The 55216-nt window shown below is 63.4% G+C and carries 53 protein-coding genes and 1 pseudogene (2 of these 54 cut by a window edge); 28 read left to right on the top strand and 26 right to left on the bottom strand.

Annotated elements, in window-relative coordinates; all coding sequences use genetic code 11:
* Positions 1 to 946: the 3' portion of a nucleoside recognition domain-containing protein gene (locus GYM54_RS12205; RefSeq protein ID WP_131651342.1), read on the top strand. It extends 284 nt beyond the left edge of the window; 946 of the gene's 1230 nt are visible here — the last part of the coding sequence; its start codon lies beyond the left edge, outside the window; its stop codon occupies positions 944 to 946.
* A 74-nt stretch (positions 947 to 1020) separates the two neighbouring features.
* Here GYM54_RS12205 and GYM54_RS12200 read toward each other — a convergent pair whose 3' ends face one another.
* The 5 genes from GYM54_RS12200 to GYM54_RS12180 form a co-directional block, all read right to left on the bottom strand.
* Positions 1021 to 2046, bottom strand: a complete 1026-nt coding sequence (locus tag GYM54_RS12200) for an AbrB family transcriptional regulator (RefSeq protein ID WP_181103057.1) — start codon at positions 2044 to 2046, stop codon at positions 1021 to 1023.
* A gap of 1 nt (position 2047) precedes the next feature.
* Entirely contained in the window at positions 2048 to 3562 is a 1515-nt protein-coding gene (locus GYM54_RS12195; protein WP_131651344.1) for a tripartite tricarboxylate transporter permease, read from the bottom strand.
* 2 nt (positions 3563 to 3564) lie between these two features.
* Positions 3565 to 4008, bottom strand: coding sequence for a tripartite tricarboxylate transporter TctB family protein (locus tag GYM54_RS12190; protein WP_181103055.1), 444 nt, complete (start codon positions 4006 to 4008; stop codon positions 3565 to 3567).
* Positions 4009 to 4069: 61 nt separating this feature from the next.
* Positions 4070 to 5044, bottom strand: coding sequence for a tripartite tricarboxylate transporter substrate binding protein (locus tag GYM54_RS12185; RefSeq protein WP_197445293.1), 975 nt, complete (start codon positions 5042 to 5044; stop codon positions 4070 to 4072).
* 32 nt (positions 5045 to 5076) lie between these two features.
* Positions 5077 to 6339: an OprD family porin gene (locus GYM54_RS12180; RefSeq protein WP_197445292.1), complete on the bottom strand. Its 1263-nt coding sequence runs from the start codon at positions 6337 to 6339 to the stop codon at positions 5077 to 5079.
* 175 nt (positions 6340 to 6514) lie between these two features.
* On the opposite strand from GYM54_RS12180, the gene GYM54_RS12175 reads away from it, so the two are divergent.
* Both GYM54_RS12175 and GYM54_RS12170 read left to right on the top strand, forming a co-directional pair.
* Complete coding sequence (locus GYM54_RS12175; protein WP_131651348.1) at positions 6515 to 7186, top strand: response regulator; 672 nt, start codon at positions 6515 to 6517, stop codon at positions 7184 to 7186.
* Positions 7179 to 8570: a sensor histidine kinase gene (locus GYM54_RS12170; RefSeq protein ID WP_131651349.1), complete on the top strand. Its 1392-nt coding sequence runs from the start codon at positions 7179 to 7181 to the stop codon at positions 8568 to 8570. The genes GYM54_RS12175 and GYM54_RS12170 overlap by 8 nt, the downstream gene beginning before the upstream one ends.
* A gap of 1 nt (position 8571) precedes the next feature.
* Here the strand turns inward: GYM54_RS12170 and GYM54_RS12165 are convergent, their stop codons facing one another.
* The 7 genes from GYM54_RS12165 to GYM54_RS12135 form a co-directional block, all read right to left on the bottom strand.
* Positions 8572 to 10473 (bottom strand): diguanylate cyclase, encoded by a 1902-nt coding sequence (locus tag GYM54_RS12165; RefSeq protein ID WP_197445291.1) that lies wholly within the window; start codon positions 10471 to 10473, stop codon positions 8572 to 8574.
* 139 nt (positions 10474 to 10612) lie between these two features.
* A complete protein-coding gene (locus GYM54_RS12160; protein ID WP_197445290.1) occupies positions 10613 to 13006 on the bottom strand; it encodes a bifunctional diguanylate cyclase/phosphodiesterase in 2394 nt (797 codons plus the stop codon).
* Entirely contained in the window at positions 12993 to 14084 is a 1092-nt protein-coding gene (locus GYM54_RS12155) for a PotD/PotF family extracellular solute-binding protein (RefSeq protein ID WP_197445289.1), read from the bottom strand. Before GYM54_RS12155 ends, GYM54_RS12160 begins: the two co-directional genes overlap by 14 nt.
* A 220-nt stretch (positions 14085 to 14304) precedes the next feature.
* Complete coding sequence (locus tag GYM54_RS12150) at positions 14305 to 14880, bottom strand: antibiotic biosynthesis monooxygenase (RefSeq protein WP_131651353.1); 576 nt, start codon at positions 14878 to 14880, stop codon at positions 14305 to 14307.
* A gap of 214 nt (positions 14881 to 15094) precedes the next feature.
* The gene (locus GYM54_RS12145; protein ID WP_197445288.1) at positions 15095 to 16087 is read right to left on the bottom strand and encodes an ArsA family ATPase; all 993 of its coding nucleotides are present in this window, start codon (positions 16085 to 16087) and stop codon (positions 15095 to 15097) included.
* Positions 16078 to 16341 carry a cory-CC-star protein gene (locus GYM54_RS12140; protein WP_131651355.1) on the bottom strand — a complete coding sequence of 88 codons (264 nt, stop codon included), beginning with the start codon at positions 16339 to 16341 and terminating at the stop codon, positions 16078 to 16080. Before GYM54_RS12140 ends, GYM54_RS12145 begins: the two co-directional genes overlap by 10 nt.
* Positions 16338 to 18020, bottom strand: a complete 1683-nt coding sequence (locus tag GYM54_RS12135; protein ID WP_181103034.1) for a carbon starvation protein A — start codon at positions 18018 to 18020, stop codon at positions 16338 to 16340. Before GYM54_RS12135 ends, GYM54_RS12140 begins: the two co-directional genes overlap by 4 nt.
* 352 nt (positions 18021 to 18372) lie before the next feature.
* Between GYM54_RS12135 and GYM54_RS12130 the strand changes: the two genes are divergently transcribed.
* The 10 genes from GYM54_RS12130 to GYM54_RS12085 all read left to right on the top strand — a co-directional run bounded on the left by GYM54_RS12130 (position 18373) and on the right by GYM54_RS12085 (position 28629).
* Complete coding sequence (locus GYM54_RS12130; protein ID WP_197445287.1) at positions 18373 to 19332, top strand: ribokinase; 960 nt, start codon at positions 18373 to 18375, stop codon at positions 19330 to 19332.
* Positions 19325 to 21727: a glycoside hydrolase family 65 protein gene (locus tag GYM54_RS12125; protein WP_197445286.1), complete on the top strand. Its 2403-nt coding sequence runs from the start codon at positions 19325 to 19327 to the stop codon at positions 21725 to 21727. The genes GYM54_RS12130 and GYM54_RS12125 overlap by 8 nt, the downstream gene beginning before the upstream one ends.
* Before the next feature lie 119 nt (positions 21728 to 21846).
* Entirely contained in the window at positions 21847 to 22341 is a 495-nt protein-coding gene (locus GYM54_RS12120) for a Na+/H+ antiporter subunit E (protein WP_231752190.1), read from the top strand.
* Positions 22341 to 22592, top strand: coding sequence for a monovalent cation/H+ antiporter complex subunit F (locus GYM54_RS12115; protein WP_131651359.1), 252 nt, complete (start codon positions 22341 to 22343; stop codon positions 22590 to 22592). Before GYM54_RS12120 ends, GYM54_RS12115 begins: the two co-directional genes overlap by 1 nt.
* Positions 22588 to 22881 carry a monovalent cation/H(+) antiporter subunit G gene (locus GYM54_RS12110; protein ID WP_131651493.1) on the top strand — a complete coding sequence of 98 codons (294 nt, stop codon included), beginning with the start codon at positions 22588 to 22590 and terminating at the stop codon, positions 22879 to 22881. Before GYM54_RS12115 ends, GYM54_RS12110 begins: the two co-directional genes overlap by 5 nt.
* A complete protein-coding gene (locus GYM54_RS12105) occupies positions 22874 to 23782 on the top strand; it encodes a hydrogenase subunit MbhD domain-containing protein (RefSeq protein ID WP_197445285.1) in 909 nt (302 codons plus the stop codon). Before GYM54_RS12110 ends, GYM54_RS12105 begins: the two co-directional genes overlap by 8 nt.
* Positions 23779 to 24060 carry an NADH-quinone oxidoreductase subunit K gene (locus GYM54_RS12100; protein WP_197445284.1) on the top strand — a complete coding sequence of 94 codons (282 nt, stop codon included), beginning with the start codon at positions 23779 to 23781 and terminating at the stop codon, positions 24058 to 24060. Before GYM54_RS12105 ends, GYM54_RS12100 begins: the two co-directional genes overlap by 4 nt.
* Complete coding sequence (locus GYM54_RS12095; protein WP_231752189.1) at positions 24057 to 25493, top strand: complex I subunit 5 family protein; 1437 nt, start codon at positions 24057 to 24059, stop codon at positions 25491 to 25493. The genes GYM54_RS12100 and GYM54_RS12095 overlap by 4 nt, the downstream gene beginning before the upstream one ends.
* Positions 25490 to 26986 carry a complex I subunit 5 family protein gene (locus GYM54_RS12090; RefSeq protein ID WP_197445283.1) on the top strand — a complete coding sequence of 499 codons (1497 nt, stop codon included), beginning with the start codon at positions 25490 to 25492 and terminating at the stop codon, positions 26984 to 26986. The genes GYM54_RS12095 and GYM54_RS12090 overlap by 4 nt, the downstream gene beginning before the upstream one ends.
* On the top strand, positions 26983 to 28629 hold the full coding sequence (locus GYM54_RS12085) for a complex I subunit 5 family protein (RefSeq protein ID WP_197445282.1): 1647 nt from the start codon (positions 26983 to 26985) through the stop codon (positions 28627 to 28629). The genes GYM54_RS12090 and GYM54_RS12085 overlap by 4 nt, the downstream gene beginning before the upstream one ends.
* An 87-nt stretch (positions 28630 to 28716) precedes the next feature.
* Here GYM54_RS12085 and GYM54_RS12080 read toward each other — a convergent pair whose 3' ends face one another.
* From GYM54_RS12080 to GYM54_RS12035, 10 genes are all read right to left on the bottom strand, one after another.
* The gene (locus GYM54_RS12080) at positions 28717 to 29160 is read right to left on the bottom strand and encodes a ketosteroid isomerase-related protein (RefSeq protein ID WP_197445281.1); all 444 of its coding nucleotides are present in this window, start codon (positions 29158 to 29160) and stop codon (positions 28717 to 28719) included.
* Between the two features lie 81 nt (positions 29161 to 29241).
* Positions 29242 to 30642, bottom strand: a complete 1401-nt coding sequence (locus GYM54_RS12075; RefSeq protein ID WP_197445280.1) for an ATP-binding protein — start codon at positions 30640 to 30642, stop codon at positions 29242 to 29244.
* Entirely contained in the window at positions 30639 to 31316 is a 678-nt protein-coding gene (locus GYM54_RS12070; protein WP_131651365.1) for a response regulator, read from the bottom strand. Before GYM54_RS12070 ends, GYM54_RS12075 begins: the two co-directional genes overlap by 4 nt.
* A 61-nt stretch (positions 31317 to 31377) precedes the next feature.
* Entirely contained in the window at positions 31378 to 31980 is a 603-nt protein-coding gene (locus GYM54_RS12065; RefSeq protein WP_197445279.1) for an outer membrane protein, read from the bottom strand.
* A gap of 121 nt (positions 31981 to 32101) precedes the next feature.
* The gene (locus GYM54_RS12060) at positions 32102 to 33112 is read right to left on the bottom strand and encodes an SDR family oxidoreductase (RefSeq protein WP_197445278.1); all 1011 of its coding nucleotides are present in this window, start codon (positions 33110 to 33112) and stop codon (positions 32102 to 32104) included.
* Between the two features lie 222 nt (positions 33113 to 33334).
* Entirely contained in the window at positions 33335 to 33787 is a 453-nt protein-coding gene (csgH, locus tag GYM54_RS12055; RefSeq protein WP_197445277.1) for a curli-like amyloid fiber formation chaperone CsgH, read from the bottom strand.
* Between the two features lie 34 nt (positions 33788 to 33821).
* A complete protein-coding gene (locus GYM54_RS12050) occupies positions 33822 to 34751 on the bottom strand; it encodes a hypothetical protein (RefSeq protein ID WP_181103010.1) in 930 nt (309 codons plus the stop codon).
* Positions 34752 to 34772: 21 nt separating this feature from the next.
* Positions 34773 to 35258: a curli production assembly protein CsgB gene (locus tag GYM54_RS12045; protein ID WP_181103008.1), complete on the bottom strand. Its 486-nt coding sequence runs from the start codon at positions 35256 to 35258 to the stop codon at positions 34773 to 34775.
* A gap of 110 nt (positions 35259 to 35368) precedes the next feature.
* The gene (locus tag GYM54_RS12040) at positions 35369 to 35782 is read right to left on the bottom strand and encodes a CsgE family curli-type amyloid fiber assembly protein (protein ID WP_131651371.1); all 414 of its coding nucleotides are present in this window, start codon (positions 35780 to 35782) and stop codon (positions 35369 to 35371) included.
* The gene (locus GYM54_RS12035; RefSeq protein WP_131651496.1) at positions 35770 to 36354 is read right to left on the bottom strand and encodes a response regulator transcription factor; all 585 of its coding nucleotides are present in this window, start codon (positions 36352 to 36354) and stop codon (positions 35770 to 35772) included. The genes GYM54_RS12040 and GYM54_RS12035 overlap by 13 nt, the downstream gene beginning before the upstream one ends.
* 277 nt (positions 36355 to 36631) lie before the next feature.
* Here GYM54_RS12035 and GYM54_RS12030 point away from each other — a divergent pair, with 277 nt between their 5' ends.
* From GYM54_RS12030 to GYM54_RS12020, 3 genes are all read left to right on the top strand, one after another.
* A complete protein-coding gene (locus GYM54_RS12030; RefSeq protein WP_197445276.1) occupies positions 36632 to 38329 on the top strand; it encodes an OPT family oligopeptide transporter in 1698 nt (565 codons plus the stop codon).
* A 203-nt stretch (positions 38330 to 38532) separates the two neighbouring features.
* On the top strand, positions 38533 to 38853 hold the full coding sequence (locus GYM54_RS12025; RefSeq protein WP_197445275.1) for a hypothetical protein: 321 nt from the start codon (positions 38533 to 38535) through the stop codon (positions 38851 to 38853).
* A 127-nt stretch (positions 38854 to 38980) separates the two neighbouring features.
* Entirely contained in the window at positions 38981 to 39265 is a 285-nt protein-coding gene (locus tag GYM54_RS12020) for a hypothetical protein (RefSeq protein ID WP_197445274.1), read from the top strand.
* Between the two features lie 57 nt (positions 39266 to 39322).
* On the opposite strand, the gene serA is transcribed toward GYM54_RS12020, so the two are convergent.
* The gene (gene serA / locus GYM54_RS12015; protein WP_197445273.1) at positions 39323 to 40552 is read right to left on the bottom strand and encodes a phosphoglycerate dehydrogenase; all 1230 of its coding nucleotides are present in this window, start codon (positions 40550 to 40552) and stop codon (positions 39323 to 39325) included.
* Positions 40553 to 40748: 196 nt separating this feature from the next.
* Here serA and GYM54_RS12010 point away from each other — a divergent pair, with 196 nt between their 5' ends.
* The 3 genes from GYM54_RS12010 (at position 40749) to GYM54_RS12000 (ending at position 43900) form a co-directional block, all read left to right on the top strand.
* A complete protein-coding gene (locus GYM54_RS12010; RefSeq protein WP_197445373.1) occupies positions 40749 to 42143 on the top strand; it encodes an FAD-binding oxidoreductase in 1395 nt (464 codons plus the stop codon).
* A 71-nt stretch (positions 42144 to 42214) separates the two neighbouring features.
* Entirely contained in the window at positions 42215 to 42880 is a 666-nt protein-coding gene (locus tag GYM54_RS12005) for a fumarylacetoacetate hydrolase family protein (RefSeq protein WP_197445272.1), read from the top strand.
* A 105-nt stretch (positions 42881 to 42985) separates the two neighbouring features.
* Entirely contained in the window at positions 42986 to 43900 is a 915-nt protein-coding gene (locus GYM54_RS12000; RefSeq protein ID WP_197445271.1) for an SdiA-regulated domain-containing protein, read from the top strand.
* Positions 43901 to 44043: 143 nt separating this feature from the next.
* On the opposite strand, the gene rpiA is transcribed toward GYM54_RS12000, so the two are convergent.
* Positions 44044 to 44715 carry a ribose-5-phosphate isomerase RpiA gene (gene rpiA, locus GYM54_RS11995; RefSeq protein WP_131651377.1) on the bottom strand — a complete coding sequence of 224 codons (672 nt, stop codon included), beginning with the start codon at positions 44713 to 44715 and terminating at the stop codon, positions 44044 to 44046.
* Between the two features lie 170 nt (positions 44716 to 44885).
* On the opposite strand from rpiA, the gene ilvA reads away from it, so the two are divergent.
* From ilvA to GYM54_RS11975, 4 genes and pseudogenes are all read left to right on the top strand, one after another.
* Positions 44886 to 46400, top strand: a complete 1515-nt coding sequence (ilvA, locus tag GYM54_RS11990) for a threonine ammonia-lyase, biosynthetic (RefSeq protein WP_231752188.1) — start codon at positions 44886 to 44888, stop codon at positions 46398 to 46400.
* A gap of 21 nt (positions 46401 to 46421) precedes the next feature.
* Positions 46422 to 46862: a DUF2269 family protein gene (locus GYM54_RS11985; protein ID WP_197445270.1), complete on the top strand. Its 441-nt coding sequence runs from the start codon at positions 46422 to 46424 to the stop codon at positions 46860 to 46862.
* The gene (locus GYM54_RS11980) at positions 46862 to 48130 is read left to right on the top strand and encodes an SDR family oxidoreductase (RefSeq protein WP_197445269.1); all 1269 of its coding nucleotides are present in this window, start codon (positions 46862 to 46864) and stop codon (positions 48128 to 48130) included. The genes GYM54_RS11985 and GYM54_RS11980 overlap by 1 nt, the downstream gene beginning before the upstream one ends.
* A pseudogene (locus GYM54_RS11975) lies at positions 48127 to 48593 on the top strand (DUF2269 family protein). The gene GYM54_RS11980 and the pseudogene GYM54_RS11975 overlap by 4 nt, the downstream one beginning before the upstream one ends.
* On the opposite strand, the gene GYM54_RS11970 reads toward GYM54_RS11975, so the two are convergent.
* Positions 48590 to 49243, bottom strand: a complete 654-nt coding sequence (locus GYM54_RS11970) for an HAD family phosphatase (protein WP_131651382.1) — start codon at positions 49241 to 49243, stop codon at positions 48590 to 48592. The pseudogene GYM54_RS11975 and the gene GYM54_RS11970 sit on opposite strands and share 4 nt — an antisense overlap.
* A gap of 179 nt (positions 49244 to 49422) precedes the next feature.
* Here GYM54_RS11970 and GYM54_RS11965 point away from each other — a divergent pair, with 179 nt between their 5' ends.
* Together GYM54_RS11965 and ptsP are read left to right on the top strand one after the other, a co-directional pair.
* Positions 49423 to 49902, top strand: a complete 480-nt coding sequence (locus GYM54_RS11965) for an RNA pyrophosphohydrolase (protein ID WP_131651383.1) — start codon at positions 49423 to 49425, stop codon at positions 49900 to 49902.
* Between the two features lie 19 nt (positions 49903 to 49921).
* Positions 49922 to 52195 carry a phosphoenolpyruvate--protein phosphotransferase gene (gene ptsP, locus GYM54_RS11960; RefSeq protein WP_197445268.1) on the top strand — a complete coding sequence of 758 codons (2274 nt, stop codon included), beginning with the start codon at positions 49922 to 49924 and terminating at the stop codon, positions 52193 to 52195.
* Positions 52196 to 52345: 150 nt separating this feature from the next.
* Here the strand turns inward: ptsP and GYM54_RS11955 are convergent, their stop codons facing one another.
* Entirely contained in the window at positions 52346 to 53104 is a 759-nt protein-coding gene (locus GYM54_RS11955) for an NRDE family protein (RefSeq protein ID WP_181102986.1), read from the bottom strand.
* Between the two features lie 112 nt (positions 53105 to 53216).
* Between GYM54_RS11955 and GYM54_RS11950 the strand changes: the two genes are divergently transcribed.
* The 3 genes from GYM54_RS11950 to GYM54_RS11940 form a co-directional block, all read left to right on the top strand.
* On the top strand, positions 53217 to 53999 hold the full coding sequence (locus tag GYM54_RS11950) for a sulfite exporter TauE/SafE family protein (protein WP_181102977.1): 783 nt from the start codon (positions 53217 to 53219) through the stop codon (positions 53997 to 53999).
* Between the two features lie 10 nt (positions 54000 to 54009).
* Positions 54010 to 54810: a prolipoprotein diacylglyceryl transferase gene (gene lgt, locus GYM54_RS11945; RefSeq protein ID WP_181102975.1), complete on the top strand. Its 801-nt coding sequence runs from the start codon at positions 54010 to 54012 to the stop codon at positions 54808 to 54810.
* Between the two features lie 106 nt (positions 54811 to 54916).
* Positions 54917 to 55216: the start of a thymidylate synthase gene (locus GYM54_RS11940; protein WP_197445267.1), read on the top strand. Its footprint extends 495 nt past the window's final position; only the first 300 of its 795 coding nucleotides appear in the window; it begins with the start codon at positions 54917 to 54919; its stop codon lies off the right edge, out of view.

Raw genomic sequence — 55216 nt, 5'->3', positions numbered from 1 at the left:
CTTGGGGCTGATCACGCTCAACTTCGCCGCCAATGGTCTTGGCCTGGACAACGCCGCGACGCCCATCGGCCTGCGCGCCATGCGTGCACTGCAGGAGCTTAATCCCAGCAAGACGGTCGCAAGCAACGCGCAGATCCTTTTTCTCGTACTCAACACCTCATCGCTGACGTTGCTGCCGGTTTCGATCTTCATGTACCGCGTGCAGCAGGGCGCCGAAGATCCGACTCTGGTGTTTCTGCCAATCCTGCTGGCAACCACCGCCTCCTCCCTAGCGGGTCTGCTGGCGGTGGCGTTGGTACAGCGACTGCGCATCTGGGACCCGGTGGTGCTCGCCTATTTCATTCCTGGTGCGCTGCTGCTTGGCGGCTTCATGGCGCTGCTCGCCGGGCTCTCGGCCACCGCGCTGGCATCGTTGTCATCGCTGCTGGGCAATCTCACGCTGTTCGGGCTGATCATCGGCTTTCTGGTTGTCGGGGCGCTGCGCAAGGTGCCGGTCTACGAGAGCTTCATCGAGGGCGCCCAGGAAGGTTTTGAGGTTTCCAAAAATCTGCTGCCCTATCTCATCGCCATGCTCTGCGCCATCGGCGTGCTGCGCGCTTCCGGCGCGCTGGATTACGGGCTGGATGGCATTCGCTGGCTGATCGAAGCACTGGGCTGGGATACCCGTTTCGTCGATGCGCTGCCCACGGCGCTGGTCAAACCCTTCTCCGGCAGCGCGGCGCGGGCGATGCTGATCGAGACCATGCAGAACCACGGCGTCGACAGCTTCCCGGCGCTGATCGCGGCGACGGTGCAAGGCAGCACCGAGACCACCTTCTATGTGCTTGCCGTGTATTTTGGTGCGGTCGGCATCCAGCGTGCGCGGCATGCGGTGGGGTGCGCGTTGGTGGCGGACTTCGCCGGGATTACGGCGGCAATCCTGGTCTGCTACTGGTTCTTTGGGTAAAGCGGTGCAGCGCGCCATTGCGCGCACGGCAGAGGCCAAGTGCCAATCGATAAAAAGAACCCGCCATCGGCGGGTTAAAGCGTGGTCCGCTGCCAAAGCCGAAACAGCGGCTCGGCTAGAAACATCACCAGAAACAATCTCAGCACCTGTAGCGCCGTCACCAGCGCCACTGATAATTGTAATGCTTCGGCCGTCAGGCACAGCTCGGTGATGCCGCCCGGCATCATCCCCAGCATCAGCGACGTCTGGTTCAGCGTCGCCGCCCAGCCCAGCGCCTCGGCTAGACCCGCTGCGGCGAGCATCGCCAGCAGCGTGAACAACAGGATACGCAGCAGGAATCGAGGCGCGCTGCGAAAGAACGGTCGGTCGAAGTGACAACCCAGCGAGCATCCGATCAGCCATTGGCCGAACTGGCCTACCCCATCCGGCAGGCCTAAATGCAGATCGAAGCCAACGCTGGCTGCAGCGCAAGCGGTCAGAGGCCCAAGCATCCAGGGGTTGGGTTGACCGAACTTCTTCCATAGCAGAGCCAGCAGCGCGCCAGCTGGCAGCAACACCGCCAGCCACGGCCAGCTCACGGGCGCTGGTGGTGGGGCATCCACTGGCGGCAGGCTCCAGGTGAACAGCGCCGGGACGATCAGCACCACCAGCAGCAAGCGCAGGCTGTGGGCGGCGGCGACCATTGCCGGCTGTGCGGCATGGCGTCCGGCCAGATTGACCATCTCGCTGGCGCCGCCCGGCATGCTGGAGAAGAACGCGGTGGCGCGGTCGGTGCCGCTGCGCAGGAGAATGGCGAGGCCGATCAGGCTCAGCAGCAGGGTGCCCAGCGCGCCGGCGAGGATCACGCCGAAGTGCTCGATGACCTGCTGCATGACCTCGCTGGTGAAATGCAGGCCGATGGCGCTGGCGATCAACCATTGCCCGGTTTGCCGTCCATAAGGGACTTCCTTTACCAGCCAGCCACTGCAGCGCACCGCGATGACTGCCAACAGCGAACCGACCATCCAGGGCAACGGCCAGTTCGCTAGGCTTGCCAGCCAGCCGCCGAGGGCGCCGACCAGAGGCGTCGCCCACCAGGCTGGAAGCCTGGGCTGCGGCATGTCAGGCGTGCGCCTCGTTCAATTTGGCGCGGCTGCGTTGACGCCACCAGCGCAGGCCGGGCATAGCCAGCATCAGCGCGGCCATCGCCCACAGCACGAGGGTGATCGGGCTGCCCCAGAGGATGCCCAGATCGCCTGCGGAGATCGACAGTGCGCGGCGCAGGTTGTCTTCCATCATCTCGCCGAGGACGAAACCGAGGATCAGCGCCGACAGCGGGAACTCCAGCTTGCGCAGCAGATAGCCGAATACCCCGAGGCCGACCATCAGTACCAGGTCGAACGTCGTGCTGTGCACCGAATAGACGCCGACCACGCTGATGGCGGTGATTGCCGGCACCAGCACCCAGTTGGGCACGCTGAGCATCTTGGAGAACAGCCCGACCAGCGGAATGTTCATGACCAGCAGAATGACGTTGCCGATGAACAGCGAGGCGATCAGACCCCAGACCACGTCGGGCTGCTGTTCGAATAGCAGCGGGCCAGGCGTGATGTTGTACAGCGTCAACGCGCCGATCATCACCGCCGTGGTACCCGAGCCGGGCACGCCCAGGGTGAGCATCGGAATCAGCGATCCGCAGGCGGAAGCGTTATTGGCGGCTTCCGGGGCGGCCAGACCACGCAAGTCGCCATCACCGAACCGGCCCTTTTCACCGGCCATGCGCTTCTCGCTCATGTAGGTCATGGCACTGGCGATAGTGGCGCCGGCGCCGGGCAGGGTGCCGATGACGAAGCCGGCCAGGGCGCTGCGCACCATGGTCCAGAACGTCAGGCAGAACTCCTTGAAGTTGAACAGCAGGCGTCCGCTGGCCTTTACCGCTTTCTGCCCGCTGTGGGTCTTTTCCAGCATCAGCAGCACTTCGCTGACGCTGAAGAAGCCGATCACCACGATGACGAACTGAATGCCATCCGACAGGCTGACGCTGCCGAAAGTAAAGCGGTAGACACCGGTGGTCGAGTCCACGCCGACGGTGGCCAGGCCCAGGCCGATCAGCGCCGCCATCAGGGTTTTCACCGGCTTGTCACCGACCATGCCGCCAAGACAGGCGATGGCGAAGATCATCAGCACGAAGTATTCCGCCGGGCCGAAGGCCACTGCCCATTTCGCCAGCAGCGGCGCGAACAGCACCACGCCACAGGTGGCGATGGTGCTGCCGATGAACGAACTGACTGCCGACAGCGACAGCGCGATACCAGCTTTGCCCTGACGTGCCAGCGGATAGCCGTCGAGGGTGGTCATCACTGCCGCGGCGTCGCCGGGGACGTTGAGCAGGATCGCCGAGATACGGCCGCCGTATTCGCAGCCCAGGTACACCGCAGCCAGCAGGATCAGCGCGGTTTCCGGCGGCAGGCCCAGGGCAAAGGCCAGGGGTAGCAGCAAGGCCACGCCATTGATCGGACCCAGCCCCGGCAGCAGACCGACAACGGTGCCGACGAAGGCGCCGAACAGCGCCACCAGCAGGTTCGTCGGCCGCGTGGCGACATCGAAGCCCTGCATCAAGAAGTTCAAGGTTTCCATTTTCAGCTCTCCAGCAAGCGCAGCACGCCCAGCGGCAGCGGCACATCAAGCAACAGGTCGAACAGGCCGTAGAGCAGCACGCCCATCAGTACGCCACTGATCAGGCAGGGCCACAGGCGTCCGTTGAACAGCAGGCCCAGGGCGAAGGTGGCCAGTGCCGTGGTAATGACGAAGCCGAGCGTCTCGAACAGCAGCGCGTAGCCCAGCAGGACCAACACGCAAAACAGGGCTCGCCGGGCCATCATCCAATCGAACGGAGGCGTCGGTTCCCCGTGTGGTTTGCAGAGCAGCCAGAGCGCGCCGCAGCCCATCAGAAACAGCAGCAGAAGCGGGTAGGCGCGCGGGCCGACCGGGTCGTAGGCGAAAGGCGCCTCGAAACTCCAGGCGAGCAGCGCTAGACCGGCGCAGGCGAGCAGCCACGCCGCGGCGAAGACACGAACGTACATGGGGGTTACCTCGAGAGGAGCCGGCAGCGGCTCCCATCCGGAAGCCACTGCAAGCGGGGTGTTACTTGACCAGGCCGAACTCGGCGGCGAGAGCCTTGTAATCAGTCACCTGCTTGTTGACCAGGGCGGTGAGCTCATCCCCGGTCATCGACAGCGGGAACAGGTCACGTTGCTCGCGCAGCCTGGCGAACCCTTCAGTGGCGAGCAGGCTGTCGAACTGCGTCTTCCACCAGTTGAAGTCTTCATCGCTGACTTCCGGGCCCATGTAGAAGCCGCGAATTACCGGCCAGCTGATGTCGTAGCCCTGTTCCTTGGCGGTCGGAATGTCCGACATCTTGCCTGGCAGACGGTCATCGGAAAGCACCGCGAGGATGCGAATCTTGCCGGCTTCGAGCTGTGGCGCGACCTCGGCCAAACCGCTGCTGGTGATCTGGACATGACCGCCGAGCATGGCGGTGAGAGTTTCGCCGCCGCCCTCGAAGGCGACATAGCGCAGTTTCTTTGGATCGACGCCAGCGGCGCGGGCGATCAGCGCGGTCTGCATCCAGTCCTGCCCACCGATGGTGGCGCCAGCACCGAAGACTACACTGCTGGGGTCTTTCTTGACTGCGGCGATTAGGTCGTCGAGGTTCTGGTAAGGCGCGTCCGCCCGTACTGAAATGGCGCCGTAGTCGGTGCCGATGCCGGCCAGCCAGCGCACGTTGGTTTCGTCATAGCGACCGAACTTGCCTTGTGCCAGGTTCAGCAGCGAGCCGCTGGAGAACGCGGTGATGGTCGCCGGATCGTCAGCGCGCTGGGCGATCACCGCGTTGTAGGCCACGGCACCGACACCGCCGGGCATGTAGGTAACGCGCATCGGTGATTCGAGCAGGCCTTCATCCTTCAGACCGCTCTGGGCCAGTTTGCAGGTCAGGTCGAAGGCGCCGCCGGGTTTGGCCGGGGCGATGCATTCGGGGCGCTTGGGCTCGGCGAACAACTGGCTGGACAGGACCAGGCAGGACGAGAGCAGGGCGATACGGCGGATAGCAGTTTCCATGGTGTCTCCTTTTGATTCTTATTGTGGGTGCTTTACCAGATCGGCAGGCTGTAGCTGACGATCAAACGGTTTTCATCGGCATCGCGGGCGAAATCGGAGCGGAACATGGCGTTACGCATGCGCACCGCGACATTCTTCAGCGGCCCGCTCTGCACCACGTACTTGAGCTCGATGTCGCGCTCCCACTCGCTGCCGTTGCTGCCGCCGGTGTACTCGGCGTTGTCGCCGGAGATGTAGCGGGTCAGGAAGGTCAGGCCGGGTATGCCGATGGAAGCAAAGTTGTAATCGTAACGGGCTTGCCAGGAGCGTTCTTCGGCATTGGCGAAGTCGTTGATCTGGACGAAGTTGACCAGGTATGGGTCGCCGCCATCGATGTAGGCGTAGCCGGTGTCACCGTTCATTTGCTGATAGGCGAGGCTGACCTTATGGCCGCCCAGGCTGTACCCGACCATCCCGTTCCAGGCCTGGTTGTCGATCTTGCCGGCATTGGCCGCGCCGGTGTCGTCGCTGATCATCAGCCTCAGGTCGGCGGTCAGCGCGGAGGCCTCGCCCAGCGGCTGTACCATTTGCAGATTGAAGAAGTGCTGACGGTAGATGTCGTCCAGCTCCGCCGCGTAATAGGTGCCGGTGAACCGATCGCTGAATTCGTACTTGGCTCCGGCGAACGTCAGATGATCGGCTTCGGCGGCGCTGTCGAAACGACCGTTCTTGTTGTTGATCTGCAGATCCTGGGAGTTGGTCGAGGCGCGATCGATAACCTTGTCCAGACGGCCACCGCTCAGGGTCAGGCCGGCCACGTCCTGAGACACCAGCATCGTGCCTTCGAACACCTGGGGCAGGGTGCGGCTGTCGCTGGCCTTCACCACTGGCGTTTCGGGAATGTGGCTGCCGTAGCGCAGCTCGGTCTCGGAAATCTTCGCCTTGGCCGTCAGCCCGAGTCGGCTGAATTCATCCGGGGTGCTGCCATCGTCATGCACCGGGAGCAGATCGGTGCCGGTGCGGCCGCCGCCGGAGTCCAGCTTGATGCCGAGCATGCCCATGGCATCGAGGCCAAAGCCCACGGTGCCTTCGGTGAAACCGGATTCAATATTGAGCAGAAAGCCCTGCGACCATTCCTCACGTTTGGACTGACCATCCCCTTCGCGAAAATCACGATTCAGGTAGATGTTGTGAGTTTGCAGCGTGGCGCTGCTGTCTTCGAGGAAATCGGCCTGCACCAGGGGCGACAGCGAGGCGGCCGCGACGGCGAGGGTAAGGCGAGCGTATGCGGGTTTAGTTCTGACGGCAGTCAGCATCCTGTATCTCCATTCTTGTTTTTGTTGTGACGGCGATGTGCCGTAGCAGGTGGTTCGAGCCACCTGCATGCGATCCTAGGCGGCGAAACTTTCGCCAGGCTTTCAGTGAAAGCAGCGTGCAGCGTGCCTTGTCGCTACACTTGCGCTCCTTTCCGTGTGTGGCAGAGGACAGGCAATGCGGATTCTTCTGGTCGAGGACCATCCCCAACTGGCTGAAAGCGTCGCCCAGGCGTTACGCGCCGGCGGATGGACGGTGGACCTGCTCAATGATGGCGTGGCGGCCGATCTGGCCCTGGCCACCGAGGATTACGCACTGGCGATTCTTGACGTCGGGCTGCCTCGGCTCGACGGCTTTCAGGTGCTGGCGAGGCTGCGTGAACGCGGCAAGACGCTACCCGTCCTCATGCTCACCGCGCGCGGCGAGGTCACTGATCGCGTGCACGGGCTCAATCTCGGCGCCGATGACTATCTAGCCAAGCCGTTCGAGCTGTCCGAACTCGAAGCGCGGGTCAAAGCGCTGTTGCGGCGCAGCGTCGGTGGCGGCGAACGCCAGCAGCGTTGCGGCGTGCTGGCTCATGATCTGGATGCCCGGCGCTTCACCCTGGCTGGCGAGCCGCTGGCGCTGACCTCGCGCGAGCAGGGTGTGCTCGAGGCGTTGATCGCCCGTCCCGGGCGGGTGATGAGCAAGGACCAGCTCGCCGCGCAGGTCTTCGGTCTGGATGAGGACGCCAGCGCCGACGCCATCGAGATATACATTCACCGTCTGCGCAAGAAACTCGAGGGTCAGCCGGTGCGCATCGTCACCTTCCGGGGTCTCGGCTATCTGCTCGAGGCCACTGATGGCTGAGGTCGGCAGCCTGCGCGGACGACTGCTGCGCCGGCTGGCGGTGCTGCTGGCGCTGTTACTGCTGTTCAGTGGCTGGAGCGCTTACTGGAATGGCCGCGCCGCCGCCGATACCGCCTATGACCGCACGCTGCTGGCTTCGGCCCGTGCCATCGCCGACGGGCTGGTCACCAATGACGGCAAGCTGCGCGCCAACGTGCCTTATGTGGCGCTGGACACCTTTGCCTATGACAGCGCCGGGCGCATCTACTACCAAGTGCTCGATATCAGCGGCCGCCTGGTCAGCGGTTACGAAGACCTTCCAGCACCAGGCGCCGATATTCGGCGCACCGACGACTATCCTGCCTTGGCCCGGTTCTATGACGGCGAGTTCAAGGGCGAGGGTGTGCGTCTGGTCAGTCTGTTGCAGCCGGTTAGCGAGCCGGAGCTCAACGGCATCGCCGAAATTCGCGTGGCCGAAACCCTCGGTGCCCGTGAACGCATGGCGCGCAGTCTGCTCACCGACACCCTGTGGCGGGTCGGCTTGCTGGCGATCACGGCGCTGCTGCTGGTGTGGCTGGCGGTGAGCGCCGCGTTGCGTCCGCTGGGCAAGCTCAGCGAGGCGGTCGAACTGCGCCAGCCGGACGATTTGCGTCCGTTGCCGCTGGTGACGGTGCAGCGCGAACTCAAGCCGCTGGTGGCCGCGCTCAATCATTTCACCGAACGCCTGCGCGGCCAGTTCGAACGCCAGGCGCAGTTCATTGCCGATGCCTCGCACGAGCTACGCACGCCGCTGGCGGCGCTCAAGGCGCGCATCGAGCTGGGTCTGCGCGAACAGCAACCGCAGCGCTGGCTGGAAACGCTCGAAGAAGCCGAGGCGCATACCGACCGGGTCATTCATCTGGCCAACCAGCTGCTGTCTCTGGCGCGCATCGAAAGCGGCGCGCAGTCGATTGCCGAGGGTGGCGCGCAACGCCTCGACTTGAGCCAGCTGGCACGCGAGCTCGGGCTGGCGATGGCCGCGCTGGCGCACAAGCGTGGCGTCGCCATCGCCCTCGAAGCGGATCGCCCGGTGTGGATTCACGGCGAGCCGACGCTGCTCAGCGAGCTGCTGAGCAACCTGCTGGACAATGCGCTGGCACATACGCCCGTTGGCGGCAACGTGGTGCTGCGGGTGAAGGAAGATGGCGTGCTGGAAGTCGAAGACGATGGTCCGGGAATCGCGCCCGAGGAGCGCGAGAAGGTCTTCGCGCGCTTCTACCGTGTGCAGCAAAAGGGTCAGGGCGCCGGGCTCGGGCTGGCCATCGTCGGCGAGATCAGCCGCGCCCATCGCGCCACCATCGAGTTGGGTCAGGGCACGCTGGGCGGCCTGCTGGTCAGGCTGCGCTTTGCGTCGACGCTCGACTGAGTCAGCTCGGCTCGCGCGCGTCGGCGACCGTCACCTGGTTACGGCCATTGCGTTTGGCTCGGTAGAGCGCGGCATCGGCTTCGGCCAGCAGCTGGACCGTCGAGCAAGGCGCCCGTGGATTCAGCGTGGCCACGCCGATGCTGATCGTCAGATCGATGCGAGTATCGCCGTAGGTCGGGTGCAGCTCCGCCACCGCCGCGCGGATGCGCTCGGCCTGCTCGCGGGCCTGGCAGCTGTTGACACCCGGTAGTGCAATGACGAACTCCTCGCCGCCGTAGCGCGCCACCACATCGCCGGCGCGCTGTCCGTGCTGTTTGAGAATGGCGGCCACCAGGCGCAGGCACTCGTCGCCGAAGGGGTGGCCATAGGTGTCATTGATCTGTTTGAAGTGGTCGATGTCCAGCAGTAGCACGGACAGTGGCGCGTCGATGCGCTGCGCGCGCCGAATCTCCTGTTCGAACATCAGATCGAAGTGGCCGCGGTTGGACAGCTGCGTCAGCGCGTCGGTAACGCTCATGCGGGTCAGTTGTGCGTTTACCTGCTCCAGTCCACGCTTGGCCTCTTCCAGCGCTTGGGTCCGTTCGAGTACGCGGGCTTCCAATGCCTCGTTGGCGCGCATTTGCAGGTCCAGCGTCTGTTGCTGCGCGCGCAAGCGGGACTCGCGTTCCTGGGCCAGGGCCTCGGAGGAACGCAGCGCGCTCTTCTGCGCCTCGATTCGATGTTCGCGCTCGTGATTGATGCGCTCGGCCAGCGCCATCGAGAGCAACACGAACTCGGTGAACATGCCGATCAGCTGACCGTTGAGGGTCAGGGCGTTCAGCGGCAGTACGCCTTCCAGGGCCAGTAGATGGGCGACGGTGAAGAACAACAGGGTCGACCAGGCGATGGTGAACTGACGGGCCGAGGCATTCCCGCGGATCCACAGCGTAATGGTCACCGCCATGCTGAGCGTGCAGTGGACCAGCGCCATCGTCCCGATCGCCAGATACTGTGTCAGCGCCGGGGCGAAGACTATGGCCAGCAGTACTACGGCCCAATAGCCGATGAGGAATAGCGTCACGTGCCAGACCCAGCCGCCGTAGCGCCTGATGTCGAGAAAGCGAGTGGCGAAAAGCAGCGGCGTGAAGAAACTCAACGCCGCTGAAAGGCCATAGAACCGGTTAGAAAACGCCGACGTGTTCGGCCACAGAAAGAGCTGGCCGAAGCCCGTGATGCTCAGCACGTAGAACAGTGCGCTGAGCAGATAGGTGACGTAGAGCAGGTAGCTGATGTCCCGTGTGAACAGGAATAGGCTGCAGTTGTAGAGCAGGATCACTAACATGCCGCCGAAGAACAGACTGGTCATCGCAACGTCGGCGATCTTCGCGGCAATGAAGCCCGTCTCATCGGCGATGGCCAACGGCAGGACGATCAGTTCGCCTGCCCGCACATGCAGATAAACCACGGCCGTTTCTTCGGCGCGCAGTTCGAATGGGTAGACGAAGTTGTGGTCGGCCTGGGGCCGCTCACGCATCGGCACTGTGTCGCCGGCCCGCATTGGCGGACCCCATTGGTTGCGGGTCGGATAGAACAGGCGTACGCGCACCTCGTCCAGTACCGGCCATTTCAGGCTGAGATACCAGGTACCGGGCGGTGCGGTCGTGTTGTGCAGCATGAAGCGCAGCCATACGCCCTGCGGCTGCTTTTTCAGGTTGGGTCGTTGCAGCGGCTGCCAGTCCCAGGCCGCAACATGGGCGGTTTCGAAGTCCGCCTCGCTGTGGCCGACGACATATTCGACGGCACCTACCTGCAATTCATGAACGTTCTGGGCGATTTGCGTTGGCGTGACATCAGCCGTAGCCAAGCCACAGCAGCCTGCCAGCAGAACGAAAAGGGCAAAGGCCCGCAATGAATCACAACGCATTCGCTAAAGCCCTGTGAGTTGGCAAGTAGCGCGCAATGTGAGCCACGCTCCTGAAAAACACCATACGGCCGGTGCCGTCCCGGCGCCAGCGCCAGTACGCGCTTGGAGCAAGGCGTTCAACCTTAGCTGTCGTGGCGTATCAGTTCCGATTTGCTACGGCCTGTTCAGCGTCTTGCGGCATCGCCTGGCCGTGCAACTGTTCGACGCGCAGCTCAGGCTGCGAACGGTTGCGTATCGCCACCCATTCCTCCAGCGCGGCTACCGAACGTGGCGGCGATATCAGATAACCCTGGAACAGATCGCAGCCGGCCTGCAGCAGTGCGGACTGCTTTTCCATGGTGTCCACGCCCTCGGCATTGACCCGCTTGCCCTGCGCTTGGCAGAAGGCAATGAGCGCGGTCAGGCTTTCCCGTAGTTCCGGTTGCGTCAGGCGCTGCACGATGGCCATGTCCAGTTTGATGGTGTCGGCCGGGTACTCGAGCAACTGCTGGATCGAGGTGTAGCCGACGCCGAAATCGTCGATGGCCACGCGGAAGCCCGCCGCGCGGATTGCCCGCACCACCTCCATGGTGTTGCTGCTCAGTTCGGCGGCGTAGGTTTCGGTCAGCTCGATCTCGATGTTGCCGGGCGCGACGCCATGATGCGCGGCGCGTTCGATCAGGTAGCGGCAGATGTGATCGTCGGTCAGCTGCGCCGACGAGACGTTGATCGCCAGAATCATGCCTTCGCCGAACAGCCGGACCAGCTCCGGATAGCCGGCCAGGGCCCTATCGATCACCCAGCTGTCGATCTTCGGGAACAGCCCGGCGCGCTCGGCGATGGGAATGAACTCGCCCGGTGAAACCGTGCCGAGCAAGGGCGAATGCCAGCGCAGCAGCACCTCACAGCTGACCACGCTGCCGTCGCGATCCACCGCCGGCATGTAAACCAGGCGCAACTGTTCATCGCCATCGAGCAGGCGCAGCTGTTCCTCGACCAGCCGGATGCGCTGGTTGCGTTGCTCCAGCTGGGCCGAGAAGGCCACCGCGACATTCTTGCCTTCGGCCTTGGCCTGATACATCGCCGTGTCGGCGCGGGTCAGCAGTTGCGTGATGGAATCGGCGTCGGCGGGGTAGCGGGCCGTGCCGATGCTGACACCGACCGGGTAGAGACGGTCCTCGAAACGGAAGCCGCTGCGGCACAGGTCCAACAAGGCATCGGTAAGCGCCGGCAAGCTGTCGTACTCGGTACCGGTCAGCAGCAGGATGGCGAACTCGTCGCCGGAGAGCCGGGCGAGCGCGGTCTCGGCGTCAGGGTGGGCCTGGCGGTGGCGCTCGAGCACGCCTTGCATGCGTTTGGCGAAGACGCGCAGCAGCGTATCGCCGGCATCATGGCCGTGCTGGTCGTTCACCTGTTTGAAGTTGTCCAGATCGAGAAACAGCAGCGCCAGTTGCCGTCCGCCGCGTGCGCACTGGTCATACATGGCGGTGGCCAGCAGGCCGAAATGGGCGCGGTTGCTGATATGGGTCAGGCTGTCGGTCCAGGAGATTTCCTGAATACGCTGCAGCGCGGCCGTGTTGCGCTCGTGCAGGGTTTTCATATTCAGCGTCAGGCGACCGATCTCGCCACCATCGCTGGGTTCGTCCAACGCGTGGCGCTTGCCCTGCAGCAGCTCGGTGAGCTGCTGGTCGAGCCAGCTGATCGGACCGGTGACATAGTGATGGATCAACACCAGCAACAGGCCGACGGAGATCAGGCAGATCAGCACGACGCCAAACAGAAATGCCAATCCCAGCGTTTGCAGGCGCGCGGCAATGTAGTCAGGTGACGGCGTCAGGCGTGCGGACAGCGAGCGTGACAGCTCGATATCGGCCGATAGCCCCCGTGGCGCCGGTTTGAGCTTGGGTGCAATCTCCACCGCCGCACCGTATTCGGCCTCCAGGCTGCGCTTGAGGCTGATGAAGCTTTCAGGGCGCACCGCCAGTTGCAGGGCGAAGGCTTCCGCTCGCTGGCTAGGCAAAGGGCGGCTACCCGCAGCCGGCAGGATGAAGTCGGTATCCAGCAGCAGGCCACCCTCGGCTGTATCTATATAGGTCATCTGGCCGGTATGCGGAGTCTGCTTGGCCTCGCGGACGACCTGTTGCTGCGTGGCGCTCATGGTCGCGAACGGCGACAGGCTGCTTTCGTGATAGTAGGCCACCTCACCGCCAGGCTGGACGATGGCGAAGGACACGAACGACATGCGGGTCGTTGATAGCGAGCGAATGCTCTGCTGGATGCGCAGCCCCAGCGTTTCGTTACGGTAGGCGGTGTTCGACTCACGCAGGAACAGCAGCAACGCTTCGCTGTTGGCGATCGAGTGGAGCATGCTGCGGTTGAACGCCTCGTAGTCCAGATAAGCGGATTTGAGCGCTAGCAGCTGCTGCGCCAGACGCGCCTGTTCGAGGCCCACCAGCGAAGCGCGCTGGGTCAGGTAAGCGGTCGTTGCAGCCAGCAGCTGGATGATCAGGATGACCGGGAAGATCACCAGCAGCGTGCGTTTACCGAGCGTCATGGGCGTTGATCAGTGCGTTGATGATGCGCCGCCGTGTCTGCGTCGCATCCAGCGGACGTGGCTCATAGACCTGGCTGTTCTGCAGCACCGCCTCGGGTGGGTAGATGCTTCGATCCTGGCGGATCTCATCCGGCAGCAGCGCGATGGCCGCAGTGTTGGCCGTGGCGACACCCAGCTCGGCGGCATTCAGGGCCGCGATTTCGGGGGTATTGATAAAGCTCAGGAAGCGGTAGGCCAGCGCCTTCTGCTGACTGTTGACCGGCACCGACAGGCAATCGACCCAAAGCAGTGTGCCTTCCTCTGGAACCACGTAGCGCCAGGGTTCGCCTTCGACGCCTTCGATGGCGTTGAGCACCTGCTGATCGCCGCTGTAGGTCAGCGCCATGTCGGCCTTGTCGAGGTAGCGCTGGCTGCGTAGCGATGTAATCACGTATTCATAGGTCAGTACGGCGTGGGACTGCGCCATCAGCAACTCGTAGGCGGCTTTCAATTCGTCGATGCTTGAGGTGTTGATCGAGCGCTGCTGGTAAAGCAGCGGGCCGGCGAGGATGTCTTCGTGGTCCTCCATCATGATGATGTGCGGCGCGTCGCGTTCGGCCGGTTGCAGCAAGTCGGCCCAGGAGCGGGGCGCGACGGGCAGGCGGTCGGAACGATAGGCAATGCCGAGCGTGCCCCAGAGATAGGGGATCGCGTGGGGTCCGCAGTGGTCGCGCCAGCGTTGCGGCGTGTGCTTCAGATTGGGCAGCGCCTTCTCATCGATCGGCTCTAGCAGCCCGCGTTCGCCGAAGCGGTTGGCGCTGATCAGCTCGGTCAGCGCGATGTCGATCCGGTGATCCGGCTCGGCGAGCACTTGGTCGCGCTTGTCGCCGCTGTCGAAGTAGACCTGATGGATCTGCACGCCGGTCTCGGCCTGCCAGCGCTCGATCACCGCCTCGCTGAGAAAATCCTCCCAGTTCAGCAGATTCAAGGTTTGCGCGGCTTGCAGCGCGGTGGAAGGAAACAGAAGGCTCGTCGCAACCAGAGTCGCGCCGCAGAGCCGCCGCAGATGTGACGCCGACACCAGAGTCTTGTTATTCATTCTTCGCTCATCCGCTATGCAGGCCGGGACTGCACGCTGCAGCGTTCGGCTAGGGTTTGGCAGGCTTCGCAGCTAGGGTTCTATCCGCGTTCCGGCGTTCTCGATCGCAGCGAACATGTGTTCGCCGGGCATAGCGAGTTAGCGGCGCGCCAAGGTGGCACTTTAATGGCGCCAGACAAACGGCAGCAATATTTTTATAACAATCTTCAGATCATGCCGATCAGCGGACTGGGACCGGCTGTTTTGCAGAGCGCACCACGGGGCGCGGCGAAGCGCGCAGCCAGGGCGCAAGCAAGCGCGTGGACAGAGGAATGAAGAGATAAGTCATCAAAGGCGTCAATGCCAGGGTGCTGAGCAATATCCGCATGACTAGATTGAGTTCGCTGAGCATCCCGCCGAACAGCATGTTGAACAGCAGTGAGACGGGAAAGAACGCCAGCCAGATCGCCACGCTTTGCTTCCAGCGTGGTGGTAGGGCGCTGTCATTGCTACCGAACCAGGCGTCGATCCCTCGAGCGCGGCGCTCATGGGGCTGAGCGAAGAGTTCGCCGCCACGTTGCAGCCAGGCTCGGCGCGAGGCCGAATGTTCCCAGGAATCGAGGGTCTGCTCGTTGGCGAAACGGAAGACGATCTGGAACTCATCATCGTCAGGCGGCGGCGCCAGCACACCGGAGCCGAGGTAGCCGGGAAAGTCCGCGGCCAGTTGTTCGCCCTCGTGCAACCAGGCGAGAAGGTCGTGGTAGCGGCCATCGCGCACGCGGCGGGCCACCATCAAGGTGACGGGTTCGGTAGACATCGTGTATCTCCAGTATCAGGCCGGCCACCCGGATAGGGCATTCGGCAAACGCAGCGCCGGGGTGGTGGGCTGCGCCTTGGGGGATGCGAATTCTATTCCGTTCCCAGAGAAGCTCCAGCTTTAGTTTGCTGCTCGGTTGCGCCGGCGGGTAACACGTCGCCCCCGTTAGGCGAGAGCGTGTACGAAGCTGGTGTGGAAGGGTCCTCGGAGCGCTTCAGACCTCGTTCAGCTTCTTGCCAAACGCCTCGAGCGCGGCTTCGCCGACCACGTCTTCGGCCAGCAGGGGCAATTGCTGCAGCGGAAGGTTCGGTAGGGCCTGTTGCAGCGTGTCCAAATGACGCTGTTCTTGCGCGTGTCGCTCGGCGAGAAAGGCGCCGGCCTCGACAGGTGATCGTTTATTCACCACCAGCCCGGCCACTTCGATGCCGCTGCGCTGCAGCTGGGCCTGCAATTCGATGGTTTCCAGTACCGGCAGCCGCTCGGCGGCGAGGACGATGACGAACGCGCAACGCTGGCGGTCCTGTATCACGTCACGCAGTTGGCTGAAGCGCTCGCGGCGTCGGTAGAGCAGCTGTCGCACGCGTTGCTGGCGGTCGTTGCCGTCGCTGGTTTCGCGGCCGAGGATGCTTTCGCCTAAACCACCGTCGTCCTTGCCAAGATTTCGCAACACATCGCCGAAGCGCTTGCTGCGCTCCTGACGTTGCAGCAACCCTTCGGTCCAGGCCGTCATCATTTCCGGCAGCGCCATGAGCCGCGAGGTATGGCCGGATGGCGCGGTGTCGAAGACCAGTAGGTCGTAGTCGTCCATGCCCTGGATAATGGTGTCTGCGATACGTTCGAGCAGCGCCGCTTCGTGCATGCCGGGTGCATCGCGAGAGAGCGCCATGTGCTTGTCGACTTCGCCGGCCAGGTGCGGTGGCATCAACCGGCGCAAGGCGCTGCCGACCTCGTCCAGGTGTTGCCGCACCGTTTGATCAGGGTCGAGCTCCAGGCCATCGAGGCCGGCCGCCAGGCGCACGGTATTCGAGCCGATCGATCGGTTCCAGAGATGACCGAGGTTGTGCGCCGGATCGGTGGAGACCAGCAGCACACGGCGTCCGGCACGCGCCTGTTGCAATGCCGTGGCGGCGGCGACGGTGGTCTTGCCGACGCCGCCTTTGCCGCCGATGAACAGCACCCGGCTCCGTGCGGCCAGTGCTAGCAGCATCCGATGTGATCCAGCGGTGAGTGCTCCATGCCCATGCGGCGATGCCAGTCATGGAAGCGTTCATAGAGTTCCGGCATCAGCTCCAGGGTGTACCAGGCGGCGGGATTGGGTACGCCCAGCGCCTCGGAAAACACCAGCAGCATGAACAGGTCGTCCTCGTCGCGCCGGGCGCGGGCGAAGGTGCGCCGGTAGGGCGCGACGTAGAACTCCTGCAGCCCGTCCGACAAACGCTGGAAGAACGGTCGCTGCGTCATGGCAGCGGCTCGTCGGTGGTCATCTCGGCAGCCGGATCGCGGCCCTTGCGCATGGCGATGATCGCTTCAAGGGTGACCCACAGCGCGGCGATCAGAATCACCACATCCATGCCCAGCAGCAACCAGTTCTCGGCGCGGTAGAACTGGCCCATCTGCACCAGCAGCGCGTAGATCGACATCGCCAGCAGGAACACCAGTGGCACCAGGGTGTACATCGCCGGACGGCCCTGTTTGATCAGCAGCACGGTGATGATCGACAGCGTCAATCCCGCCAGCAGCTGATTGGTGGTGCCGAACAGCGGCCAGATCGCCATGCCGCCGCTGCCCTCGGAGCCAGCGCCAAAGGCCAGGGCCATGCACACACCGACTGCGATCAGCGTGCCGACCAGAGTGTTCACCTTCATGCCGGCCAGCTCGCCGGCTTCCTGAATCACGAAGCGTTGCAGGCGCAGGCCGGTGTCCATGGTGGTGCCGGCGAAGAGAATCGCCATTACCGCAAGAATAGTGGCGCCGAGGTCCGCCGGCAGACCCAGGCCGTTGGCGAGCAGCGTGCCGCCGCCCTGGACGAAGGCATTCACGCCGCCCTGGCCGAAGGCGGTGTAGACCTGTTGCCAGTCGAGCAGCGTAGCGAAACCGGCAGTGCAGCAGATGATCGCCGCCAGCGAGAGCATGCCTTCACCCACCGCGCCGAAATAGCCGACGAAGCGGGCGTCGGTTTCCTTGTCCAGCTGCTTGGAGGTGGTGCCGGACGCCACCAGCCCGTGGAAGCCAGAGATCGCCCCGCAGGCGATGGTCACGAACAGCAGCGGCACGATGCTCGGACTATCGGCAGGTAATTCGGTGTTGTATGCCGGCGCAACCAAATCTGGCGCACCAAACAGCACCGCCAGATAGAGCAAGCCGAGACCGACGAACAGTTGCAGGCCGTTGATGTAATCACGCGGTTGCAGCAGCACCCACACCGGTAGCAGCGAGGCGATGGCCGCGTAGGCGAACAGCAGCAGAATCCAGAACGACTTGGCACTCAGGCCCAGTACCGTATCCGGCAGGCTGATCGGGTAGGCGTTGCCCAGCAGGATCAGCAGGTAAAGCACGATCACGCCGCCCAGGGAGGGCCACAGCAATTTGACGTTGTAGCGGTAGATGAGCTGGCCGATTACCAGCGCAACGAGGATGGCGCCCCACACCGGAATTACCGAAGTCGGCGTCGACACCAGCAGGTTGGAGATCACCGCGGCAAAGGCGCCGTTGACCATCAGCAAGACAAGGAAGATCACGACCAGAAACAGACTGCGGCCGCGCGAACCGATCAGCCGCCCACTGAGCATGCCCACCGATTGGCCCCGGTTGCGGGCGCTGGCCCAGAGCGCGCCGAAGTCATGGATGCCGGCGAAGAAGATGGTGCCCAGCACCACCCAGAGGAACGCCGGCACCCAGCCCCAGATTACTGCAATGGCCGGGCCGACAATGGGCGCCGCGCCCGCCACCGAGGTGAAGTGGTGCCCCCAGAGTACGAACCGGTTGGTCGGCACATAATCCACACCGTCGCGCATGGTATGGGCCGGGGTGCGGTAGTTCGGATCGAGGCGGTAGATTTTCTCGGCGATGAACTTCGAGTAGAACAGATACCCCAGCGACATCGCCGCCAGCCCCACAATCATCAACGCAATCGCACTCATTCGAAGGCTCCTCGCACGCGTGCCGATACAGGCATCACGCAGGCTTGGGCTGTTGCCCGACAGTAACTTGAACACCCTGACGGGTGCGGTGTTCGGTATCGCCAGCAAGCCCCGGCATGGATGCCTTGGCGCTGCGCCAGTGTTGGCGATTGAGGTTCGAGCGGCCGCGGCGCCAATGGGTTCCCGCCGATTGTTCCGCATCGGCAGGAGCCGCCTGCGCATTGAAGTGCGAAAGAAGCGGGGCGGGCGCTTCCCACGATGGGTCAGAGCTGACCGATGAGTAGCGAAACGCGAACCCTGGCCAGCCGTTCAGGTCCGTTAAAGGACGAGCTTGAACCGCCGGAGCATGTTCATGGAGCGCCTAACGCTGTTGTCCCTGGGCAGCATCAATGCCGATTTTCAGGTGCGGGTCGACGAACCGCCCGGCGGTCGCGAGACCCTGCTGGCCCATGATCTGTGTCGCCTGTCCGGCGGCAAGGCCAGCAATACCGCCTACCTTGCTGCACGCTTCGGCCATCGCAGTATCTTGCTTGGGCAGGTGGGTGACGACGATCTGGCCGAGCAGGCGCTCGGGCCGTTGCGCGAGTCTGGGGTAGAGGTCGACGGCGTCGGTCGCGTGGCGGGTCAGGCAACTGGCGTTTCGATGATCATGGTCCCGCCGGATGCAAAGAAGCACATCGTGCTGGCATCCAATGCCAACGACTGCTGGGACCAGGCGGCCGCCGACGCCACCTATACACGTATCGAGGAATGCCAAACCCCGGCCGTTCTGGTGCTCGATTACGAAATTCCCGCTTGGGTCGTACGCCGCGCCATCGAGAGCGCGGCGCGCCAGGATATTCCGGTGGTGCTCGACCCCTCGTTTCCGGATCGCCTGGAGCGCAACATGCTGCCCATGCTGCACGCGATCACGCCGAACGCCGACGAGGCCGAAGCGCTGGTCGGGCATCCGGTCGACAACATCGAGGCCGCTGCCGATGCCGCGCGTGAGTTGCAGCGGGCCGGCACGGAGATCGTCTGCATCAAGCTGAGTGATGGCGGTTGTGTCCTGGCCTGCGGTGAGGACGTTTCACATGTTCCGCCGGGGCAGGTGGAGCCGGTCGATACCACAGGCGCCGGCGATGCCTTTACCGGCGTCTTCGCCATCGCGTTGCTGGAAGGGCGCGCGCCACGCGAAGCCGCTGCCTGGGGCGTGGCCGCGGCGAACCTGGCCGTCACCGCCTATGGCTCGCAGCCGGCGTATCCCGATCGTGAACAGGTCGCCGCGATGGTGCAGCAGCTTTTGCGTGCTGCGAGGGTGTTGCATGACTGAGTCGAACGTTCCGAGCCAAGTGGTTTTCGATAGCTACGACCCGGATGACGAGCGCCGGCGTGAGGCGCTGCTAGCACTGGGCAATGGCCTGTTGGCCTGCCGTGTCTGTGCGCCGGAGGCAGCTGCCCTGCATTCGGCTGGCGGCGGTGACCATTACGCCGGCCTGTACCGTGCCGGCTGGTACGACGATGCGCCGCGTGAGGTCAATGGCAGCGCGGTGCGGATGGCCGCGCTGGTCAATCTGCCCGACCCGTTCGGTCTGAGCTTCGCGCTGGATGACGGCGACTGGTACAGCCTCGACGGTGTCGAGCTGCGCGGGTACCGCCAGTGCCTGACGCTGGAAAGCGGCCTGCTGGAGCGCGAGCTGGATTTCGTTATCGCGGGCCATGCGCTGCAGCTGCACGAGACGCGCTTCGTCAGCATGGCCTCGCCACAGCTGGCGGTGCTGCGTTGGGAGCTCAAGGTACCGCGAGACGTCGCTCGCATCCGGCTTCGCGCGACCCTCGATGGCGGCGTGACCAATGCTGCGATTCCCCGCAATGACGCCTACGAAGGGCAACGCCTCGGCGCGCTAGACATCCAGCACGACGAGCAGGGGCGCGCGGCGCTGAGCGCCAGGGTTAACAATGATCGTCGCCGCCTGGCGATGGCCGTGGGCATCCGGACGCCGGGGCTGGGTCTGCACTGGCGTGGCCAACAGGTCGAGCAGCGGCTCATTCAACAGGCTGAATGTAGGGTGCCGGCGGATGGGCGGCTGGTCATCGAAAAGCGAGTGTTGGTGCAGGTCGATGACGAGCGGCCAGCCGACGATGACCACGCGCGCGAGCAGGTGCTCCAGCAACTGCCGCAGGCTGATTTCGACGACCTGCAACGCGCACACTGCGATGCCTGGGCGCAGCTCTGGCGGCACATGCCGATCGAATCGGATGATGCCCAGCTGCAGTTGGCGCTGCGCTTTCATGCCTTCCATCTGCTGCAAACGGTATCGGCGAACAGCGTCGGCAAGGATCTCGGCTTTCCCCCGCGCGGCTGGATGGAGGGTTACTACGGCCAGGTGTTCTGGGACGAGTTGTTTGCGTTCCCGTTTCTCGTCACCCATTTTCCCGAGCTGGCGCGCAACCTGGTCGACTATCGCCATCGACGCCTGGATACGGCCCGTGAACGGGCGCGCCGCGCCGGTTTGCGCGGTGCCATGTTTCCCTGGCGCAGTGCCGACAGTGGCGAGGAGGAAACCCCTCCTTGGCAATTCAACCCAATGTCGGGTCGCTGGATGCCCGATCACACCCACCTGCAACGCCATATCGGCTCGGCGGTTGCGTTCGATGCATGGCAGCTTTATCTCGCGACCGGTGACGAGGCGCTGCTGGCTGGGCAAGTGGCCGAGCTGATCATCGAAGTGGCGCGCTTTTGGGCCAGCCTGGCGCGCTTCGACGAGTCTCGGCAGCGCTATCTGATCTGTGGCGTGATCGGCCCAGACGAGTATCACAATGGCTACCCTGGCGCGGCGGAGCCCGGCTTGGACGATAACGCGTACACCAATCTCATGGCGGTCTGGACGCTCTGTTGCGCGCGGCAGGTGCTCGAGTTACTGCCTAAAGACAAGGCCGATGCGCTGCGTAACAGGCTGCAACTCGAAGCGGATGAGGTGGAGGGTTGGGAGCAGATCAGCCGGCGCATCTATCTCCCCTTCGTGGAGGACGACGTGCTCAGCCAGTTCGAGGGGTTCGAAAAGCTCGAACCGCCTCCGCAAGAGTGGCTGCACGGCGACCGTCCGCGGCTGGACTGGATGCTCGAAGCGCGACACGACAGCTGTGATCGCTATCAGCTGACCAAGCAGGCGGATGTGCTGATGGCGCATCATTTGTTGCCGCAAAACCAATATCAGGCGCTGTTTCAATGGCTCGGCTATCGGCACGACGAGGACGCCCTGCATCGCACGCTGGCCTACCACCTGGCGCGCCTGACACACGAGTCTAGCCTGTCGAACGTCAGTTGCGCCGGCGCTTTGGCCGAGGTCGATAGCGAGGCGTCATGGGCCTATTTTCAGCAAACCCTGGATGTCGATCTGTGTACGCCGGGCGATGAAGGTACGCAGGAAGGCGTGCATCTGGGCGCCATGTCCGGGTCGCTGGATGTGCTGCAGCGCCGTTACCTTGGCGTGCGGCCAGAGCTCGATGGCCTGCATGTTTTCCCCATGCCTCCAGCTGAGCTGCGGCACGTGGCGCTGTCGCTGGTCTACCGTCAGGCGCGCCTGCATCTGCAGCTGGACGATGGCTGGCTGACGGTGACGGCTGACAGCGCCAACGACCGGTCGGTAAGCGTGCATCACGCGGCGGGTCGCGAGCAGCTCGAACCGGGCCAGTCACTGCGAATGCCGTGTCGGGCCGCGGAGTGAGCGCCCGGCGCTCGAGCGCTCATTCACTGTGCAATGCTAGGAAACAAGCCCATCGCCAGCGCGACGGAACGCCATGGAGGATTTCGGATCGACACTTCGATCAGCCGGAAGGAGACCTTGTGAGCAGAGAAACTGGATCGCGCCGCCGCTGGATCGATGGGCTGGGTTGGACGCTGCTCTATACCGCGATCTGGGCGCTGTTCGCTGACGGCAACGGTTGGGCCATCGGCGTGCCGAGCGTGCTGCTCGCCGTTGGGCTGTCGCTCTGGCTGGGTCTGCGGTCCTGGCAACCTTCGCTGGTAAGCCTGCCGGGCTTTGTCTGGTTCGTCCTCAAACACATGACGCTGGGTGCCTGGGACGTGGCGCTGCGCGCACTGCATCCAGGACGGTCGCTGCAGCCGGCGTGGGTCGATTACCGCCTGCGCTGCGAATCGCCGCGGATACGGCTGCTGCTGTCGGCGCTGGTCGGATTGCTGCCGGGCACGCTGGCGTCGCGAATCGATGCCGACTGCATGCGCATACACGTGCTGGATGAGCGACAGCCGTGGGAAGCGACGCTGATCGAGCTGGAGGCGCGGCTGACCCGGCTGCTCCCGGCGCGGGGCGAGCATTAATGGCGGTTTATTCGGCGCTGTTGCTGCTGACCATCGCGGTCGGCCTGGTGCGCGTCGTGCTGGGGCCGAAACGGGTGGACCGGCTGCTGGCGATCCAGTTGTTCGGCACCGCCGGCACGGCGTTGCTGCTGGTCATGGCGCAGTGGCAGGAACAGCCCGCGCTGCGTGACGTGGCGCTGCTGCTGGGTTTGCTGGCGGCGGTCGCCAGTGCCGCGCTGGTGCAACTGTTGCGGCAAAGCCACCATGATTGATCTTTTGCTCGACGTCTTGAGCTGGGCGCTATTGCTCGGCGGTCTGCTGTTCTTTGCCGCCGGCAGCATTGGCCTGCTGCGCTTTCCCGACGCGGTCAGCCGGCTGCACGCCCTCACCAAGGCCGATACCCTGGGTCTCGGGCTGGTGGTCGCCGGCTTGTCGGTCCGCGCCGAGAGTCTGCTCGAAGTGGGGCAGATGCTGCTGATCTGGCTGCTGTTGATGGCTTCCAGCGCGACCGCCTGCCAGTTGCTGGCACGCCAGGCCAGCGAGGATCCGGACGATGACTGACTGGCTGTTCGACGGCACGCTGGGTCTGCTGTTGCTCGCGCTCGCCCTGGGCGCGCTGTACGGGCGCAACCTCTATGCCAGCGTGCTGCTGTTCGTTGCCTTCGGCATGGTGATGGCGGTGATCTGGGCACGCCTGGGCGCGGCGGATCTCGCGCTGGCGGAGGCTGCCATCGGCGCCGGGCTGTCCGGCGTGTTGCTGTTTGCCGCGCTGGCACGTCAGCCGGGTCGCCAAGAATTGCCGGACATTCCCCCGACCCGTCAGCGGCTGGCGGCAGCGTTGGTGGTGTTGCCTTTGCTGTTCATGCTGCTGCAAGGCCTCGCTCCGCTGGCCGATGGCACGCCAACGCTGCCCGATGAGCTTGACCGGGTCATGCCGCGCACCGGTGTCAGCCATCCGGTGACGGCGGTGCTGCTGAACGTGCGGGCCTGGGACACGCTTCTCGAACTGGCCGTGCTGCTGCTGGCGCTGCTTGGTGCACGACAGCTCGGTCCGCGCCGCCTCGATCTGGCTGAACCCTGGCCGCTTTTGCGTGCCTGGGCACGGGTGCTGGCACCGTTGCTGGTGCTGGCGGCGGGCTACATCCTCTGGCGCGGCGCCAGCTCGCCAGGTGGGGCCTTCCAGGCGGGTTCGCTGCTCGCTGCGGGCGTGGTTCTGCTGCGCCTGTCGGCTCTGCTGCCGAGGTTGCGCTGGTCGTTCGCACCGCTGCGGCTGCTGGTACTGGGCGGACTGTTGCTGTTCATCTGCGTAGCCATCACCACCGCCTGGCTGGGCGAGGGCTGGCTGAACTACCCGGACGATTCGGCCAAGCTCATCATCCTGCTGATCGAAGCCGTGGCGACCTTGTCGATCGCCGCCAGTCTGAGCCTGTTGGTCATCGGCGAAGGCGAGGAGTCGTCATGAGCAGCGCACTGTTCTGGATGGGTGTCGGCGCCGCGCTCTGGTTGCTCGGGCTACACGGCCTGCTGACCCTGCGCCAGGCGTTGAGGCGGATCATCGCGTTCAATCTGATGGGCAGCGGTGTGTTTCTGGTGATGATCGCCCTGGCGACGCGCAGCCAGCCGAGTGATCCGGTGCTGGTGGCGCTGGTGGTTACCGGCCTGGTGGTGGCGGTCAGCGCCACGGCCCTTGCCTTGCGGTTGGCGGGCGCGGTGCAGGACGACCGGGAGCAGCGCCGATGACGCCGGCACTGACGCTTGCACTGGTGAGCCTGACTCTGCCGCTGCTGGGTGGTCTGTTTCTGCTAGGGATACAGCCGCGGCGTAAGGGTTTGTGCGTGATTGCGATCACCTTCACCAGCCTGCTCGCCGCGGCTGCAGCCCTGCACCACGTCATGCAGGTGGGACCGCAGCTGCTGAACATTGGCGGCTGGGACACGCCGCTGGCGATCCGCTTCCAGCTCACGCCGCTGACCGCCTTGCTGATGCTCTTCACCGCCGGGCTGCACCTGCTGGTAGCGCTTTACGCCGCGCGCAGCCCGCACGCCACCGGCAATGAGGATTACTGGCCCTTATCCTGCCTGCTGCACGCCGCGCTGGTCGCGCTGTGGCTGTCGGCCGATCTGTTCAACCTCTACGTCACCCTCGAACTGCTCAGCCTCACGGCGGTTGCGCTGGTGGCGCTGGCCGGGCGCAAGGCTTACCGCCCGGCGTTCAATTACTTGATGCTGTCGCTGGCCGGATCGCTTGCCTATCTGTTCGGCGTCGCGCTGTTGTATGGCCGCTACGGTGTGCTCGACATTCTGCTGCTGGCGGAACTGGCCGAAGTGGATGCCAGCACCCGGCTGGCGCTGCTGTTGATGAGTGTTGGGTTGATGTTGAAAGCGGCGCTGTGGCCGCTGCACCTGTGGCTGCCGCCGGCGCATTCCGGCGCGCCGACGGCGGTCAGCGCGCTGCTCTCGGCGCTGGTGGTCAAGGGGCCGATCTACATTCTCTGGCTGGTCTGGACCCAGATCGCGCCGCCCGAACTGGGTCGCCAGGCCGGCGTGCTGTTTGCCGCGGCGGGCATCCTGGCGTTGCTGTCTGGCGGCTGGTCGGCTCTGCGCGCGCCGCGCTTGAAGGTGCTGGTGGCCTATTCGACGGTCGCGCAACTGGGTTACGCCTTGTTGGCGCTGGGTCTGCTGCTGCACTGGCAGGAACCGCGCATGACCGCCGCGCTGTGGCTGTTCGTCATCGCCCATGGCCTGGCCAAGGTTTCGATGTTTCTCGCCGCTGGCGAATTGCAGCGGGTACTCGGCACGCGTCGGGTGCGTGCGTTGAAAGGCGCCAGCCAGAACATGCCGGTGGCGATGGCGGCCTTCGCGGTGGCCGGTGGCAGCCTGATCGGTTTGCCGCCCAGCGGTGGCTTTCTCGCCAAGTGGCTGTTGCTGCAGCCGCTGTTCGAGCAGCCGCAGCACTGGCCTTGGGCATTCGGCGTGCTGCTGGGCACGCTGATGTCCGCTGCCTACGTATTTCGTGTGGTGGCGCTGGGCTTCGATCGTGCCCGGCCGAATCCGCCCAGCGTCGTGCCGGACCGCCTCGCGCAGTGGCTGGCCATGCTGCCGGCGCTGCTGGCCTTGAGCCTGGCGTTGATCAGCGAACCCCTGCTGCTCTGGCTTGGCGGGGTGGGCCGATGACTTGGACCAGCTGGCTGCCGTTGGCCATCGTACTCAGCTCATTGCTACCGGGGCTGATCATCTTCACGTTGCGCGAGGATCAGCAGCGCACCCGTGTGGCGCTCAACTTGCTGGGCGTGGGCGTCAAGCTGCTGTTGGTAGGAGCAATGATCTACGGCGTCAGCCGCGGCCTGGAGTTCCGCTTCAGCCTGCCGTTCCTGCCCGGCGCGCCCTTGGTGCTGCAGGGCGATGCGCTGTCGCTGCTGTTCGTCGCGCTGTCTTCGGTACTGTGGATGGCGACGACCGTTTATGCCATCGGCTATCTGGAAAACTCGCCGCTTCGTTCGCGCTTTTTCGGCTATTTCAGTCTTTGTGTCAGCGCTACCGTTGGATTGGCGCTGGCGGGCAATCTGGTCAGCTTCCTGCTGTTCTACGAAATGCTGACCCTGGCGACCTTTCCGCTGGTGGTGCATCGCGGTACGCCCGAGGCGCTGCGTGCCGGGCGTGTCTATCTGGCCTATACCGTGGGCGGCGGAGCACTGGTGCTGATGGGCGTGGCGCTGCTGCACGGCCTGGCGGGCGGGCCGGATTTCCAGCCTGGCGGGTATCTACTGGAACAGGTCGGCGAGCAGGACCTGGCGCTGCGTGTGGCTTTCGTCCTGCTCATCGCCGGGCTCGGAGTCAAGGCGGCGCTGATTCCACTGCACGGCTGGTTGCCGAAGGCGATGGTGGCGCCGGCGCCGGTCAGTGCGCTGCTGCATGCGGTGGCAGTGGTCAAGGCCGGTGCCTTCGGCATCATTCGGGTGGTCTACGACGTGTTCGGCGCCGAGGCGCTGTCCCGGCTGGACATGGCCGGGCCGCTGCTGTGGCTTGCCGCGGCGACCATTCTCTACGGCTCGCTGCGTGCGCTGCAGCAACAGGAACTGAAGAAGCGCCTGGCCTACTCGACCATCAGTCAGGTGTCTTACGTGACCCTTGGCGTGGCGCTGCTCGGGCCGATCGCGGCGGTCGGTGGGCTGGCGCATCTGGTGCACCAAGGCCTGATGAAGGTCACGTTGTTCTATTGCGCTGGCAACTTTGCCGAAACCTTGGGCATTCATCGCATCCGCGAGATGAACGGCGTTGGTCGACGCATGCCCTTGACCATGACTGCATTCAGCATCGGAGCGCTGGGGATGATAGGGATCCCACCGATTGCCGGTTTCGTCAGCAAATGGGCGCTGGGCATGGGCGCGCTGGAAGTCGGCCAGGACTGGGTATTGCTGGTGCTGATGGGCTCGGCGCTGCTCAACGCCGGTTATTTTCTGCCGTTGTTGTGGCGCGGCTGGTTCGCCGAACCGGCCGACTGGCATGAAGACAACTGGCGCGAGGAGCGTTGGGAGACGCACTGGATGTTGCTGCTGCCGGCGTTGTTCACCGCGCTGCTGGCGTTGCTGGTCGGTTTGCTGGCCGGCACCGCGTTGAGCCCACTGGGCTGGGCGCAGCTGATCGTCGATAGGGAATTCGAAATATGAGTGGGCTCTGGCTGCTCGTCTTGCTGGCACCCTTGCTGGTCGGCTCGCTGCTGCTGTTCCGCGAGCGTGCAGCCGGCTGGCTTTGGCTCGGTTGCTTGCCGGCGTTGGCGATGGTCATCTGGCCGATGCCGGCACTGGATCTGCCGATGCTCTGGGAGGGCGTGCGCTGGGGTGCGGATGACGAATTGACCCGCGCCTGGCTGGGCTTCACCGCATTGCTTTGGGGTTGCGCCGGAGTGTTCGCCAGCAGCAGCCAGCGGGACGATCCCAAACGCCGGCACTTCTGGACGTTCTGGTCGCTGGCACTGTCCGGCAATCTGTTGCTGATCATCGCCACCGATGCGTTGAGTTTCTACCTTGGCTTCAGCGTCATGAGTCTTTCCGCCTACGGGCTGATCGTGCATCGGCGCGGCCCAGGCCCACGCCGCGCTGGGCGCCTGTATCTGCAACTGGCGATCTGTGGCGAGATGGCCCTGCTGGCTGCGCTGATGCTGCGCAGCCAGGCCGCCGGCGGCGATTTCGCCTTTGCCGCCTGGCGAGCGTTGCCCATCGACGGCCTGACGCTGCTGCTATTGCTGATCGGCCTCGGCCTGAAAGCCGGGTTCTGGCCGCTGCACGTGTGGCTGCCGCTGGCACACCCAGCGGCACCGGCGCCCGCCAGTGCGGTGCTTTCCGGGGCGATGCTCAAGGCGGGCTTTCTCGGCCTGTGGCGCTGCCTGCCGGAGGGTGATCCGCTGCTGTCGAACTGGGCGGATGTGCTGCTTGCCATCGGCATCTTCGGCGCTCTCTATCCAGCGCTGCTGGGGCTGACCAGCGACAAGGCCAAGGCGGTGCTGGCTTATTCTTCGGTCAGTCAGATGGGTTACCTGCTGATGATTCTGGCACTGGCCTGGCGGCATCCGCAGCAAACGCAGGCGCTGACGGTCGTCCTGATGCTCTACGGCGTGCATCACGGGTTGGCCAAGGGGGCGCTGTTTCTTTCTGCAGGCTTGATCCACGCAGGACGCCTGCCGCGTATCGGCTGGCTGCTGCTGACATTACCGGCGCTGGCGATCATCGGCTTGCCATTGACCAGCGGTGGCGCGGTCAAGACGGCGCTGAAGGAGGTCTGGCACGGCGGGGCGTTCGAGTCCTGGCTGGTCTGGCTGAGCCTTGGCAGCCTGACCACCGCTCTGTTGCTGATCCGCGCGCTGTGGCTGCTGCGCCGTGATGCGCGTGATGCGCCGGCCTCACGCCCCCCTTTGCCCCAACTTCTGCCTTGGGCCTTGCTAAGCAGTCTGGCACTGCTGCTGCCCTGGCTCTGGCCTGCCTTGCGCGAACCCATGCTGCACGGCTTGTATTCGAGTGGCATCTGGGCTGCGTCATGGCCGTTGCTGCTGGCAATGGCCTTGGCCGGGGTGGCGCTGAAATTCGGTTGGAAGGTGCCGGCCCGGCTGACCGCGCTGCCGAATCCGGCGCTGGTGATTTCGCTTTGGCTCAAGCGACTGCTGCAGCGGCCACCGCTGAGGGTGCCAAATGTCGACCCTGACCAACCCCGTTGGCGGCAGCGGGAAAGACGCTGTAACCGTATTTGGAGTACCGGCACGCTCGCCGTAAGCACTTGGCTGCTGGTGGCTTTGCTGTGGTTGGGTTGGTTGTGGTGAGTCACGCTAAGTACGGAAGTGCTTGCCAACCACTTACAGTAAGAATTGCAACTTCCGTTTAAGGCTGCTGCTCGTTTCGGCGATTCGTCATGGCAAGGCTTTCTCAGCATAGGTGCGAGTCGGCAGACCCAGCTGAGAGCGAAAGCTCTCCATGTCGAACATAGTGCAGATACTGCGAATCTGCCCGCTAGGGGTCAGGGTCCAGAACGCCATGGCCGAAATGCTCAGAACCTTGTCGCTCGGCGGATAGCCGAGCGCCGGATTCTCGATGGTGCCGATCAGCGTGCTCCAGGTAACGACCTTGTCGCCCTCTGCGACGCATTCCTCGATCACCACTTCGAGATCGGGCATGGCTGCGCGAATCTGGGTGACCATAATCGCGAGCTCGGCGCTGGCCATGGGGTGGTCAACAAAGGAGCTTTTGTAGAGAAAATCCTTGCTGTGCAGCTGCTCGGCCAGGGCAATGTGGCCGCGGTTCCAGGTCAGGTCTATGTGCTTGCGAACCAGTTTCTTGCTGTCGTCCGGTGACATGTGAAGCGTCCGTAGATGGCGAAGCCGAACTTTAGCAGCAGCCACGGCAAGCGGGCAGCCATCGGGATGTCCTTCATCGGCTTATTCGAGTGGCAACCGCAGCCGGAACGCAGCGCCGCCAAGGCTGGAATCATCGAGCCTGAGCTCGCCGCAGTAGCTGTCGAGAATGTCCTTGACCACTGCCAGACCGATGCCCTGGCCGGGATGCTGGGCGTCCAGCCGCTCGCCGCGACGGACGATGCGAGCGCGCTGGTCGACGGGCACACCGGGGCCGTCGTCTTCGATGCTGAGCAACAGTCGATCGCCATCTTCTTGCAGGCTGATGCGCACCTGATGCAGGCAGAGCCGGTAGGCGTTTTCCAGCAGATTGCCGAGCAGCTCCATGAGGGCGCCTTGCTCCAGCGGCAGGGTGGCGTTCGGTGGAATCTGGAGGTCGACCCGCACGCGCTTGTCCTGATAGACCTTGTCCAGCGTGCTGCACAGGCGCACCAGCAGCGGCTGCAACGCAACCCGGTGACGCACCAGGCCGCTCTGACCCAGGCTCGCGCGTTGGAGTTGATAGCCGATCTGCTGGCTCATGCGTTCGATCTGTGCGTGCATGACGCGGGCCTGCTCGCGATTGTCCGGTTGCGCACTGATCACCTCGCCCACGCTTTGCAGCACGGTCAATGGCGTTTTCAGGCTGTGGGCCAGATCGCCCAGGGAATTGCGGTACTGCTCGCGCTGACGGCGTTCGCCATCGAGCAGCCGGTTTAGCGAGCGCGTCAAACGCAGCAGTTCACGGGGATGCTTATCGCTGAGCCGGTCCAGCCGGCCAATCTCGACCTGGTCCAATTCGTGGCTCAGGCGTTTCAACGAGCGAAAGCCCCAGGTCAGGCCCAGCCAAAGCAGCGTCAGCAGCACCAGCAAACCCCCACCAAGCCAGAGATAGAGCTGTTGACGAAATTCTTCGAAGAGGCTGCGGTATTCACTGGTGGGTTGCATGGTGACGAAGCTGAACGCCTGGCGCTGATCATCGTTGGTCAAGCGCAGCTCGACGTCGTAGACGAAGTATTCAACGCCCTCGATGTCACGCACTCGCTGGAACTCAGTGACGTCGCCGTGCAGGCGCGGCCGGTAGTCGATGCTTTCATCTTCGGCCGAACGCGACTGCCATAGCCGGTTGCCCTGCGGGTCGTAGATATAGCCGAGCAGCTTGGCATCCGGCAGATCGAACTCCTCGTCCGGTAGCCGATCCGGCATGATCAGCTGTCCTTCTTCGATGCGCGAAGCGGTGATCAGCGTGTTGGCGTCAGCGGCCAGGCGTTCTTCGATGACGCGCTCGAAGGCGAGGCTGAACGCGGCCTGCAGCACCGGCAGCAGGGCCAGCATGAACAGGACTGCCAGGCAGGTTGCGCCCAGCATGAGGCGCAGGCGCAGCGACAAGCTACCGTTGCGCGAGGCTCGGAGCTCTACCAGCCAGCGGCGCCAGCGCCGGCTCATCGGCAGCGCTCGGTGAAGAGATATCCCAGGCCACGAACGGTATCGATGGGCTTCAGCCCGCCCTGAGCTTCGAGCTTGCGCCGCAAACGCCCGACCAACACTTCGATGACATTGGCATCGCGCTCGTTGTCGTCCGGGTACAGCTGCTCCATCAGGCGTTCCTTGGCCACCACCTGCTGCTGATGGCGCATCAGGTATTCAAGAATGCGGTATTCGAAGGCGGTCAATGCGAGTGGTTCGTCATTGACCAGGGCCTGCTTGCGGTTGAGGTCGAGTTTCAGCGGCCCGGCCTCGATGCTGGCCTGGGTGAAGCCGGACGAACGACGCAATAACGCATTGAGCCGCGCCTCCAACTCTTCGAACTGGAACGGCTTGACCACATAATCGTCGGCGCCGGCCGCGAGTCCCTCGACCTTGTCCTGCCAGTTGCCGCGCGCAGTCAGGATGAGGATGGGAAAACGTTCGCCATTGCTGCGCAGCTGCCGGATCAGGTCCAGCCCACTGATACCCGGCAGGCCGAGGTCGACCACCGCCAGGTCATGATTAAATTCTCGAGACTGGTAGAGCGCCTCCTCGGCATTGGCCACCGCATCGACCACGTGACCGCTTTCGCTCAGGCGAGTCAGTAGGTGGTGGCGCAGCAGCGCCTCGTCTTCCACCACCAGCACTTTCATTTGCGGCTCCTGTCATGCAAACGGCCGGGACGATCCCGGCCGTGGTCCTATTGAAGCAAGCTTAGAAGTGATAATTCACGCCGAGATAGGCCTGCTTGCTGCTGTGCACGTCGATCGAACCGACCTTGCCGACGCCGCGCTCGGATACCTCGGTACCGGCGTTACTGCGCAGATAACGGTAGCCCGCTTCAATCGACGCGTTGTTGCCGACGTCCTGGATGACGCCGGCCTGCAAGCCGACCAGGTAGCCGATGTCGCTGTCACGGCTGTAGCCGCTGGACTCGTTCTCCAGCTTGGTCAGACCGGCGCTGGCGCCACCGAACAGGCGGGTGGTATCACCGACCGGCAGAAACATGTCGTAGCTGCCGATCAGGTTCTGCTGGCGCAGCTTGAGTGCGCTGCCATAGTCGTCGGAGACGTTTTCGTAGGTGGCATAGTAGCGCGCCTCGTCGGTCATCTGACCGGCACGGATACCCCAGGTGCCGCTGTTCTTGATGATGTCATCGAAGCGGTCTTGACCCATGTTCTGCTTCAGGGTGCTGGAGCGGTCAATGTTGACCGTGCTCTTGCCCCAGGTGAGGCCGGCGAAGTTCTCGGCGGCATGGGCGCCAAAAGTGAAAAGGCTCAGGCTGGTGGCGATGGCCAAGGTATGCAGTTTTTTCATGTGTCGCTCCTCTGCAGGATTGGGCAGGACTGGAAAAGTACGTATCCATCCTGCCCGCGACCCCCTGAACAGCAGCTGAACCCTGGCTGAACGCGAGCTGAACACCGGGCGGTGTACGCGATTAGCGTCCGCGACGACCCAGCACCGCGGCCAACGCCGCTGCGCCCACCGCCACGGCCACCGTTGTGGCGACCGGATGTTGTGTGGCGCGGGTGTAGAGGCTGCGGGTCAGCACCATGCCTGGATAATCGCCGCTGGCCTTGCCATCGCCCGCGCGGCCGACATCGCTGGCATGCAGCGCGCCCTGTGGATGGCGATCCGGACGCCCGCTCTGGAGGGCATCGTAGACAAAGGTGCGGTTGATCCAGTCGGCCAGCCGTGGCGCGTTCTGCGCAAGCTTGGAAAGCAGCTTGGCGTTACCGATGTAGACGTCGCGCTGCGGGTGCTCGGCGGCATGCAGAATCGCCTGCGCGACCACCTCCGGCGAGTAGACCGGCGGCGGAAACACCGGCGCGCTGGGCAGGTAGTTCTTCGAGTGGTCCATGAACTGGGTGTCTGTCGAAGAAGGACGAACCAGAGTGACCGACACTGGTGTACGCGACTTCTGCAGCTCGACGCGAAGCACGTCGGTCATAGCCTTTATTGCATGCTTGCTGGCGCTGTAGCTGGCATGAAACGGCAGGGCATTGGCGGATTCCACGCTGCCGATGTTTATCAACGCTCCGCCTTTTTCGCGCAGATGTTTCACGGCGATGGACGACCCGTAGTGTGTGCCCCAAAAGTTGGTCTGCATGACCTGAGAGTGGTCTTCGTCGCTAACCTCGTCGAAGCGCCCCCAGACGGAGCTACCGGCGTTGTTGATCCAAGTATCGAAGCCGCCGAAATGTTCAATGGTCTGGCGGGCAACGTGTTCGAGCTGCTCGCGTTCACCGACATCGGCCATCACATGCAGGACCCGGTCGCCCGCGTTCAGGTCGCGCTGGATATCCGCCAGGGCGAGTTCGTTGCGTGCCACCAGCACCACGCGAGCGCCTTTTTCGACGGCCATGCGGGCCGTGGCCAGGCCGATGCCACTCGACGCGCCCGTGATTACGATGACCTGGTCATGCAAGGGTTTCAGGGAAATTCGCACCGGACCTCCTGGTGCCGGCGGCGCCGGCGATAGTGGATTGGCTCGGTAGAAGCCACGGGCCCGCTTGCGGTTCCAGAGAGGCGATGGATGGCAGCGCCCGGCGATGTCTGTCAGTCGAGATTATTCGAGTCATCCCAGCTGATGGATGCCAGCAGGCGATTGCCAGAGTGAAATCGAAGTGCGCCGCAATGGAAGCCGAATGGGACGTGCTTGTCGCTGCGGCTATTGCAGGTCTGAACGGTCGTCCATCGGACGAGCGGATGCCACTTGTGCTTCGGTTTGGCCAGGAGGGGTACCGGGCGGCGTGGATTGCGGTTGCGGGCTGGCAGGTGCCGTCGTCGGGTAGCTGCGTTGTATCGGCGCTTGCGGCTGGCCATCGATCGACCAGTTCAACACCGCCTCCAGTCGGCCATCTTCGGAAATGCTGACTCGATTGCTCAGCGGGCACTGACGGTTGCTGCCGCTGACCAGTTCGCCTGCCTGTCGCGAACGGTTGGTCCCGGCGGAACCGGTGGACGTCACTTCCAATTGATAGCGCAGCTGGTGGGGCTGTTGGCTGGTGAAGCACAGCCGCAAGCTGACGCGGCCGCTGTCATCGGGGGTCAGCTCAAGTTGTGCGTCGACCGGGGAGGGTGCGGCTGCCAATATCCAGGTCGCCAGCGCGGCGCTCAACATAACGATGCCCTATCTGTTTTTGCCGCCCCGATGACTACTGCTGGTTGATTGTCGCCATGTTGCCGCTGCCGGTCTGCTGGATAATCGCGCTCACGCCTTCGGCGCTCTGCATGATGAAGGCCTGGTTCGACGCGCCCAGCTGCGAAATCGCCGCCTGGCTGTAGGCAGTGATCTGGTTGATCGAAGCGAGGTTGTCTGTGCCGTTCTGCAGTACCGCGGCTTCGTTGCCTTCGTAGGCCTGAGCGATGTCGATGCGGTTACCGCTGCCCGCTGATGAGCCCTGGATGCTCTGCCCGCGGCCGCTCTGCTCGACGGTGAGCAGGTTGTCATCGCCGCTCTGGCTGAAGTCGAGTTCGTTGAAGTAGCCCAGCTGCTGGATCCGCGCAACGTTGAGCGTGCCAGTCTGTATCAGCTGCAGACCATTGCCGTCTTCTTGCTGGATATTGGCAAGGTTCTCATCGCCGACCTGATAGACGGCCAGCGACGAGCCGTGGAACGAGCCGTTCTGAACGAAGCTAAGCGAGTTGCCATTGCCGATCTGGCTGGCCTGTGCATTGGCGAAGCCGGTCTGGGTGGCGGAGACGTAGTTGTCGTTGCCGATGCTGCTGATCTGCAGTTCGTTGACTCGCCAGGTCTGCTCGACTTCGGCGCGGTTGCCGTTGCCCTGCTGATAGACGCTCGCGGTGGAGAAATGGCTTTCGAGTGCCTGGTAGATCGAGGCGCTGTTGCCGTCGCCGAACTGTTCGATACCCGCCTGGTTCGACTCGGCGATATCACCCTGGTAGATGCTGGCGTCGTTGACGTTGCCGTGCTGGCTGATGACGGCCTGGTTGAGCAGCCCGGTCTGATCGACAGCGGCGCTGTTGGTATCGCCGATCTGTTCGAGCTCGGCGCTGTTGTCCGCGTATAGATCGCTGGCGGCCGCAAGCAGCACGGCAAGCGCGATGGGGTGCAAGTAGCGCATGTTGCTTCCTTTCAATTGTTATTAGTGTTGGACGATCTGAACGCGCTGCCCGCTTCCGTATTGAATGACGCTACTGCTCAGGCCGCTGCCGAGCTGTTCGATGCTGGCATTGTTGTCGGAGCCCACCTGGGCGATCGCGGCCTGGTTGTCGCTGCCGATCTGGCTGATGTCAGCCATGTTGCCTTGGCCGATCTGAAGGATGGTGGCGAGCTGGTTTTCGCCCTGCTGGAGAATGAAGGCCTGCTGGTCGCTGCCTTGCTGAACGATGCTGGACAGCTGGCTCTCGCCGAGCTGGTTGAGATCGGCCAGGTTGTCGCTACCTTGCTGCAGCACGTGCGCGGTCTGGCCATCGATCAGCTGTGGATCAAGCGCCGTCGGATTGCTCAGGCTCAACGAACCGACGGCCAAGTCGGCGTTGTCCATCAGATCGGCGGCGTGAAGGGGGATGTTGGCAGTCAGCAGGAGGGCGGCGAACAAGCCGCGACGAACAAGCGCTAGACGTTCCATGCAGGCACCTCGAAATAGTGCTCGGATTCTTGATTGGCGGAGCGGGGCTGAACATCCATCGAACGGTGCAAAAAGGGTCGGCGGCGACGTGCGGTGCGGATTAATCCCTTTCATAGTTCGTCCCGATCCATGTCGAAGGTGTCCTGAAGCAGGTTTTGCAGCTTGCTGCGGCTGATGTCCTCGAGGATTACCCGCGCAGCGTCCTCTGCAATCGCCTCGATTTCGGTCATGTTCGGTTGTAGAAACCGGCGATAGACGGTACGCGGCCCATATTCCACCCAGACCAGGCTGCCCCAGCGCGCCGAGGGGCGCTCCCGAACGACCAGGTCGTTTTCCAGCTCTTCGGCGTCCTGCAGCTGGAAACTCAGATACCGGTGAAAGTCATGGCCGAAGCGGGAGATGGTGTTGTCGATGATCAACCCGCTCAGTTCCGCCTCGCTCCTAGCTTGGGCCGCTTGCTGCTCCTCTGCCTGCAACGGGCCGAGCAGGCAGCACAGCAGCAGGCCGAGTGTCAGGCGTGACATGACTCGGACCAGTCCAGCCGGCCACGTAATAGGAATGCCGCCTCGGCACGGTTGGAGGCGCCAATCTTGCGCAACAGGTTGTGAATATGGCTCTTGATGGTATGTGGGCTCAGGCACAGCTGTTCGGCTATCTCGGCATTGGACAGCCCTTTGCCCGCCAGGCTGAGAATCTCGCGCTCGCGCAAGGTCAATGACGGTTTGCTACCGGCCATCTGGCGCATGCGTCGCCACTGGCTGAGCAGGCGCTCGGTCAGGACCCGCGGTAGCCAGTCGCCGCCATCGAGCAATACCTGGATGCCATCGAGCAGGTGCTCACGCGTGGCGTGGCTGTAGAACACGCCACGAATGCCGGGGTGCTTGTCGACGAGCTGTTCGGCCTGTTCCGCAGCGATGTTCACCAGCGCAACGGGGGTTTGCTCGTCGAGCTGATCGATGAGTGTCGAAAGTTGTTCGGTCTGGCTGTTGCCCGCGTCGACCAGATAGAGATCGCTGGCGCCTCTGGAAACCTCTTCGAGCCGGTTAAGCGATACGTCCAGCTGGGCCTGCTCACCGAGAAAATGCTTGAAAAACAATCCCAAAAGCTCATTGCCGGTAAGCAGGGTGACGGTAGGCTGATGGGCTTCCAGGTGGGTGAGGTCCGCGTCGTCCATGTTCGATCCTTGGTATGGGCCGTTATGCTGCCGATGAAAAGTTACTAAACGACCGGCCGAAAATGCCGAAGTTCAGCGTTCAGGTGGGGATTAGGCTGGCATCTGCGTCCGGATGACGACAACCCGACGGACGGTTAAGGAAACGGCCAATGGGTTGAATTGACTAAGGTGAGTCAATCACCCATAGGATGGAGTCGGCATGAGCGGACCCACACGTGAACTCACATTCCGCGCATTGCTCACCGGCTTGCTGCTAGGTGCCGTGCTGACGCCTTCGAATATCTATTCGGGATTGAAGATCGGCTGGTCGTTCAACATGTCGATCATCGCGTTGCTGGTTGGCTTCGCCTTCTGGCAGAGCCTGTCGAGGATGCTGGGTCGGCCCGCCTGGACATTGCACGAGAGCAATATCAACCAGACCACCGCGTCGTCCGCGGCCTCGATCATTTCCAGTGGCCTGGTGGCGCCGATCCCGGCTTATACCCTGATGACCGGCCAGCAATTCGAAACTCTGCCGCTGATGGCCTGGGTGTTCTCGGTCAGCTTTCTCGGTATCTGGGTCGCCTGGTATCTGCGACCGTCTCTGATAGTCGAGGCACAGCTGCGCTTTCCCGAAGGCATGGCGACGCTGGCGACCATGCAGCAGATCTACAGCCATGGAGCCGAAGCGGCTCGGCGTCTGCTGGTGCTGGGTTCGGCGGCAGCGCTGGCGGCCGCGGTCAAGCTGCTGGACAGCCTGTTGTGGACCTTGCCGCGCTGGGCGCCGAGTGGACAGCTGGAGCGCCTGACCTTCAGTCTGGAACCATCGCTGTTGCTGGTGGGGTTCGGCGGAATCATAGGGTTGCGCGTCGGCCTGTCGTTGCTGCTCGGCGCGGTGATTGCTTGGGGAATGCTCGCGCCGTGGTTGGTCGCGGAAGGCTTGGTGGCGATGCCTGCGGATGCCAGCGGGCCGCAATTCGCGTTGCTGATCGAGTGGCTGTTGTGGCCGGGGGTCAGCCTGATGGTCTGCGCCACGCTGACCTCGCTCGGGCTGCGTCTGCTGCGCGCGCGCCGGGATTCGGAGCGCCGTCTGCGGCTACGTCGGCCGGCTGCGCTGCCGCTGCTCGGGCTGGTAGTGGCGGCGGGGTTGGTCGTCGCGCTGCAGATTTCGCTGTTTGGCATTCATGTGCTCATGGCTGCATTATCGATTCCCCTGGCGTTGTTGCTGGCAATGGTGGCGGCGCGGGTAGTCGGCGCCACCGGCATCCCGCCGATCGGCGCCATCGGGCAGCTGTCTCAGCTGAGCTTCGCTGTGATTGCGCCCGGCCAGGCGGCGATCAATCTGATGAGCGCCAACACTGCCGGCGGCGCGGCGGGGCAATGCACTGACCTGCTCAACGACTTCAAAGTGGGCCACGTCATCGGTGCGGCGCCGCCGCGGCAGGCGATCGCGCAGTGCTTGGGAATCCTGATGGGCAGCCTGGTGGGGGTGTTGGTCTATCAGGTGCTGATCCCCGATCCGCAGACGATGCTGATCACGGCTGAATGGCCCGCACCGGCCGTCGCCACCTGGAAGGCGGTAGCCGAGGCACTGACGGCGGGATTGAGCTCGATCGGCAGCGACATTCGCTGGGCGATTTTATGCGGTGCGCTTGCCGGCGTGCTGCTGGGCACGCTGGAAGGATCACTGCCGGCCTGGCGTCTGCGCTGGCTGCCGAGTTCCGCGGCGCTGGGTCTGGCATTCATCATCCCGGCCTCGATTTCGCTGATGATGGCGTTTGGCGCGCTGCTGGCCTGGTTGTTCGCGGCGCGCTGGGGGAGTCTCGCCGAACGGTTTGTCATCGTCGCGGCAGCCGGGCTGGTGGCGGGCGAGAGCATGGCCGGAATCGGCATCTCCTTGGCGCAATTGCTGAGCTGATGCGGAGCTGCGTTTGCCGATGATGGTGTTATCGCAACGCCGATCAACGGTAACGCCATTGAATGACTGACGAATGGTTGTCAGCAGCGAGGGCGCTAGCTCGCACCTTTGCGCCGCCGGAAAGAATTTGTAATGCGCCCGGCGCAACCCCTATGCCTAGCGGGTGCTCGAATAGAGGTAACGCCTCAAAAAGGAGAGTGCACATGCAAACGAAAAAATTAGCGGCTTTGACCCTGGCCGGTTTGATGTCCACGGCTGTTTTCGCGGCAGGTAATGCTGATCATGACGGCACCACCCGCGACGAAAGCATGAATGAATCGATGGATGGAACAATGACTGATGACACCCGTCCTGGAATGACCACCGGTACGGGTACCGGCACCGGAATGGGCACTGAAGGAGGAGCCGGTGCTGGCACTGGTACCGGCGTCGGTGATACCACAGGCACAGGCACAGGCACTGGTGGCGGCGCAGGTGCTGGAACCGGCACAGGCACAGGCGGTACCGGCGGTGCGGGTAACTGATTTGGCCGCAACCAGATGAAAGCCCCGGCCTCCGGCTGGGGCTTTTTTGTTCGAGCAGTGCTGACGCCTATGTTTCGTTGAACCGCTGTCGCGCGAGGCGCCGAGCTGCCATTTTCAGGAGCGAGCCATGGACCTGCGTATTGCGTTGTTTCTAGCAACCCTGGGGTTGGCGTCCACAGCTGTGGCGACCGGCACCGGCCCGACGCTGCCGGAGAAAAGCCGCGAACACCCGCTGGACAATCGCGAACCTCGGCAGAATGTCATCGAGCGGCCAGATGAAAGCGAATCCATGCCGCGACCGCCGACGCTCGAAGCGCCGCCGCAAATACCGCCGGTCGAGCCGATCGAACAGCGGCCCCAATCGGATCCCGAGCGGCGCGGAGCCGACACCGGCTCCACGCCGACGAGCTGAACGCTACACACAAAAAAGGGAGGCCGCAGCCTCCCTGATTATTCACTCGCTGTCCGCTTAGAACAGTACGCGGCTGCGGATGGTGCCGTTGACGTGCTGGAGTTTTTCCAGGGCCAGGTCGGAATATTCCTTGTCTACGTCGATCACCACGTAGCCGACCTTCTCGTTGGTCTGCAGGAACTGACCGCAGATGTTGATGCCGTTGTCGGCGAAGACCTTGTTGATCTCGCTCATCACGCCCGGGATGTTCCGGTGGATGTGCAGCAGGCGATGCTTGCCCGGGTGCGACGGCAGCGCCACCTCAGGGAAGTTGACCGAAGACACGGATGTACCGTTGTCGCTGTACTTGACCAGCTTCTCCGCCACTTCCAGGCCGATATTCGCCTGGGCTTCGGCAGTGGAACCACCGATGTGCGGCGTGAGGATGACGCGGTCCAGGCCACGTAGCGGGCTTTCGAACTCTTCGTCATTGGACTTGGGTTCAACCGGGAACACGTCGATCGCAGCGCCGATCAGATGCTCGTCCTTGATCGCAGCGGCCAGGTGATCCAGTTCGACCACGGTACCGCGCGCGGCATTGATCAGGATGCCGCCCTTCTTCATGGCGCGGATTTCCTTCTCGCCGATCATCCACTGGGTGGAGGGCAGCTCCGGCACGTGCAGCGAGACGATGTCGCACATGCCCAACAGCTCGTACAGCGAGCCGATCTGGGTCGCATTGCCCAATGGCAGCTTGGTCACGACGTCATAGAAGTACACCTGCATGCCCAGGCTTTCGGCGAGTACCGACAGCTGCGTGCCGATCGAGCCGTAGCCGATGATGCCCAGCTTCTTGCCGCGGATTTCGAAGGAGTTGGCCGCCGACTTGATCCAGCCGCCGCGATGGCAGGAGGCGTTCTTCTCGGGAATGCCGCGCAGCAGCAGGATGGCCTGGGCCAGTACCAGTTCGGCCACCGAGCGGGTGTTGGAATAAGGTGCGTTGAACACCGCGATACCGCGCTCGCGGGCGGCATTGAGGTCGACCTGGTTGGTGCCGATGCAGAAGCAGCCAACGGCGATCAGCTTCTTGGCGCAGTCGAAGACCTCTTCGGTGAGCTGGGTGCGCGAGCGAATGCCGATGAAGTGGGCGTCCGCGATCTTTTCCTTCAGCTCGCTCTCGGACAGCGCGGTCTTGAGGTACTCGATATTGGAGTAGCCTGCGGCCTTGAGAGTGTCGACAGCGTTCTGGTGCACGCCTTCGAGGAGAAGGAACTTGATCTTGCTCTTGTCGAGAGAGGTCTGGCTCATCTGCGTTAAAACCTTAAGGCCGAGGGATAACTGAAGTGTCCAGCGAGGGCTGGCCGACCCGGTATTGGCGGTGTCGGAAGTCTGCCGAGGCACGTCTTAAAGGGGCTCGTATGCTAGCATACGGCCCCCTCGAAACACCCATATCCTGAGCTGAAGCGTGCTCAGGGTGACCATGAATCGAATGAGAGTTCACATGATGACCGATGCTGCCCTGATCGATGAGCTGAAGACCCTGGTCGAGCCCGGCAAGGTGCTGATCGACGCCGATTCGCTTGCTACCTATGGCAAGGACTGGACCAAGCATTTCGCCCCGGCGCCCTCGGCCATCGTTTTTCCGAAGACCGTCGAGCAGGTGCAAGCCATCGTGCGCTGGGCCAATGAGCGCAAGGTCGCGCTGGTGCCGTCGGGGGGGCGCACCGGGCTATCCGCAGCGGCCGTGGCGGCCAACGGCGAGGTGGTGGTCTCCTTCGATTACATGAACCAGATCCTGTCGTTCGACGAAATGGACCGCACCGTGGTCTGCCAGCCGGGCGTGATCACCGCGCAGCTGCAGCAGTTTGCCGAGGACAAGGGCCTGTACTACCCGGTGGATTTCGCTTCGGCCGGCTCCAGCCAGATCGGCGGCAACATCGGCACCAACGCCGGCGGCATCAAGGTGATCCGCTACGGTATGACCCGCAACTGGGTGGCCGGGCTCAAGGTCGTCACCGGCAAGGGCGACCTGCTGGAACTGAACAAGGACCTGATCAAGAACGCCACCGGCTATGACCTGCGCCAGCTGTTCATCGGCGCCGAAGGCACCCTGGGCTTCGTCGTCGAGGCGACCATGCGCCTGGAGCGCCAGCCGACCAACCTCACCGCCATGGTCCTCGGCACGCCGGACTTCGATTCGATCATGCCGGTGCTGCACGCCTTCCAGGACAAGCTGGACCTGACAGCCTTCGAATTCTTCTCCGACAAGTGCCTGGACAAGATTCTCGGCCGCGGCGATATCCCGGCGCCCTTCGAGACCCGCGCACCCTTCTACGCGCTGCTCGAATTCGAGGCCACCACCGAAGCGCGCGCCGAGCAGGCGCTGGCGACGTTCGAGCATTGCGTCAATGAGGGCTGGGTGCTCGACGGCGTGATGAGCCAGAGCGAACAGCAGCTGCAGAACCTTTGGAAGCTGCGCGAATACATCTCCGAGACCATCAGCCACTGGACGCCGTACAAGAACGACATCTCGGTCACCGTTTCCAAAGTGCCGGCCTTCCTTGCCGACATCGATGCCATCGTTACCGGCAACTATCCGGATTTCGAAGTGCTCTGGTACGGTCACATCGGCGACGGCAACCTGCACTTGAACATCCTCAAGCCCGAAGCGCTGTCCAAAGACGAGTTTTTCGACAAGTGCGCTTCGGTCAACAAGTGGGTATTCGAGACGGTCGAGAAGTACAACGGTTCGATTTCCGCCGAACATGGCGTCGGCATGACCAAGCGCGACTACCTGGAATACAGCCGTTCGCCGGCAGAAATCGCTTATATGAAGGCGATCAAGGCGGCGTTCGATCCGAACAGCATCATGAACCCCGGCAAGATATTCGCGGTTTGAAGTAGGGCGGGTGTAACCCGCCAAGGGCATCGGCGGCTAGCACCCGCCCTACGGATCAAAAAGGATCTCCCATGACTTACAAACACCAGTACACCGACGGCACGCCGATTCATTACTCGCTGGGCAAGGTGGTTTGCATCGGCCGCAACTACGCCGAGCATGCCAAGGAACTGAACAACCCGGTGCCCACCGAGCCGTTGCTGTTCATCAAGGCCGGCAGTTGCACGGTGCCGCTGGAAGGCGGTTTCAGCATCCCGAGCGACCGCGGCGCGGTGCATTACGAAGCGGAAATCGCGGTGCTGATCGGCAAGCCGCTGTCGCGCAAGCCCAACGAGGAAGAGGTCCGCGATGCCATCTCCGGCTTCGCTCCGGCGCTGGACCTGACCCTGCGCGACGTGCAGGCGAAGCTCAAGGAAAAGGGCCACCCCTGGGAGATCGCCAAAAGCTTCGACGGTGCCTGCGTGCTGGCGCCGTTCGTGCCGGGCGATGCGGTACAGGATCTGACCGACATTGGTATTCGCCTGAGCATCAACGGCGAAGTGCGCCAGGACGGTAGCAGCAGCCAGATGCTCAATGCCGTCCTGCCGCTGCTGCAACACATCGCCGGGCATTTCAGCCTGCAACCGGGCGACGTGGTGCTGACCGGCACACCGGCGGGCGTCGGCCCGCTGAACCAGGGCGATCAATTGGTGCTCGAGCTCGTCGGGTTGTCTCGCTTCGAGAGCCGCGTGCTCTGATTCCGTCCGGCCGGATGCGTGCACAGCGTCCGGCCACATTTTCCATATCGCCACCTTCCTGGCTCGTGCTGTAATCCGGCGCCTCGTTCTTGTGTCGGTCCGTTCATGCCCGCCAAATCCTCACGCCGTTCCCGTCTGCGCCTGTCTCTTTATCTGCTGCTGGGTTTCACTGTTTTCGGAATAGTCATCGCTGGCTTGCTGCTGCACTGGGACGATCAGTTGAAGCTTTACTGGCAGGAACAAACCACGGATGCCGGGCAACGTGCGGCGAGCATCTGGCTGCCTGATTACGAGCTGGTGCTGGAAACCACCCTGGCCGGCCTGGAGCAAGACGAAACCTCGGGCCTGACCTGGAGTCCCGCGACCGGCACGCTGTTCACCGTTACCGGACAGAACCCGCAGCTGGTGGAATTCACAACCGGTGGTGTGGTGCTGCGACGCATCCGGCTGACAGGCTTTTCCGATCCCGAAGCGGTTGAAGCGCTGGACGACGGACGATTGGCTATCGTCGACGAGCGCCGCCGGCTGGTGGCGGTGTTCCGGTTGGCTCCAGGCGTGGAGAGCCTGGACCTCGAGGATCTTGCCGTCTATGACCTGGGTTTCGCTGACGCCGGGAACAAGGGCTTCGAGGGGTTGGCCTGGAATCCGCTAACCCAGCGCATGCTGCTAGCCAAGGAGCGTGACCCGCAAGGCTTGTTCGAACTGCCATTTCCCGGCGAAGACGGCGCTGCCGGTGCGCTCGAAGCCCTACCGGGGCAGGATTTGCTGGTACGCGACATTTCGTCGGTGGCCATTGACCCGCGCACAGGCCATACCCTGATGCTTTCCGATGAATCGCGCTTGCTGGTCGAGCTGGATCTGCTGGGTCGACCACGCAGCTTCATCAGCCTGTTCGGCGGGCTCAACGGCCTGGTTGATGGCATCGGTCAGGCCGAAGGCGTGGCCATGGATGCGCAAGGCACCATCTACGTGGTGGGCGAGCCGAATCGGTTTTATGTGTTCAAGCGCAAGGGGCGGTAGGAGCGTCGGAGCTCTGAAGCCTGAAGCTAATGCTCGATCGCTCCCATGCGCTGCGTGGGGGCGCAGTTCGCGACGCTCCGCGTCGCAGGGACGCAGAGCGTCCTCGGTTAGGAGCGTGAGGAACCGTCATCCAGCCTTGGGCTTCAGCGCTTGAGCGTCTTCACCCCATCCTTGGTTCCCAGCAACAGAACGTCCGCCGGGCGCGCGGCGAACAGGCCGTTGGTTACCACGCCGACGATGTTGTTGATCTGCGCTTCGACATCCGGCGCGAAGCCGATCATCAGGTTGTGCACGTCGAGGATGACGTTGCCGTTGTCGGTCACCACGCCATCACGATAGACCGGGTCGCCGCCCAGCTTGACCAGTTCGCGTGCCACATGGCTGCGTGCCATGGGGATGACTTCCACCGGCAGCGGGAACTCGCCGAGGCGCTCGACCCGCTTGCTGCCATCGGCGATGCAGATGAAGGTCCGCGCCACCGCCGCGACGATTTTCTCGCGAGTTAGGGCCGCACCGCCGCCCTTGATCAATTCCAGGTGGTCGTTGGCCTCGTCGGCGCCGTCGACATAGAACTCCAGCTCGGCGACCGAGTTGAGGTCGTAGACCGGGATGCCGTGGCCTTTCAGGCGTTCGGCAGTTGCCTGCGAGCTGGCCACGGCACCATCGAAGAAACCCTTGTGTTTGGCCAGCAGGTCGATGAAGAAGTTGGCGGTCGAGCCGGTGCCGACACCAATGATGCTGCGGTCGTTGAGCTGCGGAACGATGAGGTCGACGGCGGCCTGGGCGACGGCCTGCTTGAGTTGATCCTGGTTCATGACGTATGCGTCCGGTCGGGAGGGGCGAGGCGCAAAAGTATAGCGAGGCCGTGACGGCGGGTCTTGTTCGGTGGGGTTGTAATGGCGTTTTGCGTGCCGATTGTCGGTGGTCGGCGGGTTTTGTGCGGGGTAGACTCGTTGGCCCCGCAATGCCCGCCAAGATGCTCATCATGCTCGAACAGTACGTCAAAAAGATCCTCACCTCGCGCGTCTATGACGTCGCCGTCGAAACTCCGTTGCAGCCCGCTCGTCAGCTTTCCGAGCGGCTCGGTAATCAGATTCTGCTTAAGCGCGAGGATCTGCAGCCGGTGTTTTCCTTCAAGATTCGCGGCGCCTATAACAAGCTGGCGCAGCTGTCGCCCGAAGAGCTAGCGCGTGGCGTGGTCACCGCCTCGGCCGGCAACCATGCCCAGGGGCTAGCGCTGGCCGCGCGTGAACTGGGGATCAAGGCGACCATCGTCATGCCGCGCACTACGCCGGAGCTCAAGGTACAGGGCGTGCGCGCCCGTGGCGGCAAAGTGGTGCTGCATGGCGATGCGTTTCCCGAGGCGCTGGCCTACTCGCTGAAGCTGGTTGAAGAGAAGGGCTACGTCTATATCCATCCCTATGACGATCCGCACGTGATCGCCGGACAGGGCACCGTGGCGATGGAAATTCTCCGCCAGCATCAGGGCCCGCTCGATGCGGTGTTCGTGCCGGTGGGTGGCGGCGGTCTGATCGCCGGCGTGGCGGCTTACATCAAATACCTGCGACCGGAAACCAAGGTCATCGGTGTCGAACCGGACGATTCCAATTGCTTGCAACAGGCGATGGCGGCGGGCGAGCGCGTGGTGCTGTCGCAGGTGGGGCTGTTCGCCGATGGTGTCGCGGTGGCCCAGATCGGCGAGCACTGCTTCGAGGTTTGCAAAGATTATGTCGACGAGGTGATCACCGTCAGCACCGATGAGATCTGCGCGGCGATCAAGGACATTTACGATGACACCCGCTCGATCACCGAGCCGGCGGGCGCCCTCGCGGTGGCTGGGATCAAAAAGTACGTCGAGCGCGATAGCGTAACCAAGCAGGTGCTGGTGGGTGTCGATTCGGGTGCCAACGTCAACTTCGACCGCTTGCGGCACGTCGCCGAACGCGCCGAGCTGGGCGAGAAGCGCGAGGCGATCATCGCCGTGACCATCCCCGAGCAGCCGGGCAGCTTCAAAGCGTTCTGCGAGGCCCTCGGCAAGCGTCAGATCACCGAGTTCAATTACCGCTATCACCAGGATCGCGAGGCGCACATTTTCGTTGGCGTGCAGACGCATCCGGAACACGATCCGCGCGCGGCGCTGGTCGAAGGGCTGCGGGCCAAGGGCTTTCCGGTGCTCGATCTCACCGACAATGAACTGGCCAAGCTGCACACGCGTCACATGGTGGGCGGGCATGCGTCCGGCGTCAGCGACGAGGTGGTGTTTCGCTTCGAATTTCCGGAGCGGCCGGGTGCGCTGTTCAACTTCCTCAATAACCTGGGTGGGCGCTGGAATATTTCGATGTTCCATTATCGCAACCACGGCGCGGCGGATGGTCGCGTGGTGGCGGGTATGCAAGTGCCAGCCGACGAGCGCCACCTGCTGCCGGCCGCGCTGGACAAGATCGGCTATCGCTACTGGGACGAGACGGACAACCCGGCCTATCAGCTATTTCTCGGCTGACCAGCCGTACCGCGAGGATCCATGGAACATTATCAACTGCTGAATATCGTGCACGCCGCGCTGGCGATCATTCTGACGCTCGGTCTGATTGCCCACATCGCAATGCTGTGGAAGGCCTGGCGGCGTGCCGACTCGGCGGTACTGCAGCAGAAGCTGCGAAGAACGCGCCTGATGTCGCTGCCGTTGCTTGCAGTAATGGCGTTGTCGTTGCCTGTGACCGGCTGGTGGCTGGCGCATTTGGCCGGCTTTCCGCTCGGTCAGCTGTGGTTGCTCGCCAGCTCGGTGCTGTTTTTGCTGCTGGTGCCGCTCGGGTTGTTGCTCAGCGGTCGTCTGCGGGCCTGGCAGGGGCTGGGTGATACGCCGGCACCAGCGTCGCTTCCGCGTTTTGCGCTGATATATGCCGGCCTGATTCTGCTGATTCTGATCGCCATCATGGGCCTGATGGGGGCCAAGCCGGTCTGATGCGCATCCTGCTGGTGGGTGCCGGGGGCTTCATTGGTCGGCATCTGCTGCGGGCGTTGCATGCCGAAGGCCATCAGCTGTTCGCGACTTCGCGTTTGGGGCAGGGCACCGAACTCCCCGGGGTGCGCTGGCTGCCGCTGGAGCTCGCCAATCTGTCCAGCCAGCCTGACCATTTCGACTGGCCGGGCGGTATTGACCTGCTCATCAACGCCAGCGGCGTACTCAGCGCTGACGCGCATCACCTTAGCGAAGTGCAGGATCGTGGCGTACGTGCGCTGTTCGATCTTGCGGTACGTAACGGCGCGCGCATTCTTCAGCTGTCCGCGCTGGGTGCGGGAGAGCAGCGGGATGTGCCTTTTCTGGCCAGCAAGGCCGCTGCCGACGACTACCTTCTCTCATTGCGAGTGCCCGCCGTGGTGCTGCGTCCATCGCTGGTGCTTGGCGAGGGCGGGGCGAGCAGCGGCTGGCTGAGTCGTCTTTCGCCCTGGCCGCTGATTCCGTTGCTGGATACCCAGGCGCGGGCGCAGCCGCTACATATAGATGATCTTGTCGCGGCGGTGCTTGGATTGCTGCGCCAGTGGCCGGAGCAGCCTTGCATCGTGCCGCTGGTGGGCCCTGAAACGATGACCGTGCCGCAGTTGGTCGATCGGCTGCGTGCCGCCCAGGGCTGGCATCCGGCGCGCTATGTCCAGGTGCCGGCAGTGCTTATCGGCTTGGGCGCACGGCTCGGTGATCGGCTGGGTTGGCGCGCGCTCAATTGGCAGACGTTGATACTGGCTCAACGCGACAACCTCGCTCCGTTGGATGCGATGAAAACTATTTGTGGCTGCGCAGCGGCGCCGTTGGCGAGCCGGCTGATCGACTGGCCTCGACGCGAACAGAGCGTGGCCATGGCGTTGCGTCCGTTGCTGCTCGCGACGCTAGTGCTGATCTGGCTGGGCACCGCGCTGGTCTGCCTCGGCCCGGGCTACGACTGGGGACTGCGCATCATGGCCGAGATCGGCGTGCAGGGCTGGCAGGCCGCCGCCGCGGTGATCGCCGGTGCGCTGGCCGACGCCGCGCTCGGGGTTGGTCTGTTGCTGCGGTGCTGGCGCCGTCACGCCCTGCGTGCGCAGCTGGCATTGATGCTTGGTTACATGCTGATCATCAGCCTATGGCTGCCACATTACTGGTTCGATCCGTTCGGCGCGGTGGCCAAGAATATGGTGCTGCTGGTCGCTACCTTGTGGCTGCTGTGGACCGAGCCAGTATCGGAGAAACGACGATGAGCCTGTATCTGTTGCTGAAGACGCTGCACATCTTGTCCTCGACGGTGCTGTTCGGCACCGGGCTGGGGTCGGCTTACTACAGTTGGCGCGCCTGGCGTAGTGGGAAGGTCGAGGTGATCGCCGTGACCTTTCGCCATCTGGTGTTCGCCGACTGGGCATTCACCGCGACTACGGCGGTCATCCAGCCGGTCAGCGGATTGGCATTGGTGCATCTGGCAGGCTCGACCTGAGCCAGCCCTGGCTGATGTGGAGCATTGCGCTCTATTTACTGGCCGGTGCCTGCTGGCTGCCGGTGGTGTGGCTGCAGATCCGCGTGCACAAGCTGGCTGAGCAGGCACTGCGCGACGGCACGCCGTTGCCCGCCGAGGCGTTCCGTTACATGCGCTGGTGGTTCGCCCTCGGCTGGCCGGCGTTCATCTCGTTCGTCGTGATCTTCTACCTGATGGTGGGCAAGGGTGCCTAGCGCAGGCTGATAATGCCCCAGCCGCGCTGCTGCGCGATCTCACGCAGGGTTGGATCGGGATCGACCGCAACCGGATGGCTGACCCGCTCGAGCAGCGGCAGGTCGTTGCGCGAGTCGCTATAGAAGTAAGCGTCATCCAGGCTCTGGTCGTTTTCCTCCAGCCAGCGCTCGATCCGCGTGACCTTGCCTTCCTGAAAACAGGGCACATCGGTGAGGCGACCGGTATAGCGACCGTCGGCCATCTCGCATTCGGTGGCCAGTAGCGTATCGACGCCCAGGCGCTTGGCGATCGGCCCGGTGATGAAGCGGTTGGTGGCGGTGATGATCACCACCCGATCGCCAGCCTCGTGATGCTGACGCACCAGTGCCTCGCCCTTGGCCAGCACGATGGGTTCGATATGGTCGCGCATGAACTCGCCGTGCCACTGCTCCAGCTGCGCCATCTCGCTGCGCCCCAGCAGCTCCTGGCAGAAGTTCTGATACGCCAGTACGTCCAGCTCGCCGGCCAGATAATCCTGATAGAAGGCATCGTTGCGGGCCCGATAATCGGTAGCGTCGACCAGGTTGCGCTGGCAGAGGAATTCGCCCCAGGCATGGTCGCTGTCACCGGCCAGCAGGGTGTTGTCGAGATCGAATAGAGCCAGGCGCACGCTGCGTTCCTCGGAGCGATGAAGGGACGCGAAGCATAGCGGGATTGCCCGGCGCATGGCACCTGCAAGGCGTCGAACGGACCCCGGAGACGGTTGATGATCGGCATGCTCAGCGCGCTTTCTGCTTATCGTCTTTTTGTGGAACAATGCCGCGACATGCGTTTGCGAGGTTGTATGCCGTGATCGACTCCGATGGTTTTCGCCCCAATGTCGGCATCATCCTGACCAATGATGACGGGCAGGTGTTGTGGGCCCGGCGGATTAATCAGGACGCCTGGCAATTTCCGCAGGGCGGTATCAATCCGCGCGAGACGCCGGAAGAGGCGCTTTACCGCGAACTTAACGAAGAAGTCGGGCTGGAACAGCAGGACGTGAAGATCCTCGCCTGCACGCGAGGCTGGCTGCGTTATCGTCTGCCGCAACGCCTGGTGCGTACTCATAGCCAGCCGCTGTGCATAGGACAAAAGCAGAAGTGGTTTCTGCTGCGCCTGACCGGCGCCGAGGACCGGGTGCGCATGGATCTGACCGGCAAACCCGAATTCGATGGCTGGCGCTGGGTTAGCTACTGGTACCCACTGGGCCAGGTCGTTACCTTCAAGCGCGAGGTTTATCGTCGCGCCTTAAAAGAACTCGCCCCGCGCCTGATGGCGCGGGACTGACGGGAGAAAGCCTCTGAGCATGCTCGGCACGCTGCGCAAGATTGTCCAGGAAGTGAATGCCGCCAAGGACCTCAAGGCGGCATTGGGCATTATCGTGCTGAGAGTTCGTGAGGCCATGGGCAGCCAGGTCTGCTCGGTCTATCTGCTCGACCCCGAGTCTGGCCGTTTCGTCCTGATGGCCACCGAGGGCCTGAACAAGAAAGCCATCGGCAAGGTCAGCATGGCCCCGAACGAGGGCCTGGTCGGTCTGGTCGGTACCCGTGAGGAACCGCTCAATCTCGAACACGCCTCCGAGCATCCCCGCTACCGCTATTTCGCCGAAACCGGAGAGGAGCGCTACGCCTCGTTCCTCGGTGCGCCGATCATCCACCATCGGCGGGTGATGGGCGTGCTAGTCATTCAGCAGAAGGAACGGCGCCTGTTCGACGAGGGCGAAGAAGCCTTCCTCGTGACCATGAGCGCGCAGCTTGCGGGCGTCATCGCCCATGCCGAGGCGACCGGCTCGATTCGTGGCCTCGGTCGGCAGGGCAAGGGCATTCAGGAAACCCGCTTCATCGGCATTCCAGGTGCGCCGGGCGCGGCCGTGGGAACAGCGGTGGTGGTGCTGCCACCGGCCGATCTGGACGTGGTGCCGGACAAGACGATCAATAACGTTCCGGCCGAGCTCGAACTGTTCGAAACCGCGCTCGAGGCGGTACGCGCCGATATGCGTGCGCTGTCGGAGAAACTCGCCACGCAGATGCGCAAAGAAGAGCGCGCGCTGTTCGACGTTTACCTGATGATGCTCGACGACTCCGCTCTCGGCGGCGAGGTAACCAAGGTCATCCGCACCGGCCAATGGGCTCAGGGGGCCTTGCGCCAGGTGGTCGGTGATCATGTCGCACGTTTCGAGATGATGGACGATGCCTATCTGCGCGAGCGTGCCTCGGACGTCAAGGATATCGGCCGGCGTCTGCTCAGCTATCTGCAGCAGGCACGCCAGCAGACCCTGACCTACCCGGACAAAACGATCCTGGTCAGCGAGGAGCTGTCCCCGGCCATGCTCGGCGAAGTGCCGGAAGGCAAGCTGGCGGGCATGGTGTCGGTGCTGGGTTCGAGCAACTCCCATGTCGCCATCCTGGCGCGTGCCATGGGCATTCCCACGGTGATGGGAGCGGTAGACCTGCCGTATTCGAAGGTCGATGGCATCGAGCTGATCATCGACGGTACGCGCGGCGAAATCATCACCAACCCGGCCAAGGTGCTGCGCGAACAATACCTCGTCCTCGCCGAGCAGGAGCGCCAGCTCTCCGAAGGTCTGGACATCCTGCGCGAGTTGCCCTGCGAAACCACCGATGGCGTGCGCATTCCGTTGTGGGTCAATACCGGTCTGCTGGCCGACGTGGTGCGTGCGCAAGAACGCGGCGCCGAAGGCGTCGGCCTGTATCGCACCGAAGTGCCCTTCATGATCAAGGAGCGCTTCCCCAGCGAAAAGGAGCAGATGGCGATCTATCGCGAGCAGCTGGAGGCCTTCCATCCGCTGCCGGTCACCATGCGCACCCTGGATATCGGGGGCGACAAAAGCCTGCCGTATTTCCCGATCAAAGAAGAGAATCCTTTCCTCGGCTGGCGCGGCATCCGCGTCACGCTGGATCACCCCGAGATCTTCCTGCTGCAGACCCGCGCGATGCTCAAGGCCAGTGCCGGGTTGAACAACCTGCGCATTCTGCTGCCGATGATTTCCGGCACTCACGAGCTGGAAGAAGCCCTGCACCTGATCCACCGTGCCTGGGGCGAAGTGCGGGATGAAGGCACGGACGTCGAGATGCCGCCGATAGGCGTGATGATCGAAGTGCCGGCGGCTGTCTATCTGACGCGCGAGCTGGCGCGCCAGGTGGATTTCCTTTCGGTGGGTTCGAATGACCTGACGCAGTATCTGCTGGCGGTCGACCGCAACAATCCGCGCGTCGCCGATCTCTACGATTATCTGCATCCGGCGGTACTCGAGGCGTTGCAGCGCATCGTTCGCGAGGCTCACGACGAGGGCAAGCCGGTGAGCATCTGTGGCGAGATGGCCGGTGATCCCGGTGCTGCCATCCTGCTGCTGGCGATGGGTTTCGACAGCCTATCGATGAACGCCACCAACCTGCCGAAAGTGAAGTGGCTGCTGCGCCAGATCAGTTCATCCATGGCTCGCGAGCTGCTGGCCAAGGTGATGGTGATGGACAGCCCGCAGGTGATTCACGCCACGGTGCAGCTGACCCTGCGTAACCTTGGCCTGGATCGCATGGTCAACCCGTCGGCGGCGATCTAGGTCCTGAATCAGGGGGTTGGCTGTTCAATCTGCCGGCGCTTTTACCGCCGGATTGCGTAACCGAGCCTCGCCTTAGTCCTGCTATGACTCGTCTCGGCGCCTGGCCCTTGTACGAAATTCATTCGCCAGCTCTTGAACGAACTTCAGACCCTAGCCCAGCAATGACGGGAGACTGATGTGGCTCTCGCCTAGCGCACCGGCTGGGCCGAAGCGGCGCTCGATGATCTCCGCCGAGCCATCGGCGCGGCGAAGCAGTGCGGTGCTTGCGCGGGTTCCGTAATCGGCGCTGGCGATGAACACGCTGGACAGCCTCTTTTCCCATTCGTACGGCACGCCGGTGTTGGGCAGGTCGGCGTCTGCGGCAAGCTGCGCGTCGCTCAACAGCCGGAGCAGATCATCCGCTTTCGGTGCTCCCAGGCACTCATGTAGTGCCGAGCGGGCCCGCACTAGTTTCGGCCAGGGGGTGTTCAATGCCGCGTTGGATAATCCGTAAACGCCGGCGGACAGCTGTTCCGGTATTCCGGTGTGCGAATTGAGATACCAGAGTTGATGCGCGTCGCCTACCAACAGATTGAATCCGGAATAGTGCTGCAGGTTGCCGGCCAGCTCGATTAGATAAGCCTCTGGCGACAGCTGGCCGAGTAGAAAGCGCTCCGGCAACTCGCCCCGTGAACGTGTTCCGAGAGGTGAGCCAGGCGCCCGAATATTCGTCAGCGCGGCGAAACGACCAGCAGGCCCTACGCCCATCCAGGTACCGCCGGCCTGCAGATCTCGCCCCGCGACGATGTGCGGCGCGTCGTCCCAATAGCCCAGAGGCTGGCTGGGGCGCGCATGAAACTCGTCACGGTTGGCCGCGACGATCAGCGGTAGCGCATGGGTCGGGCGCCAGGCGAATACGATCAGGCACATAGGTTTGCTCAGCTGAAAGCTTGAAGCCATAAGCTTGAAGCCAAGCAGCCCGGATCGGCAACCTGTTCCAGCTTTTCAGCTACCATGCCGCTTTGTTTTTTAGGACGGTCCGATGGAGTTCGTGCTTTATCTGCTGCTTGGCGGATTCGCTGGTGTGCTGGCCGGACTGTTCGGTGTTGGTGGCGGGATGATCATCGTCCCGGTGCTGGTGTTCAGCTTTACCCTGCAAGGTTTCGATCCGCAGATACTGACCCATCTGGCCGTCGGCACATCGCTGGCGACGATCATCTTCACTTCGCTGAATTCGATCCTGGCCCACCACCGCAGGGGCGCGGTGCAATGGCCGGTGGTGCTGTGGATGACCTTCGGCATCCTGCTCGGCGCTGCGTTGGGCAGCGTTACTGCCGCCTCGATTCAAGGGCCGATGTTGCAAAAAATCATCGGCGTGTTCGCCATAGCCATGGCGATCCAGATGGCCTTCTCGTTGCAGCCCAAGGCCAGCGGTGGCGTGCCCGGCAAGCCTGGGCTGACGCTGGCGGGGGTGGTGGTTGGCTGGGCTTCGGCGATCTTCGGGATTGGCGGGGGCTCACTGACAGTGCCCTTCCTCAGCTGGCGCAGCGTGCCGATGCAGCAAGCCGTCGCGACGTCCGCGGCCTGCGGTTTACCCATCGCCCTCGTCGGCGCGTTGAGTTTTGTAGTGGTCGGCTGGCAGGATGCGCATCTACCGGAATGGAGCTTCGGTTTCGTCTATCTGCCGGCAATGGTGGGTATCGCGATAACCAGCATGTTCTTCGCCCGCATCGGTGCGCAGCTGGCGCATCGGCTGTCGGCGCCGATGCTCAGGCGCCTGTTTGCGCTGTTGCTGCTTTGCGTTGGTATCAACTTCTTGATCTGAGGAAACCCGGATGTTGCCTTATCCGCAGATAGACCCAGTAGCTGTCTCGCTCGGACCGCTGCAGATTCACTGGTACGGCCTGATGTACCTGATCGGCATTGGCGGCGCCTGGCTGCTCGCGTCGCGCCGGTTGCACCGCTTCGAACCCAGCTGGAACAAGGACAAGCTTTCCGATCTTGTCTTCTGGGTCGCCATGGGCGTGATCGTCGGCGGGCGGCTGGGCTACGTGCTGTTCTACGATCTGGCTGCCTACCTCAACGACCCGAGTTTGATCCTGCAGGTCTGGAAGGGCGGCATGTCGTTCCATGGCGGCCTGATCGGCGTGTTGCTGTGCACCTGGATCTTCGCGCGGCGTAACGGCAAGAGCTTCTTCGAACTGATGGATTTCATCGCGCCGTTCGTACCCATCGGTCTGGGCGCCGGACGCATCGGCAACTTCATCAATGCGGAGTTGTGGGGCAAGGCGACGGATGTGCCCTGGGCGATGGTGTTCCCCACCGATCCGCAGCAACTCGCGCGGCACCCCTCGCAGCTCTACCAATTCGCACTGGAAGGCGTGGCGCTGTTCGTCATTCTCTGGATTTATTCGAGCAAGCCGAGGCCAACCATGGCGGTGTCCGGGTTGTTCGCGGTGTGCTATGGCATCTTCCGCTTCATCGTCGAATTCGTGCGGGTGCCCGATGCCCAACTCGGCTACCTGGCCTTCGGCTGGCTGACCATGGGGCAGGTATTGTGCGTGCCGATGGTGCTGATCGGCCTTGGCATGATCGCCAGGGGCTACCGCCACGAGCCGGCCAAGGCGTCGGCCTGACGCCATACGCCCGGCTTGTCGCCAAGCGCAAGACAAGCCGGGCGCCGGCTCTTACTATTCACAGGTTTCCTTTCACCGCGCCTCGGCGCCCGCTTCGAGCCCATCGATGAAACAGTATCTCGACCTGATGCGCCATGTGCGCGAGAACGGCACTTTCAAGAGCGATCGCACCGGCACCGGCACTTACAGCGTGTTCGGCCATCAGATGCGCTTCGACCTGGCCGACGGTTTCCCGCTGGTGACCACCAAGAAATGCCACCTAAAATCCATCATTCATGAGCTGCTGTGGTTCCTGCAGGGTGATACCAACGTGCGCTATCTGCAGGAAAACGGCGTGCGCATCTGGGACGAATGGGCCGACGAGAATGGCGAACTCGGGCCGGTCTACGGCTATCAGTGGCGTAAC

This window comes from Pseudomonas sp. MTM4 (assembly GCF_019355055.1).
In the GTDB taxonomy this organism is placed as follows: domain Bacteria; phylum Pseudomonadota; class Gammaproteobacteria; order Pseudomonadales; family Pseudomonadaceae; genus Stutzerimonas.
This window is presented reverse-complemented; position numbering and strand designations above follow the sequence as displayed.

Excerpts from the sequence above, each read along its gene's own strand:
- GYM54_RS12200 (WP_181103057.1), bottom strand. The coding sequence starts at position 2,046 with ATGCCGCAGCCCAGGCTTCCAGCCTGGTGGGCGACGCCTCTGGTCGGC.
- GYM54_RS12195 (WP_131651344.1), bottom strand. The coding sequence starts at position 3,562 with ATGGAAACCTTGAACTTCTTGATGCAGGGCTTCGATGTCGCCACGCGG.
- GYM54_RS12190 (WP_181103055.1), bottom strand. The coding sequence starts at position 4,008 with ATGTACGTTCGTGTCTTCGCCGCGGCGTGGCTGCTCGCCTGCGCCGGT.
- GYM54_RS12185 (WP_197445293.1), bottom strand. The coding sequence starts at position 5,044 with ATGGAAACTGCTATCCGCCGTATCGCCCTGCTCTCGTCCTGCCTGGTC.
- GYM54_RS12180 (WP_197445292.1), bottom strand. The coding sequence starts at position 6,339 with ATGCTGACTGCCGTCAGAACTAAACCCGCATACGCTCGCCTTACCCTC.
- GYM54_RS12175 (WP_131651348.1), top strand. The coding sequence starts at position 6,515 with ATGCGGATTCTTCTGGTCGAGGACCATCCCCAACTGGCTGAAAGCGTC.
- GYM54_RS12170 (WP_131651349.1), top strand. The coding sequence starts at position 7,179 with ATGGCTGAGGTCGGCAGCCTGCGCGGACGACTGCTGCGCCGGCTGGCG.
- GYM54_RS12165 (WP_197445291.1), bottom strand. The coding sequence starts at position 10,473 with ATGCGTTGTGATTCATTGCGGGCCTTTGCCCTTTTCGTTCTGCTGGCA.
- GYM54_RS12160 (WP_197445290.1), bottom strand. The coding sequence starts at position 13,006 with ATGACGCTCGGTAAACGCACGCTGCTGGTGATCTTCCCGGTCATCCTG.
- GYM54_RS12155 (WP_197445289.1), bottom strand. The coding sequence starts at position 14,084 with ATGAATAACAAGACTCTGGTGTCGGCGTCACATCTGCGGCGGCTCTGC.
- GYM54_RS12150 (WP_131651353.1), bottom strand. The coding sequence starts at position 14,880 with ATGTCTACCGAACCCGTCACCTTGATGGTGGCCCGCCGCGTGCGCGAT.
- GYM54_RS12145 (WP_197445288.1), bottom strand. The coding sequence starts at position 16,087 with ATGCTGCTAGCACTGGCCGCACGGAGCCGGGTGCTGTTCATCGGCGGC.
- GYM54_RS12140 (WP_131651355.1), bottom strand. The coding sequence starts at position 16,341 with ATGACGCAGCGACCGTTCTTCCAGCGTTTGTCGGACGGGCTGCAGGAG.
- GYM54_RS12135 (WP_181103034.1), bottom strand. The coding sequence starts at position 18,020 with ATGAGTGCGATTGCGTTGATGATTGTGGGGCTGGCGGCGATGTCGCTG.
- GYM54_RS12130 (WP_197445287.1), top strand. The coding sequence starts at position 18,373 with ATGGAGCGCCTAACGCTGTTGTCCCTGGGCAGCATCAATGCCGATTTT.
- GYM54_RS12125 (WP_197445286.1), top strand. The coding sequence starts at position 19,325 with ATGACTGAGTCGAACGTTCCGAGCCAAGTGGTTTTCGATAGCTACGAC.
- GYM54_RS12115 (WP_131651359.1), top strand. The coding sequence starts at position 22,341 with ATGGCGGTTTATTCGGCGCTGTTGCTGCTGACCATCGCGGTCGGCCTG.
- GYM54_RS12105 (WP_197445285.1), top strand. The coding sequence starts at position 22,874 with ATGACTGACTGGCTGTTCGACGGCACGCTGGGTCTGCTGTTGCTCGCG.
- GYM54_RS12100 (WP_197445284.1), top strand. The coding sequence starts at position 23,779 with ATGAGCAGCGCACTGTTCTGGATGGGTGTCGGCGCCGCGCTCTGGTTG.
- GYM54_RS12095 (WP_231752189.1), top strand. The coding sequence starts at position 24,057 with ATGACGCCGGCACTGACGCTTGCACTGGTGAGCCTGACTCTGCCGCTG.
- GYM54_RS12090 (WP_197445283.1), top strand. The coding sequence starts at position 25,490 with ATGACTTGGACCAGCTGGCTGCCGTTGGCCATCGTACTCAGCTCATTG.
- GYM54_RS12085 (WP_197445282.1), top strand. The coding sequence starts at position 26,983 with ATGAGTGGGCTCTGGCTGCTCGTCTTGCTGGCACCCTTGCTGGTCGGC.
- GYM54_RS12080 (WP_197445281.1), bottom strand. The coding sequence starts at position 29,160 with ATGTCACCGGACGACAGCAAGAAACTGGTTCGCAAGCACATAGACCTG.
- GYM54_RS12075 (WP_197445280.1), bottom strand. The coding sequence starts at position 30,642 with ATGAGCCGGCGCTGGCGCCGCTGGCTGGTAGAGCTCCGAGCCTCGCGC.
- GYM54_RS12070 (WP_131651365.1), bottom strand. The coding sequence starts at position 31,316 with ATGAAAGTGCTGGTGGTGGAAGACGAGGCGCTGCTGCGCCACCACCTA.
- GYM54_RS12065 (WP_197445279.1), bottom strand. The coding sequence starts at position 31,980 with ATGAAAAAACTGCATACCTTGGCCATCGCCACCAGCCTGAGCCTTTTC.
- csgH (WP_197445277.1), bottom strand. The coding sequence starts at position 33,787 with ATGTTGAGCGCCGCGCTGGCGACCTGGATATTGGCAGCCGCACCCTCC.
- GYM54_RS12050 (WP_181103010.1), bottom strand. The coding sequence starts at position 34,751 with ATGCGCTACTTGCACCCCATCGCGCTTGCCGTGCTGCTTGCGGCCGCC.
- GYM54_RS12045 (WP_181103008.1), bottom strand. The coding sequence starts at position 35,258 with ATGGAACGTCTAGCGCTTGTTCGTCGCGGCTTGTTCGCCGCCCTCCTG.
- GYM54_RS12040 (WP_131651371.1), bottom strand. The coding sequence starts at position 35,782 with ATGTCACGCCTGACACTCGGCCTGCTGCTGTGCTGCCTGCTCGGCCCG.
- GYM54_RS12030 (WP_197445276.1), top strand. The coding sequence starts at position 36,632 with ATGAGCGGACCCACACGTGAACTCACATTCCGCGCATTGCTCACCGGC.
- GYM54_RS12025 (WP_197445275.1), top strand. The coding sequence starts at position 38,533 with ATGCAAACGAAAAAATTAGCGGCTTTGACCCTGGCCGGTTTGATGTCC.
- GYM54_RS12020 (WP_197445274.1), top strand. The coding sequence starts at position 38,981 with ATGGACCTGCGTATTGCGTTGTTTCTAGCAACCCTGGGGTTGGCGTCC.
- serA (WP_197445273.1), bottom strand. The coding sequence starts at position 40,552 with ATGAGCCAGACCTCTCTCGACAAGAGCAAGATCAAGTTCCTTCTCCTC.
- GYM54_RS12010 (WP_197445373.1), top strand. The coding sequence starts at position 40,749 with ATGACCGATGCTGCCCTGATCGATGAGCTGAAGACCCTGGTCGAGCCC.
- GYM54_RS12005 (WP_197445272.1), top strand. The coding sequence starts at position 42,215 with ATGACTTACAAACACCAGTACACCGACGGCACGCCGATTCATTACTCG.
- GYM54_RS12000 (WP_197445271.1), top strand. The coding sequence starts at position 42,986 with ATGCCCGCCAAATCCTCACGCCGTTCCCGTCTGCGCCTGTCTCTTTAT.
- rpiA (WP_131651377.1), bottom strand. The coding sequence starts at position 44,715 with ATGAACCAGGATCAACTCAAGCAGGCCGTCGCCCAGGCCGCCGTCGAC.
- ilvA (WP_231752188.1), top strand. The coding sequence starts at position 44,886 with ATGCTCGAACAGTACGTCAAAAAGATCCTCACCTCGCGCGTCTATGAC.
- GYM54_RS11985 (WP_197445270.1), top strand. The coding sequence starts at position 46,422 with ATGGAACATTATCAACTGCTGAATATCGTGCACGCCGCGCTGGCGATC.
- GYM54_RS11980 (WP_197445269.1), top strand. The coding sequence starts at position 46,862 with ATGCGCATCCTGCTGGTGGGTGCCGGGGGCTTCATTGGTCGGCATCTG.
- ptsP (WP_197445268.1), top strand. The coding sequence starts at position 49,922 with ATGCTCGGCACGCTGCGCAAGATTGTCCAGGAAGTGAATGCCGCCAAG.
- GYM54_RS11955 (WP_181102986.1), bottom strand. The coding sequence starts at position 53,104 with ATGTGCCTGATCGTATTCGCCTGGCGCCCGACCCATGCGCTACCGCTG.
- GYM54_RS11950 (WP_181102977.1), top strand. The coding sequence starts at position 53,217 with ATGGAGTTCGTGCTTTATCTGCTGCTTGGCGGATTCGCTGGTGTGCTG.
- lgt (WP_181102975.1), top strand. The coding sequence starts at position 54,010 with ATGTTGCCTTATCCGCAGATAGACCCAGTAGCTGTCTCGCTCGGACCG.